At 67.9% G+C, this 57,671-nt stretch carries 45 protein-coding genes, 1 tRNA gene and 1 pseudogene (1 of these 47 cut by a window edge); 26 read left to right on the forward strand and 21 right to left on the reverse strand.

Annotated elements, in window-relative coordinates:
• The first annotated feature begins 154 nt into the window (after positions 1-154).
• Positions 155-1,420, forward strand: coding sequence for a hypothetical protein (locus IU452_RS10725; RefSeq protein ID WP_195109017.1), 1,266 nt, complete (start codon positions 155-157; stop codon positions 1,418-1,420).
• 25 nt (positions 1,421-1,445) lie between these two features.
• Positions 1,446-2,777: a lipase family protein gene (locus IU452_RS10730; protein WP_416382299.1), complete on the forward strand. Its 1,332-nt coding sequence runs from the start codon at positions 1,446-1,448 to the stop codon at positions 2,775-2,777.
• Between the two features lie 239 nt (positions 2,778-3,016).
• Here the strand turns inward: IU452_RS10730 and gnd are convergent, their stop codons facing one another.
• Together gnd and IU452_RS10740 are read right to left on the reverse strand one after the other, a co-directional pair.
• Positions 3,017-4,045 carry a phosphogluconate dehydrogenase (NAD(+)-dependent, decarboxylating) gene (gnd, locus tag IU452_RS10735; protein ID WP_195109018.1) on the reverse strand — a complete coding sequence of 343 codons (1,029 nt, stop codon included), beginning with the start codon at positions 4,043-4,045 and terminating at the stop codon, positions 3,017-3,019.
• 267 nt (positions 4,046-4,312) lie between these two features.
• A complete protein-coding gene (locus IU452_RS10740; protein WP_195108785.1) occupies positions 4,313-5,398 on the reverse strand; it encodes a DUF4185 domain-containing protein in 1,086 nt (361 codons plus the stop codon).
• A gap of 222 nt (positions 5,399-5,620) precedes the next feature.
• Here IU452_RS10740 and IU452_RS10745 point away from each other — a divergent pair, with 222 nt between their 5' ends.
• Both IU452_RS10745 and IU452_RS10750 read left to right on the forward strand, forming a co-directional pair.
• Entirely contained in the window at positions 5,621-6,781 is a 1,161-nt protein-coding gene (locus IU452_RS10745; protein ID WP_195108786.1) for a sensor domain-containing diguanylate cyclase, read from the forward strand.
• Between the two features lie 117 nt (positions 6,782-6,898).
• Positions 6,899-8,008 (forward strand): sensor domain-containing diguanylate cyclase, encoded by a 1,110-nt coding sequence (locus tag IU452_RS10750; protein WP_195108787.1) that lies wholly within the window; start codon positions 6,899-6,901, stop codon positions 8,006-8,008.
• A gap of 27 nt (positions 8,009-8,035) precedes the next feature.
• Here the strand turns inward: IU452_RS10750 and IU452_RS10755 are convergent, their stop codons facing one another.
• Positions 8,036-9,862: an acyl-CoA dehydrogenase gene (locus IU452_RS10755; protein WP_195108788.1), complete on the reverse strand. Its 1,827-nt coding sequence runs from the start codon at positions 9,860-9,862 to the stop codon at positions 8,036-8,038.
• Between the two features lie 372 nt (positions 9,863-10,234).
• Here IU452_RS10755 and IU452_RS10760 point away from each other — a divergent pair, with 372 nt between their 5' ends.
• Positions 10,235-10,837 carry an alpha/beta family hydrolase gene (locus IU452_RS10760; protein WP_195108789.1) on the forward strand — a complete coding sequence of 201 codons (603 nt, stop codon included), beginning with the start codon at positions 10,235-10,237 and terminating at the stop codon, positions 10,835-10,837.
• A 44-nt stretch (positions 10,838-10,881) separates the two neighbouring features.
• Here IU452_RS10760 and IU452_RS10765 read toward each other — a convergent pair whose 3' ends face one another.
• A complete protein-coding gene (locus tag IU452_RS10765; RefSeq protein WP_195108790.1) occupies positions 10,882-11,574 on the reverse strand; it encodes a class I SAM-dependent methyltransferase in 693 nt (230 codons plus the stop codon).
• 69 nt (positions 11,575-11,643) lie between these two features.
• On the opposite strand from IU452_RS10765, the gene IU452_RS10770 reads away from it, so the two are divergent.
• Complete coding sequence (locus IU452_RS10770) at positions 11,644-12,042, forward strand: GNAT family N-acetyltransferase (RefSeq protein WP_195108791.1); 399 nt, start codon at positions 11,644-11,646, stop codon at positions 12,040-12,042.
• 9 nt (positions 12,043-12,051) lie between these two features.
• On the opposite strand, the gene IU452_RS10775 is transcribed toward IU452_RS10770, so the two are convergent.
• The 3 genes from IU452_RS10775 to IU452_RS10785 form a co-directional block, all read right to left on the reverse strand.
• Entirely contained in the window at positions 12,052-13,158 is a 1,107-nt protein-coding gene (locus IU452_RS10775) for a DUF4185 domain-containing protein (protein WP_195108792.1), read from the reverse strand.
• Between the two features lie 176 nt (positions 13,159-13,334).
• Positions 13,335-14,078 (reverse strand): crotonase/enoyl-CoA hydratase family protein, encoded by a 744-nt coding sequence (locus IU452_RS10780; protein WP_195108793.1) that lies wholly within the window; start codon positions 14,076-14,078, stop codon positions 13,335-13,337.
• A gap of 9 nt (positions 14,079-14,087) precedes the next feature.
• Entirely contained in the window at positions 14,088-14,867 is a 780-nt protein-coding gene (locus IU452_RS10785; RefSeq protein ID WP_195108794.1) for an alpha/beta fold hydrolase, read from the reverse strand.
• 367 nt (positions 14,868-15,234) lie between these two features.
• On the opposite strand from IU452_RS10785, the gene IU452_RS10790 reads away from it, so the two are divergent.
• From IU452_RS10790 to IU452_RS10810, 5 genes are all read left to right on the forward strand, one after another.
• Positions 15,235-15,459, forward strand: coding sequence for a hypothetical protein (locus IU452_RS10790; protein WP_195108795.1), 225 nt, complete (start codon positions 15,235-15,237; stop codon positions 15,457-15,459).
• Positions 15,446-15,742 (forward strand): hypothetical protein, encoded by a 297-nt coding sequence (locus IU452_RS10795; protein ID WP_195108796.1) that lies wholly within the window; start codon positions 15,446-15,448, stop codon positions 15,740-15,742. The genes IU452_RS10790 and IU452_RS10795 overlap by 14 nt, the downstream gene beginning before the upstream one ends.
• 91 nt (positions 15,743-15,833) lie before the next feature.
• A complete protein-coding gene (locus IU452_RS10800) occupies positions 15,834-16,169 on the forward strand; it encodes a hypothetical protein (protein ID WP_195108797.1) in 336 nt (111 codons plus the stop codon).
• A 9-nt stretch (positions 16,170-16,178) separates the two neighbouring features.
• On the forward strand, positions 16,179-16,730 hold the full coding sequence (locus IU452_RS10805; RefSeq protein WP_324192546.1) for a YdcF family protein: 552 nt from the start codon (positions 16,179-16,181) through the stop codon (positions 16,728-16,730).
• Positions 16,731-16,880: 150 nt separating this feature from the next.
• Entirely contained in the window at positions 16,881-18,524 is a 1,644-nt protein-coding gene (locus IU452_RS10810) for a purine-cytosine permease family protein (RefSeq protein WP_195108798.1), read from the forward strand.
• Positions 18,525-18,573: 49 nt separating this feature from the next.
• Here the strand turns inward: IU452_RS10810 and dcd are convergent, their stop codons facing one another.
• Positions 18,574-19,158, reverse strand: coding sequence for a dCTP deaminase (dcd, locus tag IU452_RS10815; RefSeq protein WP_195108799.1), 585 nt, complete (start codon positions 19,156-19,158; stop codon positions 18,574-18,576).
• 80 nt (positions 19,159-19,238) lie between these two features.
• Here dcd and IU452_RS10820 point away from each other — a divergent pair, with 80 nt between their 5' ends.
• From IU452_RS10820 to IU452_RS10830, 3 genes are all read left to right on the forward strand, one after another.
• Complete coding sequence (locus IU452_RS10820) at positions 19,239-19,856, forward strand: trimeric intracellular cation channel family protein (RefSeq protein WP_195108800.1); 618 nt, start codon at positions 19,239-19,241, stop codon at positions 19,854-19,856.
• A 221-nt stretch (positions 19,857-20,077) separates the two neighbouring features.
• Complete coding sequence (locus IU452_RS10825; RefSeq protein ID WP_195108801.1) at positions 20,078-20,800, forward strand: helix-turn-helix domain-containing protein; 723 nt, start codon at positions 20,078-20,080, stop codon at positions 20,798-20,800.
• A gap of 74 nt (positions 20,801-20,874) precedes the next feature.
• Positions 20,875-20,948 (forward strand) — tRNA-Gly (locus IU452_RS10830).
• Positions 20,949-20,992: 44 nt separating this feature from the next.
• On the opposite strand, the gene IU452_RS10835 is transcribed toward IU452_RS10830, so the two are convergent.
• Positions 20,993-22,405, reverse strand: a complete 1,413-nt coding sequence (locus IU452_RS10835; protein WP_195109020.1) for a cytochrome P450 — start codon at positions 22,403-22,405, stop codon at positions 20,993-20,995.
• Between the two features lie 272 nt (positions 22,406-22,677).
• Here IU452_RS10835 and IU452_RS10840 point away from each other — a divergent pair, with 272 nt between their 5' ends.
• Both IU452_RS10840 and IU452_RS10845 read left to right on the forward strand, forming a co-directional pair.
• Positions 22,678-24,000 (forward strand): UDP-glucose dehydrogenase family protein, encoded by a 1,323-nt coding sequence (locus IU452_RS10840; protein WP_195108802.1) that lies wholly within the window; start codon positions 22,678-22,680, stop codon positions 23,998-24,000.
• A gap of 123 nt (positions 24,001-24,123) precedes the next feature.
• Complete coding sequence (locus tag IU452_RS10845) at positions 24,124-25,497, forward strand: Hsp70 family protein (RefSeq protein WP_195108803.1); 1,374 nt, start codon at positions 24,124-24,126, stop codon at positions 25,495-25,497.
• Between the two features lie 732 nt (positions 25,498-26,229).
• On the opposite strand, the pseudogene IU452_RS10850 reads toward IU452_RS10845, so the two are convergent.
• From IU452_RS10850 to IU452_RS10860, 3 genes and pseudogenes are all read right to left on the reverse strand, one after another.
• Positions 26,230-27,486, reverse strand: a pseudogene (locus IU452_RS10850) (YibE/F family protein); the annotation flags it as partial.
• Between the two features lie 390 nt (positions 27,487-27,876).
• Entirely contained in the window at positions 27,877-29,136 is a 1,260-nt protein-coding gene (locus IU452_RS10855) for a pyridoxal phosphate-dependent aminotransferase (protein WP_195108804.1), read from the reverse strand.
• Between the two features lie 60 nt (positions 29,137-29,196).
• Entirely contained in the window at positions 29,197-30,207 is a 1,011-nt protein-coding gene (locus IU452_RS10860; protein ID WP_228817120.1) for an XRE family transcriptional regulator, read from the reverse strand.
• A 583-nt stretch (positions 30,208-30,790) separates the two neighbouring features.
• On the opposite strand from IU452_RS10860, the gene IU452_RS10865 reads away from it, so the two are divergent.
• Together IU452_RS10865 and IU452_RS10870 are read left to right on the forward strand one after the other, a co-directional pair.
• Positions 30,791-31,240 (forward strand): hypothetical protein, encoded by a 450-nt coding sequence (locus tag IU452_RS10865; protein WP_195108806.1) that lies wholly within the window; start codon positions 30,791-30,793, stop codon positions 31,238-31,240.
• 429 nt (positions 31,241-31,669) lie between these two features.
• A complete protein-coding gene (locus IU452_RS10870; protein WP_195108807.1) occupies positions 31,670-32,089 on the forward strand; it encodes a hypothetical protein in 420 nt (139 codons plus the stop codon).
• Positions 32,090-32,212: 123 nt separating this feature from the next.
• Here IU452_RS10870 and IU452_RS10875 read toward each other — a convergent pair whose 3' ends face one another.
• Positions 32,213-32,731, reverse strand: a complete 519-nt coding sequence (locus IU452_RS10875) for a lytic polysaccharide monooxygenase auxiliary activity family 9 protein (protein ID WP_195108808.1) — start codon at positions 32,729-32,731, stop codon at positions 32,213-32,215.
• A gap of 454 nt (positions 32,732-33,185) precedes the next feature.
• Entirely contained in the window at positions 33,186-36,350 is a 3,165-nt protein-coding gene (locus IU452_RS10880) for a heterodisulfide reductase-related iron-sulfur binding cluster (RefSeq protein WP_195108809.1), read from the reverse strand.
• 448 nt (positions 36,351-36,798) lie between these two features.
• Between IU452_RS10880 and IU452_RS10885 the strand changes: the two genes are divergently transcribed.
• Positions 36,799-37,593, forward strand: coding sequence for a hypothetical protein (locus IU452_RS10885; RefSeq protein WP_195108810.1), 795 nt, complete (start codon positions 36,799-36,801; stop codon positions 37,591-37,593).
• Positions 37,594-37,649: 56 nt separating this feature from the next.
• On the opposite strand, the gene IU452_RS10890 is transcribed toward IU452_RS10885, so the two are convergent.
• The 6 genes from IU452_RS10890 to IU452_RS38860 form a co-directional block, all read right to left on the reverse strand.
• A complete protein-coding gene (locus tag IU452_RS10890; protein WP_195108811.1) occupies positions 37,650-38,492 on the reverse strand; it encodes an NRDE family protein in 843 nt (280 codons plus the stop codon).
• Between the two features lie 83 nt (positions 38,493-38,575).
• A complete protein-coding gene (locus tag IU452_RS10895; protein ID WP_195108812.1) occupies positions 38,576-39,925 on the reverse strand; it encodes a S1 family peptidase in 1,350 nt (449 codons plus the stop codon).
• 122 nt (positions 39,926-40,047) lie between these two features.
• A complete protein-coding gene (locus tag IU452_RS10900) occupies positions 40,048-41,415 on the reverse strand; it encodes a S1 family peptidase (RefSeq protein WP_195108813.1) in 1,368 nt (455 codons plus the stop codon).
• Positions 41,416-41,576: 161 nt separating this feature from the next.
• Positions 41,577-42,725 (reverse strand): hypothetical protein, encoded by a 1,149-nt coding sequence (locus IU452_RS10905; RefSeq protein WP_195108814.1) that lies wholly within the window; start codon positions 42,723-42,725, stop codon positions 41,577-41,579.
• 71 nt (positions 42,726-42,796) lie between these two features.
• Positions 42,797-45,346, reverse strand: a complete 2,550-nt coding sequence (locus IU452_RS10910; RefSeq protein WP_324192547.1) for a LuxR C-terminal-related transcriptional regulator — start codon at positions 45,344-45,346, stop codon at positions 42,797-42,799.
• Between the two features lie 10 nt (positions 45,347-45,356).
• Positions 45,357-47,009 (reverse strand): Hsp70 family protein, encoded by a 1,653-nt coding sequence (locus IU452_RS38860; RefSeq protein ID WP_195108816.1) that lies wholly within the window; start codon positions 47,007-47,009, stop codon positions 45,357-45,359.
• A gap of 255 nt (positions 47,010-47,264) precedes the next feature.
• Between IU452_RS38860 and IU452_RS38865 the strand changes: the two genes are divergently transcribed.
• The 3 genes from IU452_RS38865 to IU452_RS10930 are packed head-to-tail and all read left to right on the forward strand — an operon-like array spanning position 47,265 to position 52,179.
• Entirely contained in the window at positions 47,265-48,734 is a 1,470-nt protein-coding gene (locus IU452_RS38865; protein ID WP_195108817.1) for an IniB N-terminal domain-containing protein, read from the forward strand.
• A 20-nt stretch (positions 48,735-48,754) separates the two neighbouring features.
• Positions 48,755-50,605: a dynamin family protein gene (locus IU452_RS10925; protein ID WP_195108818.1), complete on the forward strand. Its 1,851-nt coding sequence runs from the start codon at positions 48,755-48,757 to the stop codon at positions 50,603-50,605.
• 38 nt (positions 50,606-50,643) lie between these two features.
• On the forward strand, positions 50,644-52,179 hold the full coding sequence (locus tag IU452_RS10930; protein ID WP_416382300.1) for a dynamin family protein: 1,536 nt from the start codon (positions 50,644-50,646) through the stop codon (positions 52,177-52,179).
• Positions 52,180-52,255: 76 nt separating this feature from the next.
• Here IU452_RS10930 and IU452_RS10935 read toward each other — a convergent pair whose 3' ends face one another.
• Positions 52,256-53,416, reverse strand: coding sequence for a zinc-binding dehydrogenase (locus IU452_RS10935; protein ID WP_195108819.1), 1,161 nt, complete (start codon positions 53,414-53,416; stop codon positions 52,256-52,258).
• Between the two features lie 119 nt (positions 53,417-53,535).
• Between IU452_RS10935 and IU452_RS10940 the strand changes: the two genes are divergently transcribed.
• The 4 genes from IU452_RS10940 to dnaK form a co-directional block, all read left to right on the forward strand.
• Entirely contained in the window at positions 53,536-54,441 is a 906-nt protein-coding gene (locus IU452_RS10940) for a haloalkane dehalogenase (RefSeq protein WP_195108820.1), read from the forward strand.
• Positions 54,442-54,445: 4 nt separating this feature from the next.
• The gene (locus IU452_RS10945) at positions 54,446-55,312 is read left to right on the forward strand and encodes an RNA polymerase sigma factor (RefSeq protein WP_195108821.1); all 867 of its coding nucleotides are present in this window, start codon (positions 54,446-54,448) and stop codon (positions 55,310-55,312) included.
• 79 nt (positions 55,313-55,391) lie between these two features.
• Positions 55,392-56,042 carry an endonuclease gene (locus IU452_RS10950; RefSeq protein ID WP_195108822.1) on the forward strand — a complete coding sequence of 217 codons (651 nt, stop codon included), beginning with the start codon at positions 55,392-55,394 and terminating at the stop codon, positions 56,040-56,042.
• 275 nt (positions 56,043-56,317) lie between these two features.
• Positions 56,318-57,671, forward strand: partial view of a molecular chaperone DnaK gene (dnaK, locus tag IU452_RS10955; RefSeq protein WP_195108823.1) — the 5' portion only. Its footprint extends 491 nt past the window's final position; the window shows 1,354 of its 1,845 coding nt (coding positions 1-1,354); the start codon lies at positions 56,318-56,320; its stop codon lies off the right edge, out of view.

Below are 57,671 nucleotides of genomic sequence, written 5' to 3' on the forward strand. Positions count from 1 at the left end.
CCGATAGGTCGGATGGATAGCGCCGGATGTTCCTGTGACGGGCCTGCGTAAGGGATCGTCGGCGATCACCTATGCTGCGAAAGGCTATTCGATAGCTAATTAGCTCGGCCTTGCTCGTTCGATCAGGAATCGCATAGCGGAAGGCTGGATGACCATGCGCATCGGAGCGCTTGTGCGGGGCGCGGGATTGGCTCTCGCGACCGCGATCACGCTCGGTTTCGGCACCGCGGGAACGGCGGTGGCGGCGGATGAACTCGATCGATATCTGGACCTGCCGCTGGTCAATCGCAACGCGGCCCAGATGCCCGGCGGGGTCAACCCCGAATTGCCGTATGACGAGGCCGAACTCGGCCGCCTGCTGGACCGGGCGCGCGCGGAAGGGGTCGCGCCCACGCGCTATTCGGCGCTGCTGTACCAGTATTGGCTCGTCGATGTGACGAACAAGGCGGGCATCGACCTCGCCTCCTGGAATCCGCGAAACGGGGTGCAGGCCAACCGGGACAACCTCATCAAGTCCTACCGCTACTACGAGAATCTGCAGCTGGACCACCGCGAACTGCAGTGGGCGGGTATGGGCGGTCAGGTCGGCGCCGACTTCGGCGGCGGGATGATCGACTTCGAGTTGATGAGCAACATCTACGACCTGCCCGGTATCGCCAATGCCTCCCGCACCGTCATCAGCGCGGTCGAGCAGGCCGCCGGTCCGCAGGCGGTGGCGATGCTGCCGGAGGGATTGCGCGCGCTCGCCGAGGCCGGGACGCAGATCCTGCCCGAGGATCTGCACTGGATTCTGGGCATGATCCTGGTGATGCAGAAGAACATCTTCAGCGATCTCATGCCCATGCACGACGCCTACGTCACCGGCGGGCTGCCGGCGCTGGAGGAATTCGAGGCGGCGGGACTGTTCGGTGACGACATCATGGGCGCCTGGCGCGATGTCGCCTCCGGCGACCACGATCGGATCTCCGCGGGCAATGCCGCCCTGCTGCGCCGCGAACAGCAGTGGGCGGTCGGCGCGCAGTGGGATGAAACCCGCGCATACAAGGGCAGTGTCGGCGAGGCCATCACCTACCTCAGCGGTGCGGCCGGTTCGCCGTCGGTGGCCGGGGTGGTGCCGCCGCGCGAATTCCGGCCCGTGCGCATCCCGTTCACCGGCTCCGACGGCCGCCCCATGCAACTGGTGCTGCCGCTGCCGAGCTGGAATTGGTCGGAATTCGAACCGCGCTGGGCCTACATCACCTCCGAGTTGCTGCCGAAGTACCACTTCCAGGTCGAGCACAATTGGCCCGCACTGGAAGCCACCATGCGCACGCCCTACGAGGTCCAGCTGGAATCGCACCGCCCACTGTTGAACATCCCGCAGCTGCTGCTGTCCGCGGCGAACGAGCTGCGCGTGGAACCTGCCGATCAGGGAGTCTGAATTGCGTCGACGTACTCTCGCCACGGTGATCTCTGCCCTGGCGATCTCGCTGGGTGTCACGGGAACGGCCGTGGCCGAACCGGATGCCCCGCAGCCCCCGGGCGACGTGCAGACCAGCACGCCGGGCCTGGACCGGGTGTTCAACGGTTTCGTCGTCGGATCGATCCAGAACGCGACGCCCGCGTCACCGCAGGAATCGTTCCAGGCGTTGATGTTCGACGATCCGTTCTATCAGGAGCCGCCGCTGCGCGGTGACGAGAAGCCGGGCACGGTGCTGAAGGCCAAGCCGGTGGACGTCATGTTCCTCGGGAACAAGCCCGGCACCGTGGAGGCGTACAAGCTCATGTACGTCACCACCGGTGTCGACGGCGTCACGCCCGTCATCAGCACCGGCATTCTGATGATCCCGCGCGACGGCAAGCCGAATTCCGAACGCAAGCTGATCTCCTATCAGGAGGCCAACGACAGCGTCGGCTGGTCGTGCCACCCCAGCACCCAGTGGACCGGCGGTGATCCGCTCGACGGCTCGTCCTGGTCGGCGCTGGGCCCGCTCGCGCTGATGTTCGGCAAGGGCTATGCGGTGATGATCTCCGACGTCGGCAACGACGGTGACCGCCGCCCACACGGTGTGTTCGCGGGTAAATTCGCCGCGCACGCCCAGCTCGACGGGGTACGGGCGGCGCTGAATCATCGTGAGGCCGGGCTCGATCCGAATGCGCAGGTGGCGCTGTTCGGTATCGCAGGCGGGGGCGTGGGCGCGGGATTCTCCGCCGAGATGCAGCCGGAGTACGCGCCCGAGCTGAACGTGAAATCGGCCGTGCTGGAGGGCATGGTGGTCAACCAGCGCAACTTCATGCGGGTGGCCAACGGCTCGGTCGGCTCCGGTTTCGCCTTCGCGACGCTGCTCGGGCTCGAACCGTGGTATCCGGAGATGAAGCTGGACGAGAAGCTGAACCCGGCCGGACTGGGTATCGCGAATCTGTTCCGGACGCAATGCCAGACGCCCGCCTACTTCGGCATGCCGTTCGTGCCGTTGGCCGGGCTGTTCAACACGGGCCGCAATCCCGCCGACGAACCGGACTTCCAGGCGGTCTTCGACGACAACGAACTCGGCAAGTCCGGGACGCCGAAGGCGAAGGTGCTCATCGCCTCCTGCGCCGCCGACGATTCGTTCATGTCGCTGGTGCCCGCCCGGGATTCGCGCGAGCTGGCCGACAAGTACCGTGCGCAGGGTGCGGATGTCAGCTACCAGCCGACCAACTGCAGCATGGTGCGCATGCTGACCGATCTGTACGGCTGGGGCACCGACCTGTTCGGCATGCAGACGATCGACTGGCTGGACAGCAAGTTCGACTGAGGGAGTAGTAGTTCCATGGCATTTCTGACAGGCGCGGCATACCTGTTCTTCTTCGGCCCGCTCGCGGTATTGAAACTGGGTTTGCAGGCGCTGCACCTGGCGTAGTCCCCGGCCAAAAGCACGCCGGGGAACACGAAAAGGTAAAGCACGCCGGGGAACACGAAGAGGTAAAGCGCGCCGGAATGACGAAAGACGAAGGGCGGTGGGACAACCCACCGCCCTTCGCTCACTTCTTCCCCTTACTTGCCCGGCAGCTCGTTGTGGCCGCCGAAGGCCTTGCGCATGGCGGAGAGGACCTTGTCGGCGTAGACGGCCTCGCCGCGCGAGGAGAACCGCTGATACAGCGCCGCCGACAGCACCGGCGCGGGCACACCCTCGTCGATGGCGGCGTGAATGGTCCAGCGGCCCTCGCCGGAGTCCGACACCCGGCCGCCGAACGTGCTCAGCTCCGGATCGTTGTGCAGCGCCTGCGCGGTCAGGTCCAGCAGCCAGGATGCGACCACCGAGCCGCGCCGCCAGACCTCGGTCACCTCCGGCACATTGATGTCGTACTGGTAGTACTCCGGATTCTCCATCGGAGTCTCCTCGGCGGAGTGCTCCTCGATGAGCACCTTGCCGATATTGGCCTTGTGCAGAATGTTCATGCCCTCGGCATAGGCGGCCATGGCGCCGTACTCGATGCCGTTGTGCACCATCTTCACGAAGTGACCCGCACCCGCCGGGCCGCAGTGCAGGTAGCCCTGCTCGGCCGGGGACGGCTCGCCGGTGCGGCCGGGCGTGCGCGGCGCGGCGTCCACGCCGGGCGCGATCGACTTCAGCAGCGGCTCGAGATGCTGCACCTGCTCGGCCTCGCCGCCGATCATCAGGCAGTAGCCGCGCTCGAGGCCCCACACGCCGCCCGAGGTGCCGATGTCGAGGTAGTGAATGCCCTTGGGCGCCAGTTCCTTCGCCCGCTTGATGTCCTCGTGGTAGCGGCTGTTGCCGCCGTCGATGATGATGTCGCCGGGCTCGAGCAGTTCGGCCACCTGATCGATGACGGCGCCGGTGGCACCGGCCGGAATCATCACCCACACGACGCGCGGCTTCTCCAGCAGGGCGACGAACGTCTTGTAGTCGGTGGCGCCCTGGAAGTTGTCACCCAGTTCGGCGGTGAACTCCTTGATCTGCTCCTCGTGGCGGGAATACCCGACCGCGGTGTGCCCGTCGCGGACGATGCGCCGCACGATGTTGGCGCCCATCCGGCCGAGCCCGATCATTCCCAGCTGCATACTCATCTCCTCGAGTCGTCCGAGCCCCGGCAGGTCCGAGCTCTCGCCTCGATTCTCCTCGCCCGCCGAATCGAGCTGCCGCGGGCCCGTGGACACCCGGCCCGCCCCCGTGGATGCCCAGAATTTCTCCGGTCTCCGCGCGAAGCGGTGTAACGCTGCGGCCGGGCCGCCGATAATCAGATCGGCTCCGCGCAGTTGCCAGACCCCCGACCCGGCAACCGCGCGGGGCCTTTTTCGCAGGCCTCGGATGCCTCGGATTCCTGTGCCTCAGAGCGGCGTACGCATCAGTACCACGTTGTACTGGTTGTGGATGCCCAGCGCGAAATACAGGTCGCTGCCGGTCTGGTACGGGTAGATCATCGGCGCGTAGGCGGTGGGCAGATCGCGGGCGTCGATCAGGACGCGCGGCTGGCTCCACGGGCCCTCCGGGGCGGGCGCGGTCCGCAGCACCACCGAGTTGAACGGATCGGTGGTGAGCATCACGTACTGGCCCAGATGCTGATTCCACATCACCGACAGCTCGCCCACGCCGCCGACGATCGGCTTGGCGAGGTTGGCGTCCTTCGGTTTCCACGCGCCGCCGTCCCAGTACTCGTAGGCGTCGAGGTTGGCGATATCGGCCTCCTTGACGCGGGAGACGAAGCCCGGATTGTCGCGGCCCGAGGGGGTGCCGAACTTGTAGACGTAGCCGTCGGCCTTGACGAAGGCCGCCTGCTGGAAGTTCTGGAAGCCGTGCTCGTTCGCCCGGCGGGTGGTCGGCAGCTGGGCCCAGGTCTGTCCGTCGTCTCCGGAGACGGCGAGGGTGGAGTAGTTGGTGTCCCAGTGGCCGTCGGTCCCCCATTCGCGCACCGACATCATGCTCATGTACTGCACACCGCCCACGGAGACGCCCGCGGTCGGAATGAAACTGATCTCGACGCCCGGAATCTTCGGACTGGGCAACGGGTTGTCGACGAAGCTGGTGTAGCGCACGCCGTCGGTGGGAGCGGCGCCGGCCGGGCTGCGGAACAGCACATTGGAACGCCACGCCCACATGCTGCCGGCCAGCAGATTCGGCATTCCCAGTCCGGCGGTGTCGCCGAAGGCGGTGAGCATCTGCCCGCGGCCGTCGTCCCACATGATGCCCAGATCGGTGCCGAGCACATTGCTGTTCTCGGTGCGGTTCGGGCTGGCCATGCCGGTGAGCTGGAACACCGCCTGGGTGGGTCCGGGCAGATGCGGCAGGCCGGTGGTGCCGTTGAGGACCGGAATCGGATTGATGTTGTTGGGGTCCGCTCCCGCGGGTGATGCCGCGACCGCCGCGAGGGTGACCGCCGCGCAGGCTCCGGCAAGTGCGGACAGCGATCGTTTCATGTGGCGTATTCTGCCCGCTTTCGGCCATCGATGCGGCGCACGTTCAGCGCTAGGTTGGTCACAGACACATGTTCTCGATCGAGACGGTGTGCTTCCATGTGAGAGATCCGGTGAAGGCTAAACTTCATCCGCGTTTCGAAGCAGTCTCCTGTCCGTGCGGTACCCGACAGGCCCGTAAGCCCCCCCTTGTTCGTCGTCGATGCAAGGCGGTACCACCCGAAAATGAGTAACAGCCGTTCGATCGTTCGAGCCTGGTGGCGTGACCGGGTCGATTATCGCTGGCTGCTGGACACCTTCGAATCGCATTCCGCGCTCGCGCCGATGAAATTCATGACCGGTGTAGGGGGTGCGGTGCTGCTCGTGATCACCGTGCTGAGCTGGCTGTCGCGTTCGGGGTCCAGCGGGCCGGTGGGCGCGATCGTGAGCGGGCTGGTCTCGCTGCTGGCCGCGGCGTGGGCGGTGCGCTGGTGGTTTCTCCCGTGGCCGAGTCAAACCGAATCGCTGATCTGGGTGGCCCTGGCCGATATCGCCTCGCCCGCCAACTGCCTGCCCGAACACAACCGCCTCTACGGGGCGCTGGGTTCGATTCTGCTGGTGGTGATCGGCGGATACGTGACGATCTTCCACGGCCCGCGCATGCTCGCGCTGCACGTCGGCTGGTCGCTGCTGGTGATCATGGTGCTGGCGGTGCGGATGCTGATGGGCGGGCCCGCGGAGAGCGAACTGGTGAAAGGCGACGTCGCCCTGGCGGCCGCCGTCGTGCTGATCATGGTCGCCGCCACGGTGGTCGTCCTGCCCCCGGTGCACTTCTGTCATTGGCTGCTGCGCCGCGACGCCCTGTCCGACCCGCTGACGATGCTGCTGAATCGGCGCGGGCTCGACTACTACCTGTCGCGCTATATCCGAGCCGGTTCCCCCGCGGACCGCGACGCGTACGTGATCACCCTGGACCTGGATCGGTTCAAGACGGTCAACGACACCTTCGGGCATGCCTTCGGCGACGAGGTGCTGGTGAGCACCGCGGAGCGATTGCGGGGCGCCGCCGCATCCGACGCCGTCATCGCGCGCAACGGCGGCGAGGAGTTCGTCGTGATCGGTTGCCTGCGGGACGAGAGCATCCGCGAGATCGCCGAGCGGCTGCGGCGAGCCATCGAGACGATGCACGATCTGCCGGTGCGGATCACCGCCAGCGTCGGTGCGGCCGTCGCCGATGCCGCGGTACACACCGAGAGCGAGCGAGAGCAGCTCGCGCGCCGGTTGTTTCGCGCCTCCGACATCGCCATGTACCAGGCAAAACGCCTGGGTGGCAACGCCGTGGTCATCGCCGATCCGGAGGAGCGGAACGAGGTCCCGGCGCGCCTGCGCGCACCCGGGACGGCGTGACGTCGCAGGGTGATCCGCTCCCCGATCTAGCCGCTACCGCGAGTTACAGCTAATATCTGGTAATCGGCGGACAGCCGGATGCGCAGACCCTTGCGGGTGATACGAGGCGGTGGCCCGATGACCGACAGCAGCGCGATCTTTCGAGCCTGGGCACGCGACCGGGTCGACTACGACTCGATGGTGCGGACGCTAGAGTCCCATGCGGCGCTCGCCCCGATGAAGACCATGATCGGGTCGGGCGGCATCGTGATGTTGCTGATCACGGTACTGGCGGCGGCGTCGCCGACGGGTCAGACCGGGCCGGTGGGCCTGACGCAGGCCGCCGTCGCGGCCACGCTCGCCGGGCTGTGGACACTGCGATGGTGGTTGTTTCCGTGGCCACGCGAAGGGGAGTCGCTGATGTGGGTGGCCCTCGTCGACCTCCTCATCACCGCCAACAACATGAGTGTTTCCGATCGTTTGCTGGGAGCGCTCGGGATCGTTCTGCTGGTGACGACCGGGGCCTATGTCGCGATCTTCCACGGCACGCGGATGCTCGGCTTGCACCTGGTCTGGTCGCTGCTGTCGATCGTGGTGGTGACCGCCATGATGGTGCTCGGCCACGGGCACGGGGCGGGTGACATCCCCCTGGGAGTGGGGACCTTCTTGGCCAATATCGTGGTGCTCATCGTCGTGCTACCGGTCGTGCAGTTCTTCAACTGGCTGGTGTGGCTGGACGCGTTGTCCGATCCGCTCACCGGGTTGCTGAATCGGCGCGGACTGGACTCGCAGGCACAGCGTTTCTTCGGGCCGGACGGCCGCGGGGATGTCTACGTGGTGACGCTCGACCTGGACCGGTTCAAGTCGGTCAACGACACCTTCGGGCACTCCACCGGTGACGAGGTGCTGGTCCGCACGGCGGATTGCCTGCGCGCCGCGTCTCCGTCCGGGGCGGTCGTCGCGCGCACAGGCGGCGAGGAGTTCGCGGTCGTGGGTCGCCTGTGCGGACAGACCGTCGACGCCGTGGCCGAGCGGCTGCGGCATGCGATCGAGGCCATGGCCGACCTGCCGGTCGCCATCACCGCCAGCGTCGGAGCCGCGGTATGTGAACCGACCCGGGCCGCGATCTCGCGCAAAGACCTGTTCTGCCGGTCGGATTCGGCGATGTACCGAGCGAAAAGCCTGGGCGGCAACACCGTTGTGGTCGCCGTACCCGACCCGACGACGAAGGCCCCGCTGCCGCGCTAGGCAACGGGGCCTTCGTAGGCGATCACATCAGAACGCTGCTTCGTCCAGCTCCATGATGTCGTTGTCGAGGTTCGACAGCACGGTGCGGACCGCGGTCAGCTCCGGCAGCACGTTGCGGGCGAAGAACTGCGCGGTGGCCACCTTGCCCTGGTAGAACGGCTCGGTCGAACCGTTGTCCAGCGCGGCCAGCGCGATCTCGGCCTGGCGCAGCAGCTGCCAGCCGACCAGCAGGTCACCGACGGCGAGCAGGAAGCGCACCGAACCCAGGCCGACCTTGTACAGCTCCTTGGCGTCCTGCTGGGCGCCCATCAGGTGGCCGGTCAGGGTGGCGGCCATGGCCTGCACATCCTCGAGCGCGGTGGCCAGCAGCTTGCGCTCACCCTTGAGGCGGCCGTTGCCCGCCTCGGAGTCGATGAACTTCTGGATCTGGCCGGCCACGTGGCCCAGCGCCACACCGCGGTCGCGGGCGATCTTGCGGAAGAAGAAGTCCTGCGCCTGGATCGCGGTGGTGCCCTCGTACAGCGAGTCGATCTTCGAATCGCGGATGTACTGCTCGATCGGGTAGTCCTGCAGGAAGCCCGAACCGCCCAGGGTCTGCAGCGACTCGGTCAGGTACTGGTAGGCCCGCTCCGAGCCGACACCCTTGACGATCGGCAGCAGCAGGTCGTTGACCCGCGCGGCCAGATCGGCGTCGGCGCCCGAAACCTGCTCGGCCACCACCGGATCCTGGTGGGCGGCGGTGTACAGGTACACCGCGCGCAGGCCCTCGGCGTAGGCCTTCTGGATGGCCAGCGAGCGACGCACGTCCGGGTGGTGGGTGATGGTGACGCGCGGGGCGGTCTTGTCGGAGGCCCTGGTCAGGTCCGCGCCCTGCACACGCTGCTTGGCGTAGTCCAGTGCGTTCAGGTAGCCGGTCGACAGCGTCGAGATGGCCTTGGTGCCCACCATCATTCGGGCGTGCTCGATGACCTCGAACATCTGCGCGATGCCGTTGTGCACCTCGCCGACCAGCCAGCCCTTGGCGGGGATGCCGTGGCCGCCGAAGGTCAGCTCGCAGGTGGCCGAGACCTTCAGGCCCATCTTGTGCTCGACGTTGGTGACGAACACGCCGTTGCGCTCACCGAGTTCACCGGTCTCGTGGTCGAAGTGGAACTTCGGCACGAAGAACAGCGACAGGCCCTTGGTGCCAGGGCCGGCGCCCTCGGGGCGGGCCAGCACCAGGTGCATGATGTTCGGGAACAGGTCGTCGGAGTCGGCGGAGGTGATGAACCGCTTGACGCCCTCGATGTGCCAGGAGCCGTCCTCCTGCTTGATCGCCTTGGTGCGGCCCGCGCCGACATCCGAACCGGCATCGGGCTCGGTCAGCACCATGGTGGCGCCCCAGCCCTGCTCGGCGGCGATCTTCGCCCAGCCCTTCTGCTCTTCGGTGGCGTTGTTGTAGAAGATGTTCGCGAAGCCCGCGCCTGCGGCGTACATGAACGCGGCCGGCTGCGCGCCGAGGATCAGCTCGGCGATGGCCCAGTAGGCCGAACGCGGGAAGGGCAGACCGCCCAGCTCCTCGGCGATGCCCAGCTTGTCCCAGCCGCCCTCCTGCAGAGCGCGGTAGCTCTTCTTGAAGGACTCGGGCAGCGTGACGCTGTGGGTGTTGGGATCGAAGACCGGCGGGTTGCGATCGGCATCGGCGAAGGACTCACCGAGCGGACCCTCGGCCAGGCGACGAACCTCGTTGATCATCTCCTTGACCGTGTCGGTGTCCAGGTCGCCGAAGGCGCCGGAATCGAGGATCGGACCCAGGCCGAGCACCTCGAAGAGGTTGAACTCCAGGTCGCGGACGTTGCTCTTGTAGTGACCCATCTTTGTTACTCACTCTCCGTTGAGTCGGTGCGGTCGGTGTTGTCCCGTTCCCGCCCATGTGTCGCCACCGGGTAGTCGCCGGAAAACCGCCTACTACTCGCGGGTAACTTACACCGTATATTACCGACGGGTAATGGGCAGTCCAAGGCTTAGACCACGGATGTGATGCGACGAACACGGTGGCCCGCGCCCAAAACCCCACCGAAACCAAGAACACGCAGCATGCCCGCCCTCTCGCTTCCCCTGCCCGTCTTTCGCTTGCCGCCGGGCAGCCCTTGCCCTCCCACCGGGCAGCCCTCGCCCTCCCGGCGGGCGGCCCTCTCGCTTCCCCTGCCCGGACGGAGTCCGGGCAGGGGTCGATACGGTGACCTCATGCGCATCGAGACGAGTGCGGGACCTGCGGAGATCGAACTCGACCGGCCCAAGGGGGCGCGTTTGCTGCTGGTGCTCACGCACGGCTCCGGGGGCGGCGTGGACGCCAAGGATCTACTGGTCGTCAAGGATTGCGCCGTGGATGCCGGGGTGGCCGTCGCGCGGGTGACCCAGCCCTATCGGGTCGCCGGTCGCCGGGCACCCGGGTCGGCAACCGTGCAGGATGCGGCCTGGCTCGAGATCGTCACGGCGCTGCGCAAGAAGGTCCGCGGAGTGCCGCTGGTTCAGGGCGGGCGGTCCAACGGGGCCCGGGTGGCCTGCCGAACCGCCCTCGATGCGGGAGCGAAAGGTGTTCTCGCCCTGTCGTTTCCGCTGCACCCGCCGGGTAAGCCGGAGAAGACCCGCCGCGACGAACTGCTCGCCGCCTCCCGACACCTCGACGTCGTGGTCGTCAACGGCGAACGCGACCCGTTCGGCATTCCCGACCCCGCCGACGCCGCCGAGGTGCGGATCATCCCCGGCCAGCCGCACTCCTTCCGAGGCGGCTTCGACCTGATCGCCGAGACGGTCACTCCCTGGCTGCGCCGCTGGAGCGAGAAGTAGGTCCTGGCCGAAAGCATGCCGGGACGACGGCGCATCGTCCCCCTTCATTCCGGCATGGCCGGAATGTCCAGATCGGGAACCGTGCGGTGGGCGATCACCAGGGCGTCGATGGCGTCGCGGCCCTCGGTGGTGCGCAGGACGCGGTCGGCGAGGTGGACGCGGATGTGGTCGGCAGGAGCCAGGTCGCGGACGATGTCGTCGGGCGTGAACAGGATCGAAGGGTCCTGTGGGCCGCCGTAGCCGTCGGTGATGTTGGTGGTGTCGTGGCCCAGGACCAGCAGGGTGCCGCCGGGGGAGAGCATGTGGGCGGCCTTCGACAGCACGGCACGCCGCTGGTCGGCCGGGAGATGCAGATAGGCCATGAGGATCAGTTCGAACGGGCCGGTGATCTCGGCAGCGTCCAGATCGGTGACATCGGCGCACTGCCAGGCAATCCGGGCCCGCACCGACCGCGACAGCCGCGACGCGACGGTCCGTCCCTTATCGATCCCGACCTGGGAGAAATCCACCGCCCGCACCTGCCATCCGTGCGTGGCCAGCCACAGCGCATTGCGCCCTTCCCCGCACGCCAGATCCAGCGCCCGCGGTAGCGCCGGAGGCTCTTCTCCCGGCGCGTCCGGCTGCAGCGGCACCCGCCGCTCCAGGCCGTACACATGCTCCACCACGGTCGCATTCGGCGGAGCGCCCCACACCAATTCGCTCTGCGCGTACCGCGCGTCCCAGTCCGCCGCATCCATGCAGCCGAGTGTATGGGCGCATGGAAAACCGCTGGACGACACCGCGGCCGGTCGCCGCACAATGACGGGATGCAGATCGACTACCGCTGGCGCGCCGAACTGTCCGATGCCGAAATATTCGCCCTCACGCGGTCGCACGACGGGCAGGCGGAGCACGGCTGGTGGGATCGGGTTCGCCCGCACAGCCTCGGCTGGATGACGGCCCGGTCGGCGGACCGTACGCTGATCGGTTTCGCGAATGTCGCCTGGGACGGCAGCGATCACGCCTTTCTGCTCGACCCCAAGGTGCATCCCGACTATCGGCACCGCGGTATCGGCACCGAGCTCGTGCGGCGCTCGGCCGAGGCCGCCGCACGAGCCGGATGCGATTGGCTGCACGTCGATTTCGAGCCGCACCTGCGGGCGTTCTACTTCGACGCCTGCGGATTCCGGCCCACCGATGCGGGATTGCTCGAGCTCGGCGCGTAACCGCCTGCCCTACAACGTCGTTCGCATCAGCAAGACGTTGTACTGGCTGTGCACGGTGGTGAGGAAGTACAGATCGCGGCCGGTTTGGTAGGGGAAGATCGACGGGGCGTAGGCGGTGGGGAGTTCGCGGGTGTCGATCAAGACCTCCGGCGGGCTCCACGGACCCTCGGGAGAGGGAGATCGGCGCATCACGACCGAATTCCACGGATCGGTGGTGAGCATGATGAATTGCCCGAGGTACTCGTTCCACATCACCGACAACTCACCGACACCGCCGACGATCGGGGCGGCCGCATTCACATCACCCTTACGCCAGCGCTGTCCGTCCCAATACTCGTATTGGGCGAGATTCTGAATATCGCCCCCGCGTACTCGGGCGATATAGCCGAGATGGTTGCGACCCGACGGGGTGCCGTACTCGTACACCCAGCCGTCGTGCGCGAGGAAGGCGTTCATCTGGAAGTTCGCGTCGCCGCCCTCGGCGGGTCGGCGGGTGAAGGCCAGATCGGCCCATGTCTCGCCGTTGTCGGCGGAGGCGGCCAGGCCGGAGAAGTTGGTGGTCCACTGGCCCACCTCGTCCCAGCTGCGCACCGACATCAGGCTCATGTACTGCACACCGTCGACCGAGATGCCCGCGGTCGGGATGCGGCTGATCTCGATGAACGGGATCTTCGGGCTGGGTATCAGGTCGCGGGCCTGGCCGAGGCCGTCACGCACGGCGCTGTCGAAATAGATGCCGTTGGACGGGTCCTTGGTGTGGCTGCGCAGCAGGACGTTCGATCGCCAGGCCCAGACGCTGCCGGCCAACAGGTTCGGGAATCCGACACCGGCGGTGTCACCGAAGGCGGTGAGCATTTCACCGTTGCCGTTGTCCCACATGATGCCGAGGTCGGTGCCGATTACGTTGTTGTTCTCGGTGTGATTGGGGCTGGCCATACCCGTAACCTGGAAAACTGCCCGCGAACGGCCCACCAATTGGGGCAGGCCACTGGTGCCGTTGAGCACCGGAATGGGGTTGATCATATTGGGGTTCGCGACGGCAGGCGTGGTCACGGTCAGGAGCAAGGCCGAGGCACCAGCTATCGCAGACAACAGCATGGATGCGGTCTTGGTCAAGGTCGGCGGGCCTTCCGGATCTCGCCGAGCCGTGGCGGCCCACCCCAGATCCGTGACACCGCACACGATCATCGGCTGGCTGGCAAGAGTGTGAAAATGCTAACAGCGAACCGGGGGCAAATGCGTTTCACGCACCGCAATTCGGGGTAATTACTAAAGTTTTTCGCCCTACTTTGTCAGCGGCGACCCAGTGCCTGCCTGACCAGCAAGGGCAGTTGGGTGGCGCGCTCGATGCCGAGGGTGCGCCACGGACCGGCCTGCCACGTGCGGTCGAACAGCCGCTTGGCGGCGGCCACCGCATGCGGAGAACGAGCGGTGATCCGGTCGGCCAGCTTCTCCGCTGCCGCCCGCGGATCGGCGGTGACCTCGGTGACCAGGCCGATGCGTTCGGCGTAGGCGGCGTCCACCGGATCGGCGGTCATGGTGAGCAGTAGGGCCTTATCGATTCCGATCAGCCGCGACAGGGTGGCCGCGCCGGTCATATCCGGGATCAGTCCGTGCTTGACCTCCATGACGGAGAAATCCGCGTCCGGCGAGGCGAAGCGGAAGTCGGCGGCCAGCGCCAACTGCAGTCCGCCGCCGAAGCAGTGCCCGTGCACGACCGCGATCACCGGCTGCGGCAACCGCCGCCAGGCCCAGCACGCCTCCTGGAAGGCGTTGGTGCCCCGCCAGGGGATCGGCACGAAATTGCGCACGATGGACAGCGGATCACCGGCGGTCGAGGCGATATCCAGGCCGCTGGAGAAGCTGGGGCCGTGGCCGGACAGGATCACCACGCGAATGTCGTCGCGTTTACCGATGCTCCGCGCCACCTGGGCCAACTCGCGCAACATGGGAATGGTCAGGCCGTTGTGCTTGTCGGGACGGTCCAGGGCGACGTAGGCGCGGTCGCCGTCGACGGTCAGGGATACGTTGCTCATCGGATTTCCTTATTCGGCGCCGAGCTGGTCGATCAGAATTTTCGCGCATCCGGCGGGGTCGTCGTAAAACGGGGTGTGCCCGCTGCCGCGCAGGGTGAGGTGGCGAGCGCCGGGCAGCCGTTCGCGGGCTCGGCGGCTCTGGGTGGCGTAGGTGAGCAGGACGTCGCGGTTCCCCCAGGCGACGGTGACCGGAATGCGGGCCAGCCGGCCGCCGTCCTGCAGGCGCGCGCGGTCGAAAGAGGCCAGGGCCGAATCGAATCCGGGTGCATCCAGGACGCCGATGGCGGTGTCGAGGGCGATGCGAGTGCTGACGGCCCACGGTTTGCCGAACACCAGGCCCAGAAACGCGGTGCGCACGGCGGGGTTGCCCAGCAGCGCCGGCAGCGCGGGACGCAGGCGCAGGCCGAGGTCCTTGGACCGGCCCAGCGACTGCTGACACCAGACCCGCCCCGCCGTGGACCAGAACCCGATCGGCGAGAACGCGGTGACCGAGCGGGCCAGGCCGCGTGCACCCAGCTCGAGCGAGATCAGCCCGCCCATGGAGTTCCCACCCAGATGCGGCCGGTCGAGCCCCTGCTCGTCGAGAAAGGCGGCCAGCGCATCGGTGAGCGTGTCGACGGTGGTGTGCGCCAGCGGCGCGGACTCACCGAAGCCCGGCAGATCGACGGCGAACACCTCGAACGACCGCGCCAGCGTCGCAATGACCGGCTCCCACACCTGCCAGCGACTCCCGACCCCGTGCACGAGAACCAGGGGTTCGCCGCGCCCGACCCGATGGTGGTTCACCATGCCCTCAACTCCCGCCGCAATCCGTAACCGCGCCCACCCTAACAACTATTGACCCCCCGCCAACAGTGCGCAGACCCGGCCTGCAGCAGGCCGGGAACAAGCGAGCAGAGCGCCCCGCCCCCCTCGCATCCTGGCCCGGACCGTCCTCTTCGCGTCCCTGGCCTGGTGCCGTCCTCTTCGCGTCCCTGGCCCGGGGCCGCCCCCTTCGCATCCGGGCCCACCCCCTTCACATCCCGCGGGCCCGGGCCCACACTCTTCGCATCCTGGCCGGGCTCGCCCTCTTCATCTCCCGGGCCGTGCCCGCCCCCTCACATCCCTGGTCCCGGCGCGCCAGCGCCGGGGCCAGGGCGACGGTACGATAAAAGGTATGGCTACCCGTAAGGTGACGTTGTCCCTGGACGAGGCGGCCTGGTCGTACGCCGAGCAGGCCGCGGCGCGTGCGGGGATGTCCCCGTCCGCCTGGATATCCCGTGCCGCGCGACGCGAAGCGGTGCGCACCGGATGTGGTCCGGTGCCCGATCCGGCCGAACTCGCGACCACCGACGAGGCGGAGCTGCGGGCCGCCGAGGAGGCGATGCGTGCGCAAGGGTGACCTGTGGATCTACAACCCGCACGGTTCGCCTCGGCGTCGCAACGTCGTCCTGATCTCGAGTGACGGCATCAACGAGTCACCGCGTCCCTGGCTGATCGCGGCCGAACTCCTCGACGAGGATCCGCACGACATCCTCGCCGTCTCGATTCCGGGCCACGGCTGGGTGCACGCCGGGAATCTGGGCCGCATCTATCGCGGCTGGCTGGTCGAACGCATCGACGCCGTCGACACCGACACCATCGAACGCATCGATACCGCACTGCGCGCGGCGATGGATCTGTAGCCACGACTGTTCCCGCGCGGTGCGATGCGGCAGGATCACCACGGCGGTACCCGCGCCGCCGCGTTGTCATGTCGCGAGAAACGAGGAACAGTTGAGGATTTCGCTGATCGCCGCCGCATTCGTCGCCCTGCCGCTGCTGGCGGCCTGCGGCTCCGACCAAAAGAGTTCCGAGCCGCAGGTCACCCAGGCCGATGTGGCCAACTACATGCAGAGCACCGGACTCCGCGACCCGAAGCTGGCCGACTGCGCCGCCAAACACTTCATGGACTCGGGCATTTCGCAGGAGGGCCTGCGCCTGATGTTCAAGTCCGGCAACAACAAGCCCCCGCAGTCCGGCGACGCCACCGAGGGTTTGAGCAAGGAGGACGCGGCCAAGGCCCACGACGTGGGCCAGAAGATCGCCACCGAATGCATCAACCCCAGCTGATCCGCGCCCGTGCCCGCCGCCGCATCTCGACCGAAGCGGTACGCCACGACGGCCGTGGTGCTGGTGACGGGCATCGTGGTGGCGGTGGCCGCGCTGTGGCCGGTGTACGTGCGGCCGCCCATCGATGACCCGGCACCCGCCGATGCGATCCTGGTGCTCGGCGGCGCCCACGACGGCCGCGAGGAGTTGGGGCTGCGGCTCGCCCGGGACGGGTATGCACCCCGAGTGCTGTTCTCCGATCCGTACGAGCACAGCGCCCTGATGAACCGGATCTGCCATGGTGGCTACCGCTTCGCGGTGGACTGTTTCGATCCGAGCCCGCGCACCACCCGCGGCGAGGGCCGCGAGCTGGCCGCGCGGGCGCGGGCGGGTCAGTGGCGCCGGGTGATCGTGGTGACCTTCACCCCGCACGTGTCCCGCGCCCGCTACGTGCTCGGGAAGTGCTGGGACGGCGAGATTCTGATCGTCGTGGCGCACCCGCGCATCTCCCCGCTGCGATGGGCATACCAGTACCTCTACCAGTCGGCGGGATACGTGAAGGCGGCCGTGGAGGCTTGCTAGTCCCGGCCGAAAACATGCCGGGAACGACGCGGGTGGTCCGAATTGTGTGACGTTACCCATCTGTAACTATCCGGCAAAAGTGACTCTACATTCACACCCGACTCTCGATCTCCGAACCCTGCTCGCGATGGGCGGGAGTGAGGAGTGCAAGTGGTCGACGTGCAAACGCGGCAGGCGAATTCGGTCGCCGCGACGAAGGAAACCCTGGAGGATTACACGCTGCGCTTCGCGCCGCGCAGCTACCGCAAGTGGAGTCCGGCGGTGGTCGGGGTCTCCGCCCTGGGCGGCATCGCCTACCTGGCCGACTTCTCCATCGGCGCCAATGTCGGCATCGCCAACGGCACCGGAAACGCGCTGCTGGGCATCGGCATCTTCGCCGTCGTCGTCATGCTCACCGGATTCCCGCTCGCGTACTACGCTGCGCGCTACAACATCGACCTCGATCTGATCACCCGCGGCAGCGGCTTCGGCTACTACGGCTCGGTGGTCACCAATCTGGTGTTCGCATCGTTCACCTTCATCTTCTTCGCCACCGAGGGCTCGATCATGGCCCAGGGCCTGAATCTGGGCCTGCACATTCCGCTGTGGCTGGGCTACCTGGTGTCGACGGTGCTGATCTTCCCGCTGGTCATCTACGGCATGAACACCCTGGCCAAACTCCAGGTGTGGACCACCCCGCTGTGGCTGCTGCTGATGGTGCTGCCGTTTGCATTTCTCGTTGTGCGGCATCCGGATTCGATCGGTTCGTTCTTCGCCTACGGAGGCAAGGACGGTAACCCGGTCAGCGTCGCCGGTGTGCTGGCGGCCGCGGGTGTGTGCCTGTCGCTGATCGCCCAGATCGCCGAGCAGATCGATTATCTGCGGTTCATGCCGCCGAAAACGCCGGAGAACTCCCGCAAGTGGTGGGGTTGGGTGCTGCTGGCCGGGCCGGGCTGGGTGGTCTTCGGCGCGATCAAGCAGGTGGTGGGCCTGTTCCTGGCGGTGTATCTGATCGCGAATCTGCCTGGCGCACAGGACATCGCGAATCAGCCGGTGCATCAGTTCCTGGAGATCTACCGGGATATGGTGCCGTCGTGGCTGGCGATGACGCTGGCGGTCGTGCTGGTGGTGATCAGCCAGATCAAAATCAATGTGACCAACGCGTATTCGGGCTCGCTGGCGTGGACCAACTCGTTCACCCGCGTCACCAAGACCTATCCCGGTCGACTGCTGTTCCTCGGCCTCAACCTTGCGATCGCGCTGATCCTGATGGAAGCCAACATGTTCGACTTCCTCAACAACATCCTCGGCTTCTACGCCAACTGCGGTATCGCCTGGATCGTCACCGTCGCAACCGATATCGCCGTCAACAAGTATCTGCTGAAGATCTCGCCGAAGGAGCCGGAGTTCCGCCGCGGCATGCTCTACAACCTGAACCCGGTGGGGCCGGTCGGATTCGGGTTGTCGGCGGTGCTGTCGATCATGACGTTCTTCGGAGTGTTCGGCGAGGCGCTGAAGCCGTACTCGCCGATCGTCGCGGTCGTGATCGCCTTCGTCGCAACCCCGCTGACCGCGCTGGCCACCAAGGGCAAGTACTACCTGCGGCGCACCGACGACGGCATCGAGCTGCCGATGTTCGACGAGCACGGCAATCCGTCCGGCGAAACGCTCACCTGCCATATCACCGGCATGGACTTCGAGCGGCCGGACATGATCGCCTCCGCGGTCCCCGGGCCCGCCGGTGAGATCCAGTACATCAGCTCGCTGGCCCTGTCGACCGACAGGTCCGGCGCGCACGTGCTACCGCCGCAGTGATCGCCCACGGCCGCAGGTACTTCCCCGAAGTGCCTGCGGCCGTGTCGTTTCAGGGCCGGGACTGGTCAGGCAGCGGGAAGTTCAGGTACGCCCGCGAGGGGGTCGGACCGCGCTGGCCCTGGTACTTGGAGCCCGCGGCGCTGCTGCCGTACGGATTCTCGGCCGGGCTGCTGAGCCGGAACAGGCACAGCTGCCCGATCTTCATCCCGGGCCACAGGGTGATCGGCAGATTCGCCACATTCGACAGCTCGAGGGTGATGTGGCCGCTGAAACCCGGGTCGATGAATCCCGCGGTGGAATGGGTGAGCAGGCCCAGCCGCCCGAGACTGGACTTTCCCTCCAGGCGTCCGGCCAGGTCGGTGGGCAGCGAGCACACCTCCAGGGTGGAGCCCAGCACGAACTCGCCCGGATGTAGCACGAACGGCTCCCCGTCGGTGGGTTCGACCAGGGTGGTCAGCTCGTCCTGTCGCTGCGCGGGATCGATGTGGGTGTAGCGGGTGTTGTTGAACACCCGGAACATCCGATCCAGGCGCACATCGATACTCGACGGCTGAACCAGCTTCTCGTCGAACGGTTCCAGGCCGAGCCGTCCACTGGCCAGCTCGGCACGAATGTCGCGATCGGAAAGCAGCACGTCGAAGAGCCTAGTGCCCGGACGTGGGCCACTTGCGGCTGGCATGGAGGCCGCCGGAAGGTTGCTGCGATTATGGGCGCATGCTGCACGTGCTGTATCTGGTCGGTGTCGCGGCCTTCGCCGCCAGCGGAGTCCTGGCTGCGTACAAGGCCAATATGGATCCGTTCGGCGGTCTGGCGCTGGCGTTTGCCGCCTCGATTTCCGGCGGTACGCTCCGCGATCTGATCCTGGGCAGGTACCCGCTGTACTGGACCCACGACTGGATTCTGCTGGCGGTGATCGGCGGCGTCGGGCTCGCCACCATCGCCTACCTGCGGTTCCGGACCCTGCCGCGGCGTTCCCTGCTGGTGGTCGACGCCATCGGGCTGGCGGTGGTCACCGTGATCGGTGCTCGCGCCGCGATCGAGGCGGGCGCGACGCCGCTGGCCGTGCTCATCCTGTCGGTGATGACCGGTGTGACCGGCGAGGTCGTGCGGGATGTGCTGTGCGGCGAATTTCCGCCCCTGTTACTGCGCGAGGACGTCTACGCCATCGCGGCGCTGATCGGGGCGGTCTGTTATCTGGGCATGCACTGGCTCGGGTCCGGCCCCGGCCCCGCGGCCATGGTGTCGGCGGGCCTGGTGTTCGCGCTGCGCATGGCGGCGGTGTATTTCGGCCTGCATCTGCCGCGCCCGCACCGGGCGGGGTCGGGCGGGTGACCGGCTCTCCCCTCCGGCGAGTCGGTCATCCACCCCGACCCCCGGATCATCCGGGCCGCCAACCGTGCGCGACCGGACCGGCGGCACGCATGCCGCACGAGAATCAAGATTGCTGAGCGGTCGTCCGGGAGTCAATAGTTCCGACCCGTACATCGTGTCCGGGTGGCCGGACCTACACTCGTCGTCCCCTTCAGAAAACCGCTCCCGAATAGGTCGTCTCCATGTCGCAGTCTCTCCATAACCTGGGAAATTTCATTCGCGAACGCAGAGTCGCCGCCAACCTCACGCAGGGCGCATTGGCCGATCTGGTCGGCATCTCCGAGGAGACCCTGTCCGCCATCGAACGCAACAAGCGGCCCATCAGCCAGTCCGTGCTGGGACCGCTGCTCGCGGCGCTCGGCGTCTACCCCGACGCCGCTCCGGCATTGGTCGCCATGTACGCGGTCCCGGTGCAGCCCGAATCCAACCGGCCGACACCGCACGAGACGTCGGCCCTCGAGGCCATCGCCACCCCCGCCTTCTATCAGGACGTCCGCACCTACCGGATCATCCACTCCAACGCCGCCGTGAGGCGCGCGCTACCGGGCATGACGGCGGGCACCAACCTCATGGAGTGGCTGCTCACCGAACCGGACGCCCGCGCGGTGCTCGCCGACTGGGAATCGGTGGCGCACCGTTTCGTGTATTCGATGCGGGCGCTGGCGCTGCCCTCGATGCCGCCGGAGATCAGCGGCCCACTCATCCGCGCCTGCAGCAGGGCCCCGGAATGGGACCGCATGTGGAACACCACCCCCGCCGACGCCACCCCCATGAACTCGGTCACCCTCGTCGACCCCGCCACCGGCGCCCACCAGCCGATGTACCTCACCTCGTTCACCCTGCAGTTCCCCCGCGCGGGCTGGGGGATGTGGATGCTGAGCCCGGCCCGGGAGCCGCTCACCTGACCCGGGCCCGACCGGCGAACTTGCACCCCCGGACCGCCGATCTGCTATCGTCTCCAGAGCGCCCGAACGGGCAGGCCGGTGTAGTTTAATGGCAGAACTGCAGCTTCCCAAGCTGCTGGCGCGGGTTCGATTCCCGTCACCGGCTCCAGCCGAAAACCTTCCCCACCAACGCTTTCAAGCCTATCCGCGCGGTCATCTCCTTCGGGGATGTAGACGTAACCGGAGCCCGGTGGGCTTGAGGGTAATCGTTTCTCGAACGTTCAGTCGGTAGCGGGGGTCGGGCTCCAGGTCGAACTGGTGAAGAACGGCGGCGAGGGTGACCGCGATTTCGTGGTGGGCGAATTGGCGTCCGATGCAGGAGCGCGGTCCGGTGCCGAACGGCTTGTAGATTCTTCGCGAAGGCAGGCTGCGGAGGTTTTGCGGGAGGAATCGGTCGGGGTTGAATTCATCTGCGTCCGGTCCCCAGACCGGCTCTCGCTGTGCTGCCAGCAGCAGTACCAGTACCCAGTCCTTTCGTTTGAATCGGAAGCGGCCGTCGCAGAGGGTCGTATTGCGTTTGGCGCGTCGGAAATAGCCGGGGCCGGTAGGCCAGAGCCGCAGGGTTTCGTCGACGACGCGTCGCAGGCTGCGGAGTTTGGCGACGTCTTCGAAGTCGATGGCGGGGAAATCGGGTGTGGGCCAGCGTTGGTCGAGTTCGGTGCGGACTTCGTCGGCGATGCGGGGGTGGATCGACAGGTAGTGCAGCGCGAAGGCGATGGTGTTGGCGGCGGTTTCGCTACCGGCGACCAGGAAGGTGAGGATTTGATTGCGGATGTTGGTGTCGTCGAGTCCTTCGCCCGAAACGGGGTCGACGCTGTCGAGCATGAGATCGAGGATGTCGCGGTGTTCGCGGCGGGGCTGCGTTTTCCTCGCCTCGACGATGGTGTCGACGACTTCATGGGCAAAGGCGAGGTCCGACCGGTATTGACGCAGTTCGCGCTGGCGGAAAATGCGTTCGAACCGGGGGAGGACATTGGTGCGTCGATTGGCGAAAGTGAGTCCTCGCACCATCGCCTCGACGAATGGGTTGTCGCCCGGCCGGCCGAGCGAGTCGAAGGAGTGGGAGAACCCGGTGCGGCACATGATCTCGAAGGTCAGCGCGTTCATGGCCGCAGGGATGTCGACCCATGGCGGTGATGGCGGTGTCGCCCATATGTCGACGAGTTCGCGCACGGTCGCGGTGATGGTGGCGTGGTAGGTCGCCATCGCCGCCTTGGTGAACGCCGGCGCGAGGATGTTATGGGCCTTGGCCCAGTTCGGTTCACGATTGAACGCGGTGAACAACCCATCGCCGGCGAGGGGCCGCAGTTTCATCAACACGTGCCCGAGGTGCTTTTCCCATGTGGTTTCGTCGTTGACCTCGTCGACCGCCTGCGTGCCGGAGACGATGATCGACGGGTAGCCGAACAGCCTCTGCTCGAACACCGGCCCCAGTTCTTTGGCCTGCTCGGCGAGGCGCTGACAAGGTTTGGTGAAGTCGGTGGTGAAGATATCGCCGAGCACTGGCACGCGGAACGGCGGATGAGGCAGCGGTGGTGACAGAGTGTCGGCCGACCGTGATCGCATGTCGGTCACAATGTCGTTCCTTCCGTCCGGGCTGGTCCGGACCGGAACGCCGGATGGTCGGCGTCGCCGCCTGGGCGGAGCGGCCATGGCCGAGAAAACCAGAGCCCGCAGGTACTTTCGATAACAGTACCTCGCGAGGCGCCGTCCCGCGTGCGAACCACGGTTAATCTCCGACCGCTCTGACGTGCGGGTTTCCGCCTGTACATCTGATGTTGCCCGACGACTTGCCTTCAGGTCGCGGGGTGGCCACCGCCGGCGCTTACCAATCGATCATGCGTCTCACGGTGTTCGGGACTGGGTATCTGGGAGCCACTCATGCCGCGTGCATGGCGGAGCTCGGGCACGAGGTGGTGGGGGTCGACGTCGACCCCGGCAAGGTCGCCAAGCTGTCCGACGGGGTGGTGCCGTTCTATGAACCGGGGCTCGAGGAGGTGCTGCGGCGCAATCTGGACCGGAACCGGCTGCGGTTCACCACCTCCTACGAGGAGGCCGCCGACCATGCCGACGCGCACTTCCTCGGCGTGGGCACCCCGCAGAAGAAGGGCGAATACGCCGCCGACCTGAAGTACGTGCACGCCGTGGTCGATACGCTCGCGCCGATGCTCGAGCGTCCGGCGGTGCTCATCGGCAAATCCACCGTCCCCGTCGGCACGGCCACCGCCCTGGGCGCGCGGGCCCGGGCCGCCGCGTCGACCGAGGTCGAGGTGGCCTGGAATCCGGAGTTTCTGCGGGAGGGCTACGCCGTGCAGGACACCCTGCGTCCGGACCGCCTGGTCCTCGGCGTGGATCGCGGCCGCGACAACGCCGCCTGGGTGGAGGAGCTGGTGCGCGAGATCTATGCCGATCTGCTCTCCGCCGAGGTGCCGTTCCTGTCGACCGATCTGGCCACCGCGGAATTGGTGAAGGTTTCCGCGAATGCCTTTCTCGCGACGAAGATTTCGTTCATCAATGCGGTCTCGGAGGTGTGCGAGGCCACCGGTGCCGATGTCACCGTTCTGGCCGATGCGCTCGGCTACGACGCCCGCATCGGTCGCCGATTCCTCAACGCGGGGCTGGGTTTCGGCGGTGGCTGCCTGCCGAAGGATATTCGCGCGTTCATGGCGCGCGCCGGTGAGCTGGGCGCCGACCACGCCCTGGCCTTTCTGCGCGAGGTCGACAACATCAATATGCGCCGCCGCACCAAGGTGGTCGATATGGCCGCCAAGGCGTGCGGGGGCTCGCTGCTGGGTGCGAATGTCGCCGTGCTGGGTGCGGCGTTCAAACCGGAATCCGATGACGTCCGGGATTCGCCCGCCCTCAATGTCGCCGGGATGATCCAGTTGCACGGTGCCGTCGTCACCGTCTACGACCCCAAAGCGCTGGAGAATTCGCGCAAGGTATTCCCCACGCTGAATTATGCGACCTCGGTCACGGAGGCTTGCGACCGCGCCGACGTCGTGCTGGTCCTCACCGAATGGGCGGAGTTCACCGCCCTGCGGCCGGAGGATCTGAATGCGGTGGTCAGGGCGCGTTCCATCATCGATGGCCGCAACTGTCTCGAGCGCGACAGATGGCGGAATGCCGGATGGGTGTACGCGGGGCTCGGCACGTCGTAGGGTGTCGGGAACAGGTACAGTGACCCACACCCGTGCGAGGTGAGGGCGGGCCCGGAGGCGCTGGCCATCCGCAGGCGGCGGCCGCCGCGCACGTCGTGGAGTGTGAAACGAGATGGGCAGCAGATGAGTTCGGTACTGGGAGTTTCGGTCGGCGCCGGCGCGCTTCGCGTCGCGCGTCCGCATCCCGGGAATTCCCCCGAACGCTTCGCGCCCGATCACTTCGATCTTCAAACGCTGCAGGTCGACGAGCAGCGCGTGGAGGAGCTGGCCGCCGACACCGTCGGTGCGGCCCTGTCGGCCACGCCGGATATCGGCGCCACCGCCATCGCCTACCGCAGCGAACAGCATGCCCGCGCCCTGCGTGCCGCATTGGCCCGGCGCCAGCTGACCAATTACGAACTGGTGCCCGAGGTTGTTGCGGCGCTGGAATTTCTGGAGTCGGCCGGCGAGCTGTCCGGCTACCGCACCATTGCCCTGTACGACCTGGGCAGTTCGGGTCTGTCGGTGAGCGTGGTCGACGTCGCGAGCCGCCAGATCTGCTACGGCGAGCGCACCAGCGACATCAGCGGCGACTATCTGGATTCGTTGATCCGCGAACAGCAGATCGCCTCCGGACGCATTGCGCACCCGCCGGATCCGGCGGGCCTGGCCGCGCTGGACGCGGTGTGCCGCCAGGCGAAGGAGCAGCTGTCGGTGAACACCGCGGTCGCCCTGCCGTCCGAGCACGGCCTGGTGCTGATCTCGCAGGAGAATTTCGAGGCGCTGATCATGCTGGCCGTGGAGTCCTCGGCCCGGATGACCCGCGATGTGATCATGCGCTCGGAGCAGGCGGTGCAAGCCGTGATCGCCGTCGGTGGCTGCGCCCAGATTCCGCTGGTGACGCGGGTTTTGGGGCGCTGGCTGGGGATGCCGGTGGTGGTGCCCGCGCATCCGGAATCCGTGGTGGCCCGCGGCGCCGCGCTGCTGGCCCGCCCGGCTCGGACGGTTGCCCCGCCGCCACCGCAGCAGCCGCCGATGGAGACCGCCGACACCGAGCAGCTGGCCCCGGCCTGGCTGGCGGATGCGCCCCCGCCCCGCGGCCGTCGCCGGGAGACCGCACACGGCCGTGGCCTCGAGTTGGCCCGCGGGCGCCGGCGCGAGCTGAGTGTCGCCGGGGTGGCGGCCGGTGCGCTGGTGGTGGTGGCCGCGGTCGGCCTCGGATTGGGCTGGGCCCCGCAGGTTTTGCAGGGGAATTCGCAGAGCAGCAAGTCCTCGTCGGATTCCTCCACGACCAGCACCCCTCGACCGGCCGCGCTCGAGCCCTCGCTCTCGCCGTCGCCGACCGATACCACCAATGCCTCCATCGCCGCGCCTCCGCCGCGCTGGAATCAGACCACCACCGAGGCGCCGCCGCCTCCGCCGGGACCGAATACGATCGTCGTCCCGGGTCTCCCGCCGATCGTGGTCCCGACGATTCCGCCGAATGTGATTCCGCAGTTCCCGATTCCAGGGCCCTGAGTTCGAGGGCCCATCCTTCGACGAGCGTGCTCTCTATCGGTCGTCGTAATCGTCCGGCGGCCAATTCCTTCTGAAGGTGTGCCGCCGATCAATGGTGCGGTCGTATCGCGGGCCGGAGGGGTCCTGTTCGTAAGCCGGCTCCGCCAAATCGTCGGCATAACCGGGTGAGCTCCGGTCCAGGCCGTGGCCGGGGTAGTACTCGCCGGCATATGGCTGGGCGTGGTCGTCGGCGTAATGGCCCTGTGCCCGGCCGGTATCGGGGTAGTAGGCGCTCGAACCGTTGTCGGGGTAGTCGTCGCTGTAGCCCCCATCGGCGGTGCCGTAGTCGTCGACGGCGTGCCTGGCGCCGTGGCCGTTGCCGGGGCCGTGTGCGTAGCCGTCCGTCCCCGGCAGTGCGTCGTAGCCGGGGGCCTCGTAGTCGGCCCTGTGCCGGTCCGGCAGATCCTCCTCGGCGAGTGGCACATTCCAGTCGTCCCCCGGGCGTCGACCGCGGTGGTAGCCGGATCCCTGGTCGTCCTCGGCATGGTGACCGTGCGTGGCCACCCCGGAGTGCCGCCCTCGGGAGTAGCCGGGTGCAGGGTGGGCATCCGCGCTCGATCGCCGTCTGCTGCCGGAGTATTCCTCGAGATGGTCGGCCGGATACCGGGTCTCGTGGTCGTCGTCGTGCTCGTCTTCGGGACCGTGTGCGTGGACGGCGGCGCGAGAGTGGAGCCCTGCCCGGCGTTGGGTGCCGCGACTGTGGTGTGCCTCGGCGGGTTCCGGTCGTAGCGTGAACGGTCGCGCCAGCAGGACCGCGATGGCCGTGGTCAGCGGCACCGACAGCGCCAGGCAGATGCCACCGACGGCGGAGCGGGTGATCTCGATGGCCACCGCATCGCCGGTCAGCACGTCGCGCATCGACCGTCCGGCCACGGAGAACATCAACAGCAGCGGCAGCGCGCCACCGGCGTAGGCCAGCACCAGGGTGTAGACGGTACTGGCGATGTGGTCGCGGCCCACCCGCATGGCCGCGGTGAAAACCTCACGGCGGGACGCCTCTTCGTCGAGGGCGGCGAGTTCGAAGGCCGCCGATGCCTGGGTGATGGTGACGTCGTTGAGCACGCCGAGCGAACCGATGATGAATCCGGCCAGCAGCAACCCGGTGATGCTGACGTGCTGAATGTAGGTGGCGACGTTGGTGTTGTCCTCCTGCGACAATCCCGTCACATGGGTGACCTTCAGCGCCACCCAGGACAGCACCGTCGCCAGCACCATCGCGCTCAAGGTGCCCAGCAGTGCCGAACTGGTCCGCAGATTCACCCCGTGCGCCAGGTACAGCACGGCATAGAGGATGAGCGATCCCGCCACGAGCGCCACCGGCAATGCGGGTTTGCCGTCCAACAGGGCGGGCAGCATGAACGCCACCAGCACGCCGAAGGCGAAGACCAGGCCGAGCACCGCCCGCAGCCCGCGCCAGCGCGCGACCGCCACGATCACGATCGTGAAGATGATGCCGATCAGCGCCAGCGGCCACCCGCGGGAATAGTCGTCGAACGAATAATTCGGCACCCCGCTCGGATCGTTCTGCCGCACGATCCTGATGTGATCGCCCGCCCGCAGATCGGGTTGTCCTGGGCCCGGGGCGATTTCGAGCAGGGTGTGCTTGCCCTGATGCGGTCCGGATTCGATCGACACCAGGCTGCGCTGGCAGGTGTAGGCGTTGGTCGGCGGTGGCTGGGGGGTGTCGTCGAATACCTTGCCGTTGGATTGACTACCGCACGGACCCAGGTCCTGCATGACGACCGTGCCCGCCTCGGTCTGCACCGCGCCGCCGCCGCCGTTCTGCATGGGCAGCGGAATGTCGACGTGCTGACGGCTGGGCCACAACAAGATGACGCCGATGACGACGAGCACCCCGATGCCGGTGAGTAGCCCGACGACCACGCGGGCCGCAGTGGCACCGATCGCGATCGGCCCTGAGTGATCGTGGTGGTGATGGTGGTCGCTCACCGGTCCCTACCTGTCCATAGCGTGCCTGACCGAAGCGAGCTTAAAGGATTTGATTTTCAAGATCACTATGACCGGCACCGCCGAGGGGCCGCGCGGACCGTGCGCCGAAAGCCGGATCGGCAGCGGGAAACTCGAGCGAATGCGCAGGTGAGAGATTCGGGAGGGGGCGGCGGAGAGCAGGGGGATGTCTCCGCCGCCCAGGGATCCGACGGCCCAGGGGGGGTAGGCGGTCGAATCCAAAGCCGAGCGGCCCAGGGGGGTAGGCGGCTCGGCCGGGCACCTGAGTGCCAAGGACTACTGTACACAAACGGCCGATCTTTGCGCTAGCTAAGTCTTCAAAAACCTCGATTTTTCATACTCACGGTCGGTTTCTCGGCGAAGAGAAGCGGACTATTGGCGGTAGCTGGCCAGGAAGTTGCCGAAACGCTCGATCGCGACCGCGAGATCGCGCGCCCACGGCAGCGTCACGATCCGAAGATGATCGTGATGCGGCCAGTTGAAGCCGGTGCCCTGGACCATCAGGATCTTCTCCTGCAGCAGCAGATCCAGGATCAGCTTGGAGTCGTCGTGGATCTCGTGCACCTCCGGGTCCAGCCGCGGGAACGCATACAGCGCACCCTTCGGCTTCACGCACGACACACCCGGAATCATGTTCAGCTTCTCCCAGGCCACATCGCGCTGTTCCAGCAGCCGCCCGCCCGGCAACACCAGATCGTCGATGCTCTGATGACCCCCGAGCGCCACCTGAATCGCATGCTGCGCGGGCACATTCGGACATAGTCGCGAGGAGGCGAGCAGGTCGATGCCCTCCAGGAATCCGGCGGCGTGCTCGGTGGGCCCGGTGATCACCAGCCAGCCGGAGCGGTAACCGGCCACCCGGTACGCCTTGGACAGGCCGTTGAACGTGAGGCACAGCAGATCCGGCGCCAGCGTCGCCAGCGAGATGTGCTTGGCGTCGTCGTAGAGGATCTTGTCGTAGATCTCGTCGGCCAACAGCAGCAGCTGATGCTTGCGGGCCAGGTCCACGATCTGCTGCAGCACCTCGGTCGAATACACCGCACCGGTCGGATTGTTCGGGTTGATGACCAGCAGCGCCTTGGTCCTATCGGTGATCTTCGACTCGATATCGGCGATATCGGGCTGCCAGCCGTTGGACTCGTCGCAGAGGTAGTGCACGGGTGTGCCGCCGGCCAGGCTGGTCATCGCCGTCCACAGCGGATAGTCCGGGGCGGGGATCAGCACCTCGTCGCCGTTGTCGAGCAGCGCCTGCATGGTGATGGTGATCAGCTCGGAGACGCCGTTGCCCAGGTAGACATCGTCGACGTCGAATTCCGGGAAGCCGGGCACCAGCTCGTAGCGGGTCACGATGGCGCGCCGCGCCGACAGGATGCCCTTGGATTCGGAATAGCCCTGCGCATACGGCAGCGCGGCGATCATGTCGCGCATGATCACATCCGGCGCCTCGAACCCGAACGGCGCCGGGTTGCCGATATTCAGCTTCAGGATGCGGTGGCCCTCGGCCTCCAGTCGCGCCGCATGCGCGTGTACCGGCCCACGGATCTCGTAGACGACGTTCTGGAGCTTGGTCGACTGCTCCAGAACCCGCGGTGGCAGATGAGGTGACTGGCTGGTAGGGCTCACCTGTCCCATGGTGCCACTGGCCGGCAAGCCGTTATTTATGCCGGTCCACTCTTCCCGGACTGGTCGCCTCTACGCCGACAGATGTACCGGAATCATCCGTACGGCCGCCGCCGATCCACAGAACTCCTCGATGCGTTCGTCCAGGTGGCGGGCCTCCATCGCGTCTCGGAACTGGGGTGCCGCGATGCGGCGCCGCAACCCCGTCAGCCGCTCCTCGAGCTGCGCGATCCGCTTGTCCTCGGCCAGCTCCAGCACCGGCCGCAACGCCTCGGCGGCCCCGTCGAGGCTGCCGTTGATCAGATGTGCGGCGGCGTTGTCGACACGAGCCAGCGATTCGGCGCCGTAGGAGCGTTGCTCCTCCGGGCCGCTGGTGTACAGCTCGATGGCCCGCCGGGTCGCCTCCAGGGCGGGTTCGGCCTGGTCGAGATGGATGTAGGTGGCCCCGGCGTAGTAGTGGCTCTTGGGCTCGTTGAAGCCGAAGACCCCACCCACCTCGTCGTGCAGCGAATCGGTATCGGTGCCCTCACGGGCGGAATCGGCCTCGCGGATACACCGCTGGGTGTCGGTGACGCTGCCCAGCTTGGACCAGATGCGGGCCTCGATATTGTGCAGCCGCACCCGGGCCGTCGCCGACTCGGCATACTGCTGCCCGTTCTGGGCCAGCATGACCCCGCGCCGCGGGCGCTCGGACTTGTACTCGATCAGTGCCTGCATCCCGCGCGTCCAGGCCCGCAATCCGTTGTGTCCGCATAGTTCCGCGTAAGCCCAAGCGGCCCTTGCCTGTTCGCCCGCGGCGTCGTGATAGCCGAGGTCTGTGCTGGCATTGGCGAGCAGGCCCGAAAGCGTACCGGCCAGCAGGTACAAATGGCTTGTATCCGAGGGCCTTTGGTGGCCCTCCAACAATCGGTACACCCTGCGGCGAACCCGTAACATTTCGACCATCATCGGAACCGGCGGTATGTGTACGTAATCGTTGGCGATGCGCGTGACGTCGGCGTCGAGTTGCTCCAGCGCGGACGCACCGACGTTGGTGGCCTCGGCTCGGCCGGCGTGCTCGCTTGCTTCGTGGGCAGCCGCCATGATCAGATCCCTCTCCGAAATCGCTGCTAACGCATCACCTCTCATCGCACCGGCGTCTACGAGTGCCAAAAGTTCCGCGTCGCTCGAATACTTGGTGTGCGCGGAATTCGTACCGCGCACCTCGAAATCAGGTGCAGGTCGATCGATTAGGGGCTGATCGATCAACGCCGCGAACCGTGCCCGCACTACATCGTCGGACCTCGCAAGAGATGTATCGAGGGCGGCCTGATTCACCGGGCGGGGATGCACCCGGGTGCCGCCTGCCTCCCATTTCGAGACCAGTCGCTCGTGCACTCCCAGATGTGCTGCGAACTCCCGGATACTCATCCGCTTTGCATCGCGGAGGGCGCGGGCTTCTTTCCCTGACCACTGCCGGACCACGATGTCATCCCTTCCGCAACGAACTCCATAATCCAGAGTACGAGCGGGTAGTGATCATGGCCACAGCCGAAACCGAGCTGGTATCAGCGATTTTGCAGGTTACGGATCAGGGGCAGCGGAAGGGCAGCGCAAGGAGGGCATGCGGGCGTTATCTCAGGGTCGGATCGGGCGCGACCCTAGGAGAGGATCGAGGGAGTTCGCCGTGAACGTGGAGAAGCTCAGGACCGTCGAGGATTGGGTGGCGTTCTACCGGCGCGAGTTGGGGCTGCCGGTGACCGAGCGCGGCGGCTTCGTGATGCTACCGATCACCAGCCGCATCGGCGTGGTCCACCTGCCCACGATGCGGGCCGAGCGAGTGCGCGCCTCGCTCGCCGACCAAGGCATGGCGGGTCCCATGCTGGCCCGTCAGGTGCGCTGGAGCTTTCTGGTCGTCCCCGACTCCCGTCCCGGCACCCAGGTGCTCGACGTTCTGAATCGTCTCGATATCGGCATCCCTGCCATCGGCAGTGCCGTCATGTTGCCGACCGGTCTCGGCCGCTGGACCCGGGAAGGGTGCCACTGGGTCGTTCCGCCGAACCGCGACAACAAACTCCCACCCCTGTCGGTAGTCATTACGACAGCTCTGGCGGTGGGAGGCGGCAGCGAGGACTGACCGCAGCCGTCCTCGCGCCCCGGACCCGGGTCCGCCCCCCTTTGGCAGTCGACGGGGCGGACCCGGATAAGGGGTAGTACCCGCCGGGTCACGATTACGTCGATGGATTGGCGTGTGGCGTTACCGAACTCGAATCGTGACCTATCTCTCAGCCTTGCCGGATAGTTGCCATGGCGTCGCATATGCGGGTGCCCCGCCCGTACTGCGCGATCCCGGAGTACAACTCGGCCGTCCCCACGTCGGCGAGGCACGAAAGGTAGCGATTTCGACACGAAATGCTCGTTACTGCATCGCTATTGAGGATGATTTCGATATCGGTGTCGGCGTTAGCTGCCCGCACTCCCGCCATGGTAAGAATCCGGTGCCGACGGCGAGTCGGCGATCGACCAGCGAGACAGCGGCCCACCCTCGATCGGAAGGAGTTGCGCTATGAAGCTTCGCAGTGTTGTCGGCGGCCTTGTGCTGGCAGCCGCGGCCGTCTCCGCGGTTCCTGCGGTTGCCGCCGCCGATGATCCGGAATTTCCGCGTAATGGGATTGTTCCGCCCGGGACTTATCACATCATGCGACACCCCTCGAATGTGCTGGGCTCACCTTTCGAGAACTGCGATCTGCAGGTCTTCGTGGACGGCAAGACCGTGGTGCTGGTATGTGGGGAATCGGGCAGGACCGGTCGCCAGGCGCCGGTCGGCCCCGACGAGACCTACGTATCCTTCGACGGGTCGCCGTTCGGGCTGGATCTGCGGGATATCGATCCGCGCCAGGGTTTCTGGATCGGAACGGTGAATATCGCCGGAACGCCGCTCGCCGCGCCGTATCCGCTGGCGGGGATCTCGTTGAACCGCCGCTGATCCGCAACACAGACTCCCCTGCAGGAGGGTGCCCCCGTCGCCTACGTGACGGGGGCTTTCCTTTGCCCGCAAACCGGTTTCACAGCTTCTGTCACAGTGCCGGAGGGCTGACGGGTTCCAGTTCTAGCCGCCGACCCGCAGGTCCACGCAGGCGTAGAAGGCGTTGGCGGTGTCGGCGATATTCCAGATGCCGATCAGCTTCTGTTTGCCGGTGAAGCCGCTGAGATTCACCGTGTGCGTGACGGTTTGGCCGGGCTGCTGATTGTTGCCGTCGGCGACCGCGACGCGGGTGTTGCCGATGTAGTACTCCCAGTTGGTGGTGCGGTGACGGGCGGTGAAGGTCCACGTGAACGAGACCGAGGTGCCGACGGAGTGGACCTTCCACGGCTTGCTGTCGTCGTCGAGTTCGGCCCAGCGGCGATCGCCGGCGCTGCAATTGCGTTGGCCCTTCGGGCCTTCCACACTCTGCGGTTCGTATTTGATCGGGCCGCACGGCAATGCGTTCTGGGCACACTGGGCCTGCCTGCTCGCGGGCGACGAGATGTAGCCGTGTGCATTGGCCTGGCCCGCGGGGAGGACGGCGACGAGGAACGGGGCGACACCGGCGGCGCCCACGACGGACAGGAACCTACGACGGGACATGGGTACTCCTTGCCGAGAATGAGGACGGCAGGGGCCGGCATACCGCCCGGGGGATGATCTGTTATCCGATCCAGATCGGCTCGAAGTGAAAATGGGATATAACGGTAAGCCTCCAGGTCGGAGCTGGTCAACATTCCAGGAGGAAGTAACCCCTACTCGCTCGAGCCACCCCGAGCGGTCGGTATCTTCGTACGCTGTCGACCGAAAGCTGGGTTGTTTCAAGATATTTCGCGTAGAAGATCGAGTAGCGGCGAGAGGCCGGGGCCGCTTGCCCGGGCGAAGCTGAATCGGCAGAACTGCCGACGAACGATAGGCCGATTCCCTTCCGCTCGGAAGCTTCGCAAACTTCTGGCAATACTGCCGACTGATTCAGGCCGAGCGGGCCGGGAAATGCGCGAGGGCGGTGCTGCCAACTTCTGGCAACACCGCCCTCGCGCTAGTGCTTACGAGCCGATCAGCTCTTTCGGCCCGGCGCCTTGGCGCCGGACTTGAAGCCCAGTCCACCCGGCTTGGCGGTGGGCGGCTTCGGTGCGCCGTTGCCCTCGGTGGAGGCGCTGTCGCCGGACGCAGTGCTGTCCGCCGCCTCGGGGTCCGCAGCGGGCGTGGGCTCGGCCGGTGCCGCGGCCTCCGATGCCCCGGCGTCGTCCGAGGCCGCAGGCTTCGGTGCACCCGGAGCCTTCGCCCCGGGCTTCTTGAAGCCGGACTTCATCGCCAGCCCCTTGGGCGCAACCGTCGGCTTGGTCTCGGTCGGGCCGGACTCCGCGGCGGCCGATTCGGGCTGAGCGGCGGGTGTTTCCGCAGCAGGCGCGGATTCGGCGGGGGCGGCCGGAGCCTTCGCACCCGGCGCCTGGGCCCCGCCCTTCATCGCAAGGCCCTTGCCGCCGGGCGCTTTCGCCGCGCCCTTCATGGCGAGGCCACCGGGCTTGGCCGCAGGCGCGGCGGGAGCCTCGGATGCTTCGGCGGACGCTTCGGGAGCCGGTGCCTCGGTGGCCGGGGCGGCCTTGGCGCCGGGCGCCTTGGCCGCACCCTTCATCGCGAGCCCCTTGCCGCCGGGCGCTTTCGCCGGACCCTTCATGGCCAGGCCCTTCGGGGCGGCGGTCGGCTTGCTCTCTGCGGATCCCGCCGGCGCAGCCGGAGTCTCGCCGGCCTCCTCGGCCGGAGCGGCATCCTTCGCGCCGGGCGCCTTCGCGGCACCCTTCATCGCGAGTCCCTTGCCGCCGGGCGCTTTCGCCGGACCCTTCATGGCCAGGCCCTTACCGGCGGCCGGGGCCCCGGTCTTCGCCGGGGATTCGGTGGTCTGGGCCGGAGCTTCGGCCTTGGCGGGCTCGGGTTCCGGTGTCGGTTCCGGCTCCGGCGCCTTCTTCGGCTCCTGGATGACCTTCAGGTTCTCCGACAGCGTCTGCGGCTGCACCCGCTCGATGGCGTTCAGCATCAGCTGTGCCACATCCACGACCTCGACACCCTGGCCGACCTCGCCCGAATCCTTGCGCGCCGTCACACCGTCGGTGAGCATCACACGGCAGAACGGGCAGCCGGTGGCGATCATCGACGGCGAGTTGCCGCCGTCGAGGGTCGACAGCGCCTCGTCCGTGCGATCCAGGTTGACGCGCTTACCGAGCTGCTCCTCCATCCACATGCGGGCACCGCCGGCACCACAGCACATCGATCGCTCGCCGTGCCGCGGCATTTCGGCCACGGCCGCACCGGAGGCCGCCATCAGCTCGCGCGGCGCGTTGTAGATCTTGTTGTGCCGTCCCAGGTAGCAGGGGTCGTGATAGGTGACCTTCTCCGACACCGAGGTCACCGGGATCAGCTTCTTCTGCCGCACCAGCCGGTTCAGCAGCTGGGTGTGGTGCACGACCTCGTAGACGCCGCCCACCTGCGGGTACTCGTTGTTGAGCGCGTTGAAGCAGTGCGCGCAGGTGACGACGATCTTCTTCTTCGAATCCTCGACACCCTCGAACACCGAGTTCAGCAGCTCGATGTTCTGCATCGCCAACTGCTGGAACAGGAATTCGTTACCCGCACGCCGTGCCGAATCGCCGGTGCAGGTCTCCTCCTGACCGAGCACCATGAATTTCACGCCCGCGGTGGCCAGCAGCTCCGCGACCGCCTTGGTGGTCTTCTTCGCGCGGTCCTCGTAGGCACCGGCACAACCCACCCAGAACAGATATTCGTAGCCGTCGAAGCTGTCGGCGTCCTGTCCGAACACCGGAATGTCGAAGTCCAGCTCGGAGATCCAGTTGAGCCGGTCCTTGGCGTTCTGCCCCCAGGGGTTGCCCTTGTTCTCCAGGTTCTTGAACAGGCCCGCCAACTCCGACGGGAACTCCGACTCGATCAGCACCTGGTAGCGCCGCATATCGATGATGTGGTCGACGTGCTCGATATCCACCGGGCACTGCTCCACGCACGCGCCGCAGGTGGTGCAGCTCCACAGCACCTCGGGATCGATGATGCCGTTCACATCCTCGCCGCCGACCAGCGGGCGCTCCGCCTCGGCGCGCGCCGCCTCCGAGATCTTCGCCAGCGCGGCCTCGTTCGGCTTGCCCTCGGCGTCGACCAGTCCGACCTCGTCGCCGCCCATATCCTTGCTGCCACCCGCCAGCAGGTAGGGCGCCTTGGCCACGCCGTGGTCGCGCAGCGACATGATCAGCAGCTTGGGCGACAGCGGCTTACCGGTGTTCCAGGCCGGGCACTGGCTCTGGCAGCGGCCGCACTCGGTGCAGGTGGTGAAGTCCAGCCAGCCCTTCCAGGAGAAGTCCTCGACGCGACCGACACCGAGGGTGTCGTTATCGGGGTCGATCTCCTCCATATCGACCAGGGCCTTGCCCTTGGAGGTCATCGGCTTGGCCGCGCCCAGGGCGACGCCGCCGTCGTCCTCACGCTTGAAGTAGATGTTGAAGAACGCCGCGAACCGGTGCCACGCCACACCCCAGTTGATGTTGCGCCCGACCAGCAGCAGGAAGGTGCTGCCCGACACCATCTTGACGAACGCGAAGACCGAGACCATCGCGACGCTGGACGGCAGCAGCTTGGCGACCTGCATGGTGAAGAAGTCGCTCCATACCGTGGCGTGACCGTAGGTGGCGATCTTGCCCGCCTTCACCAGGACCATGCCGAGGCCCTCGATCAGCACGATGGCCTCGATGGTGTAGGCCGGGCCGAACCTCGAGCCGCTGAACCGCGACAGGCGCTCCGGCACCCGCGGGTGGTTGAGCTGACGGATGACGATCAGCACCACGATGCCGATCACGGTGGCGACGCCCAGCACCTCGTCCATCAGGTGGTAGATGCCCCAGCCGCCGACGATCGGCCAGTGGAACTCGGGATCGAAGGTCTGCGGATACGCCTCGAAGTACAGGATGAACCCGGCGAGGAAGCCGATCATCACCAGCCAGTGCGCCCAGCCCACCGTGCGGAACTTGTTCATCCGCGTATGGGCCAGGAACTCCACCAGCATCTGTTTGAAGCGCGGGAAGAACGGCCGCCATCGATCCGGGGCGGGCTGGCCGATCATGATGGCGCGGACCATCTTGCCGACGCCGCCGACGAATGACGCCCAGGCCAATAGGCTGAACGCCACCCCAATCGTGCCCAGCGTCACTGTCAGGGCATTCATGTCGCGACCTTCCTTCGGTTCAACGAGCATTCGGCGGCAGGGCTGTTGCCGCCTCGGTTGCACGTATCCTAACGGGCAGTAAGTTACCCGCCGGTAACTTATCTGTCCATCATATGATGACGTGTCGGGAGTGCCCCATCTTGCTGGGGCTTGACCCGACCCGTGATGTGACCGCGCCCACGCATGTTCCTGCAGTAATGCCAGGTGCGATTCGCTATCACGGTAAAACTCGGCAAATCCGGCCCTATACCCAGGACAGGCTTAGTTGGATTGGCGGAAAACGGATCTCGCTTCTCGCCAGCTATTCGACTAGGCTCACGTCGTCCTGCTTGCTGTGCGTGTCCGCACCCCGCTCGGGGAGGGTTCCACAGGTTTCGACCTGAGGGATGCGTGGGCTCTCGCGGGGGCGACGCGGACAGCGAAACCTGATGATGGATTGGATAACCGAATGAAGTTCCGCAGAGGTACTGCGGTGGGCGCCCTGGTCATCGGAGCGATGACCGTTGGGTTCGGTACTGCTCACGCTGAACCTGCCGCACCGGCCCAGCCCGAGCTCAAGTACTCGGTCATGCTGGAGGACGCGAAGCAGCCGGGGGCACCGAAGACAGTGGTCACGCGGCTCGGGGGAGGAACTTTCCAACTGTCGAAGACCGAGGTCGCCGCCAAGGCCGGTGAGCAAGCGACCCAGGTCGACACCGTCGACGTGAAGGATGCCGACGGCAAGACCGTCGTGACGCTGCCGCTGGCCTACAACGTCGCCGGCACCCAGGTGCAGGTGAAGCCGGAGATCAAGAACGACGGCAAAGAACTCGCGCTGACCCCGGACAAGACCGTCGCCTCCGATAAGCAGGTGGAGATCCAGCCGGTGCTGACCGACGGCACCCGGCCGGTGCTGAAGGACGTCGCCTCGCCGATCGAAAACCAGCGGGCCATGGGCGAATTCTCAACCCAGTTCGGCCTGGCCACCGCCGTCGGTGGCTTCGTCGGCACGGCCGTCGGTGTGGTCGTCGGCGGTATCGTGGGCTGCCTGCTCGGACTGCCGTTCCTCGGTGTGGGCTGCATTCCGGCCGCGATCGCGGGTGCCGGTATCGGTGGCATCCTCGGAACCGTCGCCGTCGGTGGCCCCGCACTGGCCCTCGCCGGTATGGATCTGGTCAACACCTTGCAGGCCGCGCCCGGCACCAGCAAGTGGAGCGACGAGAACATGGCCCGTCAGCAGCAGCAACAGCAGGGTCAGAACTGATCCGTGCGAATGTCGAAGCGGCCCGTACTCTTTCGAGTACGGGCCGTTTTCGTTGCTCAGGCCGGTAGTTCCAGCTTTCCGGTGAACGACACCTCGCCCTTGGCCCGCCCGAGCCGTCCGAACGTCCGCTCGGCGAGGGAGAAGGTTCCGTCCTCCCGCACGAGTAGCACTGTGCTGCACCGTGTTCCGTGGATGGTGTCGGCGATGAATCGCGCCGAGACCGCGCGTTCGCGTTGGCGCGACAGGCCGGTGGCGGGCAGTTCGGCGTCCGGCGCGATCGACCGGTCGGCGAGCACCTCGAAATAGGCTGTGACGGAATCGGTTTCGGTGCGGATGACCTCGCGCAGTCCGGACAGCCCGTCGCGCACCTTCGGCCAGACCGGTGAGCCGGTGTCGCTGCGAATGGCTATGTCGCTGTGGATATCTCCCGACCCCAGCAGTGCGCCGTTCGACAGCCCGTGCAGTCCGGGCAGGAGTTCGGCCGGGGTGAGCGTGCTGCGATTACTGTGCCACCACAGCGTGTCCAGATCCGACACCACCGCGTTGTAGCCGTTGTAGTCGTCGGGGGCGGCCGCGATCGAGCGGACGAATTTCTCCGGTCCCGCATCCGACTGCAGAAAATCCAGCAGCAGGGCGCCCCGCGAGCGCACGTCGGTGCGCGTCTCGCCCGGTCCGCGCACATTGGTCACCGTCCCGAAGCGATGTGCGGTGGGTACGAGCCCGAGCCAGGTCCCGGGCACGGCCGTACCGTAGCCCAGATCCCGCCCCGCCAGCAGACCCGGAACCTCCGGCCACCACCGCAGGGATTCGGTTGGCCGAGTGTAGAACTCGTCCCGGTTGGCCGCCACGATCAGCCGATACTCCGGGTGAGCCCGCCACCCGATCAACACCAGACACATACCAACCAGCATGCCCCACGCACGCGAAAGGCCGACAGCGTTCGGGCTGTCGGCCTTTTCGGTGGTCTCGGGAGACGCCGCGCTCAGCTGGTGCGCACGCGCAGGCCCGGGTTGTCGGAGAGGACCACGTTCAGGGGCTGGGCGAACAGCTGGGGAGCATCGCCGGTGATGATGCCCAGGGCCTCCGGGATGATGCAGACCGGGTAATCGGCCACCGAGGAGGCGCTGGAGATGCCCAGGGCCTGGGTGCCGGTCACGATCGGGCCGCCACTGTCGCCGGGCAGCGCGCAGATGTTGGCCGAGAAGCTCTGATTCAGCTCACGATCGCCCACCTGCACGGTCTGGTCGACCGCATTCACCACGCCGCAGCTGAAGCCGGTGCGCGACCCGGACTTGCAGACCGGGGCGCCCACGACGGGCGTGGCCACGCCGGTGATCGCGATCGGCGCCGCGCCCGGCACCCGCACCAGGTTGTTGTCGAACCGGGGCACGTTCTGGTCGTTGACCGACACGATCGAGTAGTCCTGGCTGCCCAGCACCGACTTCTGGAAGCTGCCCAGCTGGTTGCCGAGATGATTACCGGGCAGCATTTCGAACATGGCCGGCGCGTTGGCGGTGCCGGAGGCGGGGATGTTGGGGTTGCAGTGACCGGCGGTGATGTTCACGACGTGGTCATTGCGGTCCAGGCCGTTGAAGCCCGACGAGCAGATCAGCTGCATGCGACCGGCCGTGGACGCGTAGGCGTCACCGGCGGCCACCGGCGCATTGCGCGACTCGCCGGCGATCGGCTTCGCCTGCTCCTGCGGCTCCTCCGGACCTGTCGGCGGGGCCGCCATCACGATCACCCGTGCCGGATCGACGAAGCCCGGCATCGGCAGGCCGGGCTTGTCCACCCGCACCGCGACGGAGTTGTTGACGGTGTCGATCACCGCGCCGCGCACGGCCTCGGCCACCGACTCCGGCTGCGTCGACAGCCACTGCTGGAAGGCGTTCTTCTCGCTGCGGAGCGCGATTTCGCTCTTGGCGACATCCTTGACCTGGAAACCGGCGTCCTGCGCGGCCTTGCGGGCGGCGTCGAGCTCCTCGCCCGGCGCCAGCGCGACCACCGCCTTACCGGCCTGATCCAGCCAGGCACCCGCGAACACCTGCGGATACTGCCGCTGCGCTTCGGTCGCGAACGCCGCCACCTGCTGGGCCACATCCGCGCGGTGCAGGTACTCCTCGGGCGAAATCTTCAGATCCCGCTGCACCGCCGCGGCCAGCTCGGCCGGCAGATTCGGTGCGGGAGCCGGATCCGGATCCGCCGAGGCCGACCCCGCCATCGGACCGAGGACCAGCGCGGCCGCCGAGGCGAGGACCGCTGCTTTGCGGAGACGGGCACGCGGGCTCGAGCCCGCGGCGGGCGACGAAGGACGGATGCGTGGCAGGAGCATGAGGCGACTATATGGGGTTCGCAACGTTATGCCTACTTGTCGGGAGTTCGTTTGCGGAGCTGCCCCGACCTCTCGGGGCAATGGTCGCCGGGTTTGCGGAAAATTCATTCCGCGTTCGGCTTTCACCCGGCATTCGGGCGGGTCCGCACGGTGATTCCGGAGCCGAGCCCGCCGCCGGAGGTGGCGTCGATATCGGCCAGAATGGCGCGGATCGGGATACCGAGCGAGGCGGTGCCACCGTATTGGGCCAGGCCGATATTCGCCTCGCCGCAGTTGGGTGCGTCGGCCGCGTTCGAGCCGCTGGTGATGCCGAGCGCCAGCGTGCCGGACACGATCGCGCCGCCCGAATCACCGCCGAGCGTGCAGGCCGTGCTGGCGAAGCCGCGCACGGTCTTGGATTCGCCGTCGGCGGTGTACAGCTGCGTCTCCACCCGGTCGGCCACCACGAAACCGCAGGTGAACGTGGACGATTGGCCCGACTTGCAGACCGGGGCGCCGACGATCGGATCGGTGGTGCCGGTGATGGTGATGGTGGTTCCGTTCGCACCGCGCACCGAGGGCTGGTCCATGCCCGCCCGGACCGCGCGATCGTTCAGCTTGATCACCGAGTAGTCCAGGCCGCTGTTACCGCCGAGTTGCGCGCGCACGAATGAGCCGACCTGCGGGCTGGCCTTCAGGTCGCGGACGTCGGGCACGTAGACACCCGCCTCTTCGGAACCCTTCCCGAGATTCGGATCGCAGTGTCCGGCACTGATATTCAGCGCATTGCCGGCCGCGTCGACGCTGTTGAATCCGAACGAGCACACATCGACGGCCTTCAACGACTCGTCCTGTAGCGAGGTCGCCGCGCTGATGTAGGTGTCGCCGCCCATCGGGCGCCGCTCCACCGGGCCGCCGCCGTTCGGTGACAGCACCACCTTGATATTGGCGATCAGGGTGGGCAGGTTCAACAGGTGGCCGGCCGGGGTGTTGGCGACATTGACCACCAGCTGACTGTTGAGGAAGTCGATGGCCACCGAATTGATCGCCGAGGAGATCTCGCGCGGCAGCGCGGCGACCCACTGGGTCAACTGATCGAGTGAACCCTCCAGATTGTCCGCGGAAATCGGCGCGAGGCGGGTCTGGTAGCCATCGGAGGCGGCGATGCGAGCGGCGTCGAGCGAGGTGACTGCCATCACCGGCTTACCGTCCTGGCCCAGCCAGGCGCCGGCGAAATCCTCCGGGCGCTCCGAACGGAATTCCCGCGCGTAATTGCGCAGCTGCTGGGCGCGGGCGGCGCGGTCGAGATATTCCGCGGGCGTCATCTTCAGATCGCGCGAAATCGCCTGTGCCAGTTCGGGTGGCAGTTGGTCCGCGGTCAACTGCTTCGGGTCCGACGAAGGGGCGGCCTGTGCGGGCGAGGCGGCGGACAAGAGGCCGAGCAGAACGGTCGAGGCGAATGCGACGGCGGCGGCTTTGACCGTGGCGCGACGCGCCGGCAACTTGCGCATGGAGTCCCTTCGTCAGGCACTGTCGTGCCGGGTAAATCCGCGGGCCGATAAACCGTTGTGCGGCAACAGCCCTCGTCCAGCAGCAGACCGGTGGTTCCGACCGAACAACCGGTCAGCGCTTCACTTTAGGGCACAAACCGGCAAAGTTCGCTACGAAATGATCACGGATTCTGGGGCAGCTGCAGCGGCGGTGGCAGCGGCAGGCCGGGGATCGGCTCGAGGGGGTTGGGAGCGGTGCGCCGCGGTGTGGTCCGGGGCTGCGTCGAGGAGGGGGTCGACGGTGTCGTGGTGGTGGTCGGCGGAGGTGTGGTCGTGGTGGGGGGCGGAGGCGGTGTGGTCGTCTCCGTGGTCTCGGTCGGCTCGACCGGGGGCGGCGCGGGCGCGATGGTGGTGGTTGTCACCGGGAGCGTCGTCGGGGGAGGAGGGGGCGGTGCGGTCGTCGTGAGGAGCTGGGAATGGGCGTCGGGCAGCGGCGGCACCGGGGTGGTGGTGTTCTCTCGGAACAGCAGTGCCACGCCCAGGCCGCCCAGCATCAGCCCGACGATCACGGCGCCCGCGATGAGCAGCGGTATGCGGCGATTCTTGCGGGCCGGTTCGGTGGTGGTGCCGGTGGTGGTCTGCTCCTCGACGGCGGCAGTGGCCGGTGCGGCCACCGGAATGGCCGCCGAATAGGCCTGTACCGGTGGCTCCTCGCTCGCCAGTGCGGGCAGGACGTCGGTGACCACCAGCGCATTCTCGGTATGCGTGGGGTCCGGCGGCGTCGTCCCCGCCGGGGTCGCGAGCACCGAGGCCAGTGCCGCCCTAGCGGCATCGTGGGCGAAACCGCGGCCGCTGCCGTCGTCGGAGCCGGGCAGATCGGCCTCGCTGACCAGCACCACCGCGCGCAGACCCAGGTAGTCGAGGGCCTCGCGCAGGGCATTCACCTGCTGCTGAGGCCAGGCCGCGGGGTAGGTGGCATAGAACTCCGCGGGGCCGTTGAGATGGTCCGCGGCGAGGTTGATCAGACAGAACAGTGCCGTCGCCACCAGGTCCTCGGCCCGGTAGGCCTCACCGTCGTCGACCGGGATACCGGCCGGGTCGCCGACCGCGGCGAAGAATCCGGTGATCGAGTGGGTGTGCCCGGCGGGCGGTTCGCCGCCCAGGGCGGTGTCTCCCTCGTCGGACATGTACAGCACCGGTTCGCGCACGATATAGAGGGGTTCGGGGGAATCCTCGGACGCGCCGATCTCGGCGTCCGGCTCGCCGCCGCTGGTCAGGATCGCCGCGATGCATTCGTCCTCGGCGATCCGCAGGCCCACCCCTGTGGCCATCCTCTGTACCTCGCTTCGCGTCTCATGGCGCCGCCTCCGGCGTCGCGGGCCGCGGTCGTTCCGCACCGCCGTCACACGAGCAGCGAACCGTGTCCCATGGCGCGGAGCATCGACAATAACTCCGAACGGGAACCGGCTCCGATGCGACGCCGGATCCGCGCGACATGATGCTCCACCGTCTTCGCCGAGATGTACAGTCGGGCGCCGATTTCACGGTAGGTCAGTCCCAGAAGTACCAATTCCGCCACTTCGCGTTCGCGCTCGCTGAGCAGGGTTTCGGTGGCCGGGGCGGGCTGCTGGGGCGGCGCCGCGGGTTCGGGTGGCTGGATCGGGTGCTGCTGCGGCCGGGCCTCGGTGCGAATCGTGCGGGCCAGTTTGAGCAGGGCGGTGGCGGTCGCCGAATCGTCGGCCGCGAGGGCCGCCTCGCTGGCCAGCCGCGCGGCGTCCCAGATCAGGCCGATACCGGCGAGGCGGCGCACGGCGGCGGTCACCTTCTCCTGGGAGACCTGGCCGCGCAGCACCAGCACCCAGGTGCGGCCCGCGTCGGCCAGCACCGCGGCATGCGGGTCACCGGCCAGCGCCGCGGCCTTCAACTGCTGGGCCGGTGGGAGCAGTTCGTCGGGGCGTTCGTGCGCGATGGCGGCCTGGATCGCATACCAGTGGAAGGCATTGGACCAGGCCGGTGGATGGTCCAGGCGGCGCAGCAGCTCGCGGACGGCATCGACCAGTGCGGTCACCCGGCCCTCGTCGCGCAGCCGGATTCCGGCCAGCCACAGCTCGCCGATCGGCAGCAGGGCCAGCAGATCGGCCCCGACCTCGTCGAACAGCGGATAGGCCGCCTCCCACGCCAGGACCAGCGCGGTGTGGTCGCCGCCGCGCCGGGCCAGGCCGACAGCGACGCCGTGCGCCAGCAGCCGATCCCGCTTCGACAGGGCCTCGAAATCGAGGGTCACAACGATTTTCGCGGCGGTCTGCTCGTCGCCGCCGAGCATCGCGGTCCAGGCCGCCAGGACCAGCAGATGCGGGTCGCGGTCACCACCGGCCCGCAGGGCGTCGGCGGCCCGGCGGGGTTCGCCCATACTCAGGCACAGCAGCGTCGCGATCGAGACCGCGGTGCAGGGGAGAACGCTGTCGGCGGCCGGGTCGGTGGCCCGGGCGGCCTGAATCAACGCCGAGGCCGCCGCAACGGCTGCGGCGCGGCCGGATTCGGCCGAACCGTTGCCCTCGGTCCCCGAGACGGGCACGCCGAGGGATTGAGCCACGGCGGTGGCGATCAGGCCCGCCCGCGCGGTCGCCTCGGTAGGCGGCCAGGGCGCCGCGGAGGTGGTCGACGCGGTGGCCGACTCGATATCGCCCACCAGATAGTGCACGGTCGCGCCGATGGCCCGGTCGGCACCCGCGCGCTGCGGGCCGAGCCAGGTGTAGAGCTGGGCGGCGCGGGCGGCGAGTCCACGCCGGGTCCACACCCCGGCGCAGACGCGAACGGCCGCAGCCACTTCCGCGGCGGGCGCGGTGGCACGGCCCAGCACCGGCTCGGCCAGCCGCAGGGCCGTCTCGCCGTCACCGGCGCGCGCGGCGGCCTCGGCCCAGCGGACCGCGACGGACTGCCGGTCGGCCCCGCTCGCCGCCGCCGCGGCGTAGTAGCGCACCGCCTCCTCACCCGTCTTTTCGGCGGTGGCACAGAGGAATGCGGCCAGGCGTGGATCGCGGACGCCGGATTCGGCGAGCAGCAGGGCGGTGTGGTCGCGCAGCAGCCCCGCCTCCAGGCGGGCCTCGAACAGCCGGCGCTGCACGGTCAGGAACCGGCGGTCGCCGACCAGGGTGCGCAGCGGGGCGATCGCCGGGGCCAGCAGGAGATCCGCATCGGTCACCAGGGCACTGGCCCGCGCTCGATCGATGAGGTCCAGGGCGGTGCCGTGGTCGATGTCCAGCACCTCGGTGAGTTCGCCGGGATCGAGGCCCGCGCCGGTGGTCGCGACGACGAACACGTCCAACAGGCGCGGATCGGTGCCGTCGAGCAGTGAGCGCGCCCAGGTGGTCACGGCGTCGTCGACCGCGCCGATGCCGGCGTCGAGCCGGGTCGCGCAGGCCGCGGACAGGGCCGCGACCACGCCGCCGTGGATTCCGGCGGTCTGGCGATGGATGTGCTGGGCCACCTGGCGCGGCACCATCATTCCCAATTCCCGGGCGAACGGCGCTATGTCGGCCACGCCCAGGGCGCGCAGATCCAGCACCCGGCCGCGTCGCGACACCGCGTCGATCAGGCCGCGCAGGGTGATGTCGTGCGGGCGGGGGCGGGTCGCGACCACGACGGTGCAGCAGCCGGATTCGACTACGACGGTGAGCTTTTCCAGCTCGGCCCGCTCGAGGGTGTGTGCGTCGTCGATGATCAGTGCGGGTGGTACGCCGTCACCGCGGCCCGTGGTGGCGACGTCGTCGCAGGAGGCGATGCCGCGGCCGCGCAGGCGGGCGCGGATCGCGGCGAGCAGCGTCGACTTGCCCGTGCCCGCGCGGCCGCGCAGGAGGTAGACCAGCGGATCCGGGCTGCGGGAATCCAGCTCGCGGAGGATTTCTCGTGCGCCCGGCAGGGATTCGAGCGCAACAGTTGCAGTTGTTATCACGGGCCCGACCTCAACCACCCGTGTGCGGGAGTACCTGGCCCGGCGCCTGCAGCACGGTGCCGAGCGCATCGCCCGCCTGACCGAGACCGTTGTTCAGGGTGTTGCCCAGGCCCGAGCCGGGTTGGCTGGGGAGGGTGGGCGCCGACGGTGGCTGCACGGGCGGTGGTTGCACGGCCGGTGCGGGTGGGGGCGAACCAGGTTGCGGTGCGGGCGTATTCGGCACCGGGGTATCGGGCCGGCTGTCGGCGGCGGGAGCCTGCGGGTCACTGCCGGAGGTGCTGACCGGAGCCGGGGTGTCGGCGGTAGTGCCGGAGATCGGTGCCGTCGTGGCCCGATCGCCTTGTGCGGTGCCGGTATTCGACACTGCCGTGAATCCGCCGGAAGTGGGGCCTGCACCGGCAGTCGAGGTGCCGGGCGTGGGCGTGGCAGTGGTCGGTTCGGACGAATTCGGGGTCGGTGACGACTGGATCGCGGTGCCGAGGGCGAGGGTGCCCGTCGCGAGCACCGCGACGGCCACGGCGGCACCGCCGATGAACGCCACGCGCCGCCAGGTGCCGACCCGGTCGGCGCGCTTTTGCTGCGGGAGCGGAGGCAGGATCGGGGTGCGTTCGGGCGCGGGGATGGGCTCGGGCGCTGCGGATTTCACGACCGCAGCGAGGGAGGTGGTGGTCTGGGCGGCGTCCGCGAACTGTGTGGTGTCGAGAAGGTCGGCGGCCAGGGCGCTCGCGCCGTGAGCGCTGGTGTGCGCCGGTTCCGAGTCGGCCAGGACGGGGACGCCGAACTCGGAAGAGATCAGCTCGGCCAGGAGCGGAATCGCAGCGCCGCCGCCGGTCAACAGGATTCGACCCGGGCGGGCGGAACCCGCCCGGCGCAGCGCCTCGTGGACCAGCTCCAGTGAGTGCAGCAGCGGTCCGCGGAACAGGTCTTCGACCTCGTCGCGGACCAGGCGGATGTCGCGGATGATGCCGGGCAGCCGGACCGGAACCACCGCCGCGGTATTTCCGGAAAGCTCTTCTTTCGCATTTCCGCACCGTCGGCGAAGGGCCGACAATTCTGTTTCGATCATCGGATCGAAGGGGTCGAAATCGTTTTCTCCCGCGGCGTTTGCCAGAACGTAACGCATTGTCAGGAGATCGAATTCGGCACCGGCGACGTCGGTGGAGCGCAGCGGCTCGCCCAGCAGACCGGATCGCGATCCGGTGCCGAGGACCGAGACGGTGACGCCGGTGGCGCCCAGGTCGTACACCACGACCGCATCGGCGTCGGGAAGGCCGTGGGTGTCCGCCAGCCATCGCAGCGCGGCGGTCGGCTCCGGCACGAGTGTGACGTCGCGGTGGCCCGCGCGGTCCAGGGCGGCGCGCTGGGCGGCGACGGCGTGCGCCGGCCACCAGGCCGGGTGGCAGGCCACGGTGCTCGCCGGCGCGAGATCGTCGACCATGCGGCCGATCACACCGGCGACCGGATCGGCCGCGGCGATCGAGGTTCCGTCGTCGGTGAGGATGCCGACCGGGTCGCCGACCCGGGACAGGAGGTTCTCCGATCCCGGCGCGCTCGGACGGATGTATACGGCGGTGCCGTGCGGGTGGCCATCTCCCCCCGAAGTGGTCACGGCGACCGTGTTCGACGACCCGACGGTGATGCCGAGCGCCAGGCCCTGAGCCATTCGAGAACCCCTGTCGTTCGCAAGCGGTGCGGTCGTCTCGACCTAACGAGGCTTTCGGTTGCTGGGGGTTCGTCGTTACTCGTTTCGGGGCGAGTACGGGGAAATTCCCCTAATGCCAGGCTTGCCCCCAATGCACTCGCCGAGCAGGGGAGGGGGCCGCGCCCCGTTTCGCGTAACGGATGGCGTTCCTAGCGTGAAAGGTAATTCGACTACTGCGGATCGCCGACGGTCCGCCGACCCGGGAGACGATGTGCGATGAGTCCCAACGCGATCCTCGAGTTCATCCTCGGCCTGCTGCGCGACCACGAGGCCGCGGTGGGTTATTGCGCCAACCCCGCCGAGGCATTGCACGCCGCGGGACTCGGGGCGGTGACGCCGGAGGACATTTCCGCGGTTGCCCCCATGGTGGCGGAATCGGCTCTGATCAGCGGTGGTTCGCAGCTGGCCGCGATCGTGGCGGCCGGTGCCGGTGCCGCCACGGGCGCGGCCGCCGAGGTCGCCGCGACCAGCCAGGCGAATCTGGTCGCCGGTGCCGCACTGGCCGCCGAGACCGGCGTGCAAGCGGGTGCGGGACTCGGGGTCGACCTGTCCGGTGCGGTCGAACTGGGAGCCGGGGCCGCCGCGGGCCTGGGCCTGAGCACCGGACTCCAGGCCGCCGCCGACGCGGTTGCCCAGGGCGGTGCGGACCTCACCGGCGCCCTCGGCGCCGCAGGCCAGATAACCGGCGACCTGACGACCGGCCTCGGCATCGGGTTGACCACGGCCGCAAACGGTGTGGCCGAAGCTGGTGCGGCCCTCGGCAACTCGCTGTCGGCGGCGGTCGACACCGCCATGGACGCGACCGCCGACCTGAACACCGGCCTCTCCGGCGCGCTGGGCGTCGCGGTAGGTGCCGGTGCTCAGCTGGGTTCGAGTCTCTCGGGTGCCGTCGAGGGTTCGGCATCCACCGCGCTCGAAACCAGCCTGAACGGTGCCGCCGAGGCGAGCAGCGGTCTGCAGACTGCGCTCGGTGGGGCCCTCGGCGGCACCGCGGATCTCGGGGCGGGGTTGACCGCCGCCGCGAACAGTGCCGTGCAGGCGAGTTCGGACCTCGGTGGAGCCCTGGGTGGTGCAGCATCCGGTGCGATCGGCGCCGGCAGTGGTTTGGAGGCCGGGTTGGGTGGGGCCCTCGGTGGAGTCGTGAGTGCCGGTTCGGATCTCGGTGCCGGGCTGGATAGTTCGGTGTCGGGTGCGGTCGGGGCCAGCAGTGGTTTGGAGGCCGGGTTGGGTGGGGCGCTCGGTGGAGCTGCGGGTGCGGGTTCGGATTTCGGTGCGGGACTGGGTAGTTCGGTGTCCGATGCGGTCGGGGTGGGTAGTGGGTTGGAGACCGGGATGGGTGGCTCGGTGGGTGGGGGGCTCGAGGCCGGGGTGCAGGGCGGGCTCGGTGCCGTGGGGGCGGGCAGTGGGGGCGTGCAGAGCGGGCTCGGTGGTGCGGTCGATGGTGTGGCGAATACCTGGTCGAGTGTTGATGTTTCGCATGCGTTCGGCAGTGGTGTCGAGGCCTCGTTCGGTGGCGGTGTCGGCGGTGAGCTCGACAGCACGCTGCAGGGCGGTGGGCATGGCGGGCTCGATGCCTCCGGCGGCGTGACCGGGTCGAGCGGACTGTTCGGCGATGCCGGTGCGCATGCCTCCGGTGCCGCCGATGCCCATGCGAGCGGTGATGTCACCGGCGGCCTGCTGCACTGATCGAAGGGCACGAGAGGGAAATGGGGATCGTGGTGGGTGGTTCGGCGGTGCAGGCACCCGCACTGCCGCTGGTGACGGTGCTTGCCGAAACCATCGCGGCCGCGCGTGCGGCGCAACGCGGCGACCTGGTGGGACGGCTGGAGGTGCTGGCCGAACGGCTTCGCGACCCGCGCCGCCGGATCGTGGTGGCCGGGTTGGGCAATCAGGGAAAGAGCCGGTTCGTCAACGCCCTGCTCGATCTCGAGCTCTGCCCGGTCGGTGACGACGCCACCACCACGGTCCCCCTCCTTCTCTCGCACGGTCCGCAGACCGAGGCCGAACTCGTGCTCGCCGGACCCGGCGGCAGCGAGGCCGGTGGGACACGGGTATCGCTGCCTCTCAACGAGATTCACACCATCACGCCGCACTCACCCCGTGGCCACGCGCTGCGGCTGGAAATCCGCGCACCCAGCCCGCTGCTGGCCGACGGCATCGTGCTCGTCGACACCCCGGCCATCGGGGGGCACGCCGCCCCCGGCGCCGCGGGAGTTCTCGGCCTCGCACCCACCGCCGACGCGGTCCTGCTGCTGTCGGACGCCTCGACCGAACTCACCGAACCGGAAGTCGACTTCTTGCGGCAGGTCCGTGAGCTGTGCCCGGCCGTGGCGATATTGCTCACCAAGATCGATCTGTATCCGCACTGGCGTCAGGTGGGGCAGGCCGATCAGGGCCACCTGAAACGAAACCACGTGGAAATACCCATCATTGCGGTGTCGTCGCTGCTGCGCACACACGCCATGCGGCTGCAGGACGAGCAACTGGGCCGGGAATCGGGTTTCGGCCCGCTCTACGATTTCCTGCGCGAACAGGTGGTGGCGCGCGATCAGGCCGCGACCCGTCGCGCGGTGGCACTCGACATCTCCTCGGCCGCAGAGCATCTGGCTCTGGCCCTGGGCAGCGAACTGGTGGCGCTGCGGGACCCGGAGAAAGGCGCCGCGGCCGTGCGTGAGCTGCGCACGGCCAAGGCCCAGGCCGAGGACCTGCACCGCCGCACCGCCGCCTGGCAGCAGACCCTCGGCGACGGCATCACCGACCTGGCGTCCGATATCGACCACGATCTGCGCGACCGCCTGCGCGCCATCGGCCGCACCGCCGAGGAGTGGATCGACGACAACGACCCCGGCCGGCTCTGGGAACAGATGGCGCAGTGGCTCACCACCACCGTCGACACGGCCCTCGGCGACAACCTGCTGTGGACGCATACCCGCGCACTCCACCTGGCCGAGCGTGTTTCCGAACATTTCCGCGAGTTCGGCGGCGTCGAACTGCCCACTGTGCGGCAGGAACTCGATCACGGTGCCTCCCGGGCCGATTCGGTGACGCTCACGGACCTGGAACCGGACCTGGGCCTGGGCCACAAGGTGTTGGTGGGCATGCGCGGCTCCTACGGCGGCATGGTGATGATCGGTCTCGCCAGTACGGTCGCGGGACTGGCCTTGATCAACCCGGTGTCACTCGGGGCGGGAGTCCTTTTGGGCGGCAAGGCCTTCCGCGACGACAAACGAGAACGGCTGGCGCGGCGGCGCACCGAGGCGAAGACGGCGGTGCGCCGCTACCTCGACGATGTCAGCTTCGAGGCGGCGAAACAGTCCCGCGACCGGCTGCACCGCATCCACCGGGTACTGCGCGACCACTTCACCGGCATCGCCGACCGCAGCCTGCGCTCGATCAACGATTCCCTGCAGGCCGCCCAGGACGCCGCCGGGGTGGAGACCGCCCGGCGGAACGCGCGCTGCGCCGAACTGGAGCGCCAGCTGCGTATCGTCGCCGAATTGCGCCGGTACGCCGCGGCGATGCTGCCTGCCGCCGATGTCCGGCCGATCTCGGGGTAGTGCCCGGAATCTCCCTTCTCCCTCGGTACGGTATCCGCGTGAGTTTCGAGGTCACGGGCGCGGAGCAGGGCATCGTGCCCGAGACGCGCCGGTTGGTGGCGGCTGCCCGGCAGGCGTTCGCGGGACGGTCACGCCCGGCCGCGCTGCTCGACGACTGCGCGCGGCGCCTGGATCAGCCGCTGCGGGTGGCGCTGGCGGGACAGCTGAAGGCCGGGAAGTCGACGCTGCTGAACGCGCTGGTCGGGCAGGACATCGCCCCTACCGACGCCACCGAGTGCACCCGCATGGTCACCTGGTATCGCCACGGTTCCACGCCGCGCGTCACGGCCTACGCCACCGACGGCGCCCGCGCGGATGTGGTGGTGCGGCGGCAGCCGGGCGCCGACGGGCTACCCGGTGCGCACGGGCTGTCCTTCGATCTGTCGGCGCTGCGCTGGAATTCCGGTGGCCCGCGCGAGGTGGATCATCTCGAGGTGGACTGGCCCGCGACGGCATTGACGCGCACCACGATCATCGACACCCCCGGCACCTCGTCGCTGTCTCGCGAGGTGTCGATGCGGACCGCGCGGCTGCTGACCCCTGATGATCCCGGTGCCGGTGCGCTGCCCGAGGCCGACGCCGTCGTCTACCTGCTGCGCCGCCTCGACGCCTCCGATATCGGCCTTCTCGAGCGCATCGGGTCCGGCGGCGACGCGACCGGTCCGCTGGGTGTGGTGGGCGTGGTGTCCCGGGCCGACGAGATCGGCGCGGGCCGTATCGATGCCCTGCATTCGGCCCGCGAGGTCGCGGCCCGCTTCGCCACCGAGTTGGAGCGAACGGGCCTGTGCCAGGCGGTGATTCCGGTCGCCGGTCTGCTCGCCTTCGCCGCGGCGACCCTGCGTCAGCGCGAGTACGACGCGTTCGAAGCGTTGGCGACGGTGCCGGTGGAGGAGTTGAGCACCGCCCTGCTGTCGGCCGACCGCTTCGCCCGCCCGGAACTGCCGCTGCCGGTGCCGCCGGAACTGCGTGCCCATCTGGCGGCCCGCTTCGGACTGTTCGGAATCCGCCTGGCGGTCACCCTGATTCGGCTCGGGGTCCGCGACTCCAGCACGCTGGCCGCGGAGTTGACCGAGCGCAGCGGCCTGGACGAATTGCGTTCGGTGCTCGATGTGCAATTCGGCCAGCGCGCCGACCAGCTGAAGGCGCATTCGGCCCTCACCGCGCTGGCCGGTGTCCTCACCGCCTATCCCGGCACCCGGGCCGACCGGCTGCTGCCCCGGGTCCGCACGCTGCTCGCCGACGTGCACGGCTTCGCCGAACTACGCCTGCTCGGGCGCCTGCGCACCGACGAATTGGCCCTCCCCGCGGCCGACCTCACCGAACTGCACCGCCTCATCGGCGGCTCGGGCGTCGCCCCGCACCGACGGCTGGGCCTGCCCGACCACACGGACCCCTCGGCCCTGCACACCGAAGCCCGTGCCGCCGTCCATAAATGGCGCACCCGCGCCCGGCACCCCCTCGCCGACCAGTTCACCGCCAACGCCTGCCGCACCGCCGCCCGCAGCGCCGAGGGCATCCTCGACCTGCTCCGCTAACCCAGCCGCACCCCGTGCATGCACCCGCACCCCCTGCACAGCGTGCGGATAACGACGCGGGGTGCGGCTGAGGTGCTCAGGGGGCGGTGGCGGGGCTGGCCGGGTCGATGAGGATCTTGGCGTGGCGTTCCGGGTTGCCCAGGGCGGCGAAGGCGTTGTCGACGCCTCCCAGGCCGACGGTGCCGGTGATGAGCGGGGTCGGGTCGACCTTGCCGTCGGCGATCATGTGCAGGGTGTCGCGGAATTCGCCCGGGTCGTAGCCGAGGACGAAGCGCAGCTCGATCTCCTTGTTGATGGCTATGGCCGGATGAATGGTGTCGGCCTCCATGCACACTCCGACCACGACCACGCGGGACAGGGGCGGGGCGGCGGTGAGGATGTGGTCGATGATCCCGGGGACGCCGACGCATTCGAAGATCACCGGACCCGACGGTCCGGCGTTGAGCGCATGCGCCAGCCGGAATCCGTACCACCACGGCATATTCGGGATGCGACGCAGCCGCTCCATGGCGTCGAATCCGAGGTTCAGCACGTCGGTGACGCCGGTGATGTGTCCCTTCCTGGGTGCAGCGGTCCACGGGGATCCGGTGCCGGGATCGACCGCCACATCGGCCCCGCACCGGACGGCCAACTCCCGGCGCCGCGGTGAGAAGTCGCTGGCAACAACGGTTTTCACCCCCGCGGCCTTCAACATGGTGATCACCGCGAGCCCGATCGGCCCGCAGCCGATGACGAAGGCGGTCTGCCGCGTCGACACCCGCCCCCGCCGCACGGCATGCCATGCGACGGCCATCGGCTCGGTGAGCGCGGCGTGGTCGGCCGACAACCCGTTCGGCACGGCGAATGTCATCGACTCCTGCACCACGACCTGTTCGGCGTAACCGCCCGGCGCGGCCGCCGACAGACCGGTCAAATGCGGCTGCCGCCCGTGCCGCACGATCGGCAGCGCCACCACCCGGGTGCCCCGCTTCCACCGTTTGCGGCATCCGGGGCCGTAATCGACCACCTCGCCGCAGAATTCGTGACCGAGCACCACCCGCTGATCCGACCGCATGAAGTGGTCGTAGCCGGTCGCCTTCGTCAGCTCGGCGAGTTCGTCGCAGTGCGAACGGGCATGCAGATCCGATCCGCAGATGCCGCACCGCAGGACATTGATCAACACCTGTCCGGGCCCTGGTGCCGGCGCCGGCATCTCGGCGACTTCCAGCTTGCCTTCGGAACAGACCACCGCCTTCATATCCGCACGGTACCGCGCGGTACAGCTATGTGTTGTGGATCACGGTGCGCTGCGGTCACAGGCGGCCCGAACCGGTGTCGAAACGGTATGTCACCACTCCACACGGAAGGACACGCGCGATGGCCACCATCGATGTTCTCGACTCCTACCTCAACTACGTCGACACCGGGACCGGCGATATCCCGGTGGTGTTCCTGCACGGCAACCCCACCTCGTCGTATCTGTGGCGCAATGTGATTCCGTACGTCGCCGACCGGGCCCGGGTGCTCGCACCGGATCTCGTCGGCATGGGCGATTCCGGCAAGCCCGATATCGCTTATCGCTTCGCCGACCACGCCCGCTATCTCGACGCCTGGTTCGACGCGATGGGGCTGGACCGGGTGGTCATCGTCGGTCACGACTGGGGCGGCGCGCTCGGAATGGACTGGGCCGCTCGCCATCCCGGCCGCGTCCACGGGATCGCGCTCCTGGAGACCTTTCTGCGGCCGATGCGGTGGGACGAGATGCCACCCCAGGGCGCCGACCTGTTCCGCAAATTCCGCTCACCCGAGGGTGAGCGAATGATCCTGCAGGAGAACATGTTCATCGAATTCAATCTGCCGTTCGGTGCGAAATCCCTCACCCCTGCCGACCTCGATGTCTACCGCGCCCCGTACCCCACCCCCGAATCCCGTAAGCCGATGCTGGTGTGGCCGCGCGAGTTACCGCTCGGCGGCGAACCGGCCGACGTCGTCGCCATCGTCGAGAACTACGGCCGGTACATGGCCCGCACCCCCGAGATCCCCAAGCTGATCATGGCCGTCGAGAACGGCCTCGGCCTCGGCTCTTCCGAGATGATCGACTGGGCCGCAAGCACCTTCGCCTCGGCCGAGGTGGTGTCCATCGGGCCGGCCGGGCATCACGCACCGGAGGACCAGCCCGACGCCATCGGCACCGCCGTCGCCGAGTGGTTCGACCGGCACGTGCGCACTGCGGTGGCTGCCGATCTCGGTGGTTGCGGACGGCGGGGAGTGGGCCAACGATAAGGGGGTGCAGCCCGATACGCAGCAGGAACACATTCGTGACGAAGAAGAGCTGCTGGCGCGGGCGGTGGGGGGAGATCGGGAGGCGGTTGCCGAGGTGGTTCGGCTGCTGCAGGACCCGATCTACCGCCTGGCCCTGCGCATGGTCGGCAGGCCCGCCGATGCCGAGGACGCCGTGCAGGAGATTTTGTTGCGCGTGGTGAGCAACCTCGGCAGCTGGCGCGGGGAGGCGAAGCTGACGACGTGGGCGTATCGCATCGGCGTCAACTATCTGCTGAATCTGCGTCGCCGCAGCCCGCAGGAGGCGGCTCACCTGTCGCTCGACGAGTTCGGGGAGGGGCTGAAAGACGGTCTGGCTGCCGAGGATTACCGGGGCCCCGAGGCGACGCTGCTCACCCGCGAGGTCCGCCTCACCTGCAGCCAGGCCATGATGCAGTGCCTGTCGCGGGACGAGCGCGTCGCCTTCGTGCTCGGCGAGGTGTTCGACCTGAGCTCCGCCGACGCCGCCTGGATTCTCGGCATCACCGCGCCCGCCTATCGAAAGCGCCTGGAGCGGGCCAAGTCCCGGCTCGGGAACTTCCTGAACGCGACCTGCGGGCTGGTGAATTCGCAGGCATCGTGCCGCTGTGCCCGGCGGGTGGGCAAGGCCGTCGACCTCGGGCGGGTCGATCCCCGGCGGCCGGCGCTCGCCACCCACCCGATCACACCCGGCGGCCGCACCGCCGCCGAGGCCGAACGGCAGATGGGTCGCCTGCACGATATGGCTGCCGTGCTGCGTGCCCACCCCGACTACGCGGCACCCAGCGCCCGGATGGAGGCGGTCGCCGATCTGCTGCGGTCGGATCGTTTTCCCCTGTTGATTCGCGGGGAGTGACCGGTGTGTGAGCCGGGCGCCGATGGGTATCTCGCTTCCGTCGGACGACCTCCGTGACGAGCAGGAAGGCAGGTGCACGATGAGCCGAGCGGACAACGACATCGTGCGGGCGTTGCTGGACCGCGCGGGCACCAGCTATGCCGCCGAGGCGGGAATCACGCTGGCGGACAAGCCCGCACCGCTGTTCCAACTGCTCATGCTGGCCCAGTTGCTGAGCACCCGGATCTCCGCCGAGATCGCGGTGGCCGCCGCCCGGGAACTGGTGCGCTCCGGCTACAAGACACCGCAGCGGGTCGCCGACGCCGACTGGCAGGAACTCGTGGACGCCCTGGGCCGCGCCCATTACAAGCGCTACGACGAATCCACCGCGACCCGCCTCGGCGCCAACGCCGCCATGCTCCTGGACCGCTACCAGGGCGACCTGCGCCGCCTGGCCGCCGAGGCCGACCACGACCCGAACCGGCTGGCGCAGCTGTTGCAGAAGTTCCAGGGCATCGGCCCGGTGGGCGCCGACATCTTCCTGCGCGAGGTCCAGGACACCTGGACCTGGGTCCGCCCGCACTTCGACGAGCGCGCCCGCAAGGGAGCCGAGAAACTCCGCCTCCCCACCACCCCCGACGCACTCGACCGCCTGAGCCCCTCCGGCCACGAGGCGGAATTCGCCGCGGCCCTCGTGCGGGTGGCCCTGGATCGCGAACTCGCGGACCAGGTGCTGTCCGCTACCTCCTGACGTCTTCTCCACGATCGCGCCGGGACCGCGGCCCGTCACTGCTGCGTGTCCCACGTCACTGCGGCGTGTGCCCGTCATTCCGGCGCGCTCCAGGCCGGAGGCAAAGATTTTCTCCGGATCGGGAATGGACGGCGCAGGTCACCCGTTGAGCAGTACGACAATGTTGAGCGATGTAGGCTCAAGTCCCAGGTTGACTCGTCTCGGGTCGGCATGCAGGATTGAGTCGACCAGGCTCAGTGTTGCTGGGAATGTACGTCACTTAGGAGGAACCCACTATGGCTCGTGCGGTCGGTATCGACCTCGGGACCACGAACTCGGTTATCGCCGTCCTCGAGGGCGGTGAGCCGGTCGTCGTTGCCAACTCGGAGGGATCGCGCACCACTCCCTCGATCGTCGCCTTCGCGAAGAACGGTGAGGTGCTGGTCGGCCAGCCCGCCAAGAACCAGGCCGTCACCAACGTCGACCGCACCGTGAAGTCGGTCAAGCGGCACATGGGCGAGAACAACTGGAACATCGACATCGACGCCAAGAAGTACACGCCGCAGGAGATCAGCGCGCGCGTGCTCATGAAGCTCAAGCGCGACGCCGAGTCCTACCTCGGTGAGGAGATCACCGACGCGGTCATCACCGTTCCGGCGTACTTCGAGGACGCCCAGCGTCAGGCCACCAAGGAGGCCGGCCAGATCGCCGGCCTGAACGTGCTGCGGATCGTCAACGAGCCCACCGCGGCCGCGCTCGCGTACGGCCTGGACAAGGGCTCGAAGGAGCAGACCATCCTGGTCTTCGACCTCGGTGGCGGCACCTTCGACGTCTCGCTGCTGGAGATCGGCGAGGGCGTCGTCGAGGTCCGCGCCACCGCCGGTGACAACCACCTCGGCGGCGACGACTGGGACAACCGCATCGTCGACTGGCTGGTCGACAAGTTCAAGGGCCAGACCGGCATCGACCTGACCAAGGACAAGATGGCCCTGCAGCGGCTGCGTGAGGCCGCCGAGAAGGCCAAGATCGAGCTGTCCTCGAGCCAGAGCACCTCGATCAACCTGCCCTACATCACCGTCGACGCCGAGAAGAACCCGCTGTTCCTGGACGAGCAGCTGAGCCGCGCCGAGTTCCAGAAGATCACCTCGGATCTGCTCGACCGCACCCGTCAGCCGTTCCAGCAGGTCATCAAGGACGCCGGCATCTCGGTCAAGGACATCGATCACGTCGTCCTCGTGGGTGGTTCGACCCGTATGCCCGCCGTCACCGAGCTGGTGCGCGAGCTGACCGGCGGCAAGGAGCCCAACAAGGGCGTGAACCCGGACGAGGTCGTCGCCGTCGGCGCCGCCCTGCAGGCCGGTGTGCTCAAGGGCGAGGTCAAGGACGTCCTGCTGCTCGATGTGACCCCGCTGTCGCTGGGCATCGAGACCAAGGGCGGCGTGATGACCAAGCTCATCGAGCGCAACACCACCATCCCGACCAAGCGGTCGGAGACCTTCACCACCGCCGACGACAACCAGCCGTCGGTGCAGATCCAGGTCTATCAGGGTGAGCGCGAGATCGCCTCGCACAACAAGCTGCTCGGCTCCTTCGAGCTGACCGGCATCCCGCCGGCTCCGCGCGGTGTGCCCCAGATCGAGGTCACCTTCG

Origin of the sequence: Nocardia transvalensis (genome assembly GCF_015477765.1) — a bacterium.
GTDB classification, from domain to species: domain Bacteria; phylum Actinomycetota; class Actinomycetes; order Mycobacteriales; family Mycobacteriaceae; genus Nocardia; species Nocardia transvalensis_A.

What these genes read in the sequence shown, in the direction of transcription:
- IU452_RS10725 (WP_195109017.1), top strand. Translation starts at nt 155, where the DNA reads ATGCGCATCGGAGCGCTTGTGCGGGGCGCGGGATTGGCTCTCGCGACC.
- gnd (WP_195109018.1), bottom strand. Translation starts at nt 4,045, where the DNA reads ATGCAGCTGGGAATGATCGGGCTCGGCCGGATGGGCGCCAACATCGTG.
- IU452_RS10740 (WP_195108785.1), bottom strand. Translation starts at nt 5,398, where the DNA reads ATGAAACGATCGCTGTCCGCACTTGCCGGAGCCTGCGCGGCGGTCACC.
- IU452_RS10745 (WP_195108786.1), top strand. Translation starts at nt 5,621, where the DNA reads ATGAGTAACAGCCGTTCGATCGTTCGAGCCTGGTGGCGTGACCGGGTC.
- IU452_RS10750 (WP_195108787.1), top strand. Translation starts at nt 6,899, where the DNA reads ATGACCGACAGCAGCGCGATCTTTCGAGCCTGGGCACGCGACCGGGTC.
- IU452_RS10755 (WP_195108788.1), bottom strand. Translation starts at nt 9,862, where the DNA reads ATGGGTCACTACAAGAGCAACGTCCGCGACCTGGAGTTCAACCTCTTC.
- IU452_RS10760 (WP_195108789.1), top strand. Translation starts at nt 10,235, where the DNA reads ATGCGCATCGAGACGAGTGCGGGACCTGCGGAGATCGAACTCGACCGG.
- IU452_RS10765 (WP_195108790.1), bottom strand. Translation starts at nt 11,574, where the DNA reads ATGGATGCGGCGGACTGGGACGCGCGGTACGCGCAGAGCGAATTGGTG.
- IU452_RS10770 (WP_195108791.1), top strand. Translation starts at nt 11,644, where the DNA reads ATGCAGATCGACTACCGCTGGCGCGCCGAACTGTCCGATGCCGAAATA.
- IU452_RS10780 (WP_195108793.1), bottom strand. Translation starts at nt 14,078, where the DNA reads ATGAGCAACGTATCCCTGACCGTCGACGGCGACCGCGCCTACGTCGCC.
- IU452_RS10785 (WP_195108794.1), bottom strand. Translation starts at nt 14,867, where the DNA reads ATGGTGAACCACCATCGGGTCGGGCGCGGCGAACCCCTGGTTCTCGTG.
- IU452_RS10790 (WP_195108795.1), top strand. Translation starts at nt 15,235, where the DNA reads ATGGCTACCCGTAAGGTGACGTTGTCCCTGGACGAGGCGGCCTGGTCG.
- IU452_RS10820 (WP_195108800.1), top strand. Translation starts at nt 19,239, where the DNA reads ATGCTGCACGTGCTGTATCTGGTCGGTGTCGCGGCCTTCGCCGCCAGC.
- IU452_RS10825 (WP_195108801.1), top strand. Translation starts at nt 20,078, where the DNA reads ATGTCGCAGTCTCTCCATAACCTGGGAAATTTCATTCGCGAACGCAGA.
- IU452_RS10835 (WP_195109020.1), bottom strand. Translation starts at nt 22,405, where the DNA reads ATGCGATCACGGTCGGCCGACACTCTGTCACCACCGCTGCCTCATCCG.
- IU452_RS10840 (WP_195108802.1), top strand. Translation starts at nt 22,678, where the DNA reads ATGCGTCTCACGGTGTTCGGGACTGGGTATCTGGGAGCCACTCATGCC.
- IU452_RS10845 (WP_195108803.1), top strand. Translation starts at nt 24,124, where the DNA reads ATGAGTTCGGTACTGGGAGTTTCGGTCGGCGCCGGCGCGCTTCGCGTC.
- IU452_RS10855 (WP_195108804.1), bottom strand. Translation starts at nt 29,136, where the DNA reads ATGGGACAGGTGAGCCCTACCAGCCAGTCACCTCATCTGCCACCGCGG.
- IU452_RS10860 (WP_228817120.1), bottom strand. Translation starts at nt 30,207, where the DNA reads ATGGCGGCTGCCCACGAAGCAAGCGAGCACGCCGGCCGAGCCGAGGCC.
- IU452_RS10870 (WP_195108807.1), top strand. Translation starts at nt 31,670, where the DNA reads ATGAAGCTTCGCAGTGTTGTCGGCGGCCTTGTGCTGGCAGCCGCGGCC.
- IU452_RS10875 (WP_195108808.1), bottom strand. Translation starts at nt 32,731, where the DNA reads ATGTCCCGTCGTAGGTTCCTGTCCGTCGTGGGCGCCGCCGGTGTCGCC.
- IU452_RS10880 (WP_195108809.1), bottom strand. Translation starts at nt 36,350, where the DNA reads ATGAATGCCCTGACAGTGACGCTGGGCACGATTGGGGTGGCGTTCAGC.
- IU452_RS10885 (WP_195108810.1), top strand. Translation starts at nt 36,799, where the DNA reads ATGAAGTTCCGCAGAGGTACTGCGGTGGGCGCCCTGGTCATCGGAGCG.
- IU452_RS10890 (WP_195108811.1), bottom strand. Translation starts at nt 38,492, where the DNA reads ATGTGTCTGGTGTTGATCGGGTGGCGGGCTCACCCGGAGTATCGGCTG.
- IU452_RS10895 (WP_195108812.1), bottom strand. Translation starts at nt 39,925, where the DNA reads ATGCTCCTGCCACGCATCCGTCCTTCGTCGCCCGCCGCGGGCTCGAGC.
- IU452_RS10900 (WP_195108813.1), bottom strand. Translation starts at nt 41,415, where the DNA reads ATGCGCAAGTTGCCGGCGCGTCGCGCCACGGTCAAAGCCGCCGCCGTC.
- IU452_RS10905 (WP_195108814.1), bottom strand. Translation starts at nt 42,725, where the DNA reads ATGGCCACAGGGGTGGGCCTGCGGATCGCCGAGGACGAATGCATCGCG.
- IU452_RS38860 (WP_195108816.1), bottom strand. Translation starts at nt 47,009, where the DNA reads ATGGCTCAGGGCCTGGCGCTCGGCATCACCGTCGGGTCGTCGAACACG.
- IU452_RS38865 (WP_195108817.1), top strand. Translation starts at nt 47,265, where the DNA reads ATGAGTCCCAACGCGATCCTCGAGTTCATCCTCGGCCTGCTGCGCGAC.
- IU452_RS10925 (WP_195108818.1), top strand. Translation starts at nt 48,755, where the DNA reads ATGGGGATCGTGGTGGGTGGTTCGGCGGTGCAGGCACCCGCACTGCCG.
- IU452_RS10935 (WP_195108819.1), bottom strand. Translation starts at nt 53,416, where the DNA reads ATGAAGGCGGTGGTCTGTTCCGAAGGCAAGCTGGAAGTCGCCGAGATG.
- IU452_RS10940 (WP_195108820.1), top strand. Translation starts at nt 53,536, where the DNA reads ATGGCCACCATCGATGTTCTCGACTCCTACCTCAACTACGTCGACACC.
- IU452_RS10950 (WP_195108822.1), top strand. Translation starts at nt 55,392, where the DNA reads ATGAGCCGAGCGGACAACGACATCGTGCGGGCGTTGCTGGACCGCGCG.